The sequence below is a fragment of the Streptomyces sp. Mut1 genome (assembly GCF_030719295.1).
Taxonomy (GTDB): Bacteria; Actinomycetota; Actinomycetes; order Streptomycetales; family Streptomycetaceae; genus Streptomyces; species Streptomyces castrisilvae.
Genome location: NZ_CP120997.1, coordinates 3,086,569 through 3,141,250, shown reverse-complemented (window position 1 = coordinate 3,141,250; position 54,682 = coordinate 3,086,569). Strand labels below are relative to the sequence as shown.

The 54,682-nt window shown below is 70.6% G+C and carries 55 protein-coding genes and 3 pseudogenes (1 of these 58 cut by a window edge); 34 read left to right on the top strand and 24 right to left on the bottom strand.

Annotated elements, in window-relative coordinates; all coding sequences use genetic code 11:
- Positions 1-2,144, bottom strand: partial view of a phospholipase D-like domain-containing protein gene (locus P8A18_RS13460; RefSeq protein WP_306054511.1) — the 5' portion only. It extends 436 nt beyond the left edge of the window; only the first 2,144 of its 2,580 coding nucleotides appear in the window; it begins with the start codon at positions 2,142-2,144; its stop codon lies beyond the left edge, outside the window.
- Between the two features lie 121 nt (positions 2,145-2,265).
- Entirely contained in the window at positions 2,266-3,657 is a 1,392-nt protein-coding gene (locus P8A18_RS13455; protein ID WP_306054509.1) for a hypothetical protein, read from the bottom strand.
- Positions 3,658-4,402: 745 nt separating this feature from the next.
- On the opposite strand from P8A18_RS13455, the gene ureA reads away from it, so the two are divergent.
- Genes ureA through P8A18_RS13425 form a run of 6 tightly spaced genes read left to right on the top strand, consistent with a single transcriptional unit; the run spans position 4,403 to position 9,497 of the window.
- Entirely contained in the window at positions 4,403-4,789 is a 387-nt protein-coding gene (ureA, locus tag P8A18_RS13450; RefSeq protein ID WP_018551905.1) for an urease subunit gamma, read from the top strand.
- 10 nt (positions 4,790-4,799) lie between these two features.
- A complete protein-coding gene (locus tag P8A18_RS13445; RefSeq protein ID WP_306054507.1) occupies positions 4,800-5,393 on the top strand; it encodes an urease subunit beta in 594 nt (197 codons plus the stop codon).
- A gap of 32 nt (positions 5,394-5,425) precedes the next feature.
- Positions 5,426-7,300, top strand: coding sequence for an urease subunit alpha (gene ureC / locus P8A18_RS13440; RefSeq protein ID WP_306054505.1), 1,875 nt, complete (start codon positions 5,426-5,428; stop codon positions 7,298-7,300).
- 7 nt (positions 7,301-7,307) lie between these two features.
- Positions 7,308-7,961 carry an urease accessory protein UreF gene (locus P8A18_RS13435; RefSeq protein ID WP_306054503.1) on the top strand — a complete coding sequence of 218 codons (654 nt, stop codon included), beginning with the start codon at positions 7,308-7,310 and terminating at the stop codon, positions 7,959-7,961.
- A 25-nt stretch (positions 7,962-7,986) separates the two neighbouring features.
- Positions 7,987-8,730, top strand: coding sequence for an urease accessory protein UreG (gene ureG, locus P8A18_RS13430; protein WP_306060881.1), 744 nt, complete (start codon positions 7,987-7,989; stop codon positions 8,728-8,730).
- Positions 8,727-9,497, top strand: coding sequence for an urease accessory protein UreD (locus P8A18_RS13425; RefSeq protein WP_306054501.1), 771 nt, complete (start codon positions 8,727-8,729; stop codon positions 9,495-9,497). Before ureG ends, P8A18_RS13425 begins: the two co-directional genes overlap by 4 nt.
- 344 nt (positions 9,498-9,841) lie before the next feature.
- On the opposite strand, the gene P8A18_RS13415 is transcribed toward P8A18_RS13425, so the two are convergent.
- Both P8A18_RS13415 and P8A18_RS13410 read right to left on the bottom strand, forming a co-directional pair.
- Complete coding sequence (locus P8A18_RS13415; RefSeq protein WP_306054499.1) at positions 9,842-10,489, bottom strand: response regulator transcription factor; 648 nt, start codon at positions 10,487-10,489, stop codon at positions 9,842-9,844.
- Positions 10,474-11,721 carry a sensor histidine kinase gene (locus P8A18_RS13410; RefSeq protein WP_306054497.1) on the bottom strand — a complete coding sequence of 416 codons (1,248 nt, stop codon included), beginning with the start codon at positions 11,719-11,721 and terminating at the stop codon, positions 10,474-10,476. The genes P8A18_RS13415 and P8A18_RS13410 overlap by 16 nt, the downstream gene beginning before the upstream one ends.
- A gap of 150 nt (positions 11,722-11,871) precedes the next feature.
- On the opposite strand from P8A18_RS13410, the gene P8A18_RS13405 reads away from it, so the two are divergent.
- Positions 11,872-12,300 (top strand): hypothetical protein, encoded by a 429-nt coding sequence (locus P8A18_RS13405; protein WP_306054495.1) that lies wholly within the window; start codon positions 11,872-11,874, stop codon positions 12,298-12,300.
- Positions 12,301-12,319: 19 nt separating this feature from the next.
- Here P8A18_RS13405 and P8A18_RS13400 read toward each other — a convergent pair whose 3' ends face one another.
- Positions 12,320-12,817: a GNAT family N-acetyltransferase gene (locus P8A18_RS13400; protein ID WP_306054494.1), complete on the bottom strand. Its 498-nt coding sequence runs from the start codon at positions 12,815-12,817 to the stop codon at positions 12,320-12,322.
- Between the two features lie 49 nt (positions 12,818-12,866).
- Here P8A18_RS13400 and P8A18_RS13395 point away from each other — a divergent pair, with 49 nt between their 5' ends.
- Positions 12,867-13,682: an exodeoxyribonuclease III gene (locus P8A18_RS13395; RefSeq protein WP_306054491.1), complete on the top strand. Its 816-nt coding sequence runs from the start codon at positions 12,867-12,869 to the stop codon at positions 13,680-13,682.
- A 117-nt stretch (positions 13,683-13,799) separates the two neighbouring features.
- Here P8A18_RS13395 and P8A18_RS13390 read toward each other — a convergent pair whose 3' ends face one another.
- On the bottom strand, positions 13,800-14,381 hold the full coding sequence (locus P8A18_RS13390) for a recombinase family protein (protein ID WP_306054489.1): 582 nt from the start codon (positions 14,379-14,381) through the stop codon (positions 13,800-13,802).
- 190 nt (positions 14,382-14,571) lie between these two features.
- Positions 14,572-16,113 carry a recombinase family protein gene (locus P8A18_RS13385; RefSeq protein ID WP_306054487.1) on the bottom strand — a complete coding sequence of 514 codons (1,542 nt, stop codon included), beginning with the start codon at positions 16,111-16,113 and terminating at the stop codon, positions 14,572-14,574.
- A 39-nt stretch (positions 16,114-16,152) separates the two neighbouring features.
- Here P8A18_RS13385 and P8A18_RS13380 point away from each other — a divergent pair.
- Positions 16,153-16,290, top strand: a pseudogene (locus tag P8A18_RS13380) (exodeoxyribonuclease III); the annotation flags it as partial.
- A 101-nt stretch (positions 16,291-16,391) separates the two neighbouring features.
- Here the strand turns inward: P8A18_RS13380 and P8A18_RS13375 are convergent.
- The 3 genes from P8A18_RS13375 to P8A18_RS13365 form a co-directional block, all read right to left on the bottom strand.
- Positions 16,392-16,898, bottom strand: coding sequence for a GNAT family N-acetyltransferase (locus tag P8A18_RS13375; RefSeq protein ID WP_306054485.1), 507 nt, complete (start codon positions 16,896-16,898; stop codon positions 16,392-16,394).
- A 105-nt stretch (positions 16,899-17,003) separates the two neighbouring features.
- Entirely contained in the window at positions 17,004-18,143 is a 1,140-nt protein-coding gene (locus P8A18_RS13370) for a hypothetical protein (protein WP_306054483.1), read from the bottom strand.
- Positions 18,144-18,275: 132 nt separating this feature from the next.
- The gene (locus P8A18_RS13365; RefSeq protein WP_306060879.1) at positions 18,276-18,908 is read right to left on the bottom strand and encodes a MerR family transcriptional regulator; all 633 of its coding nucleotides are present in this window, start codon (positions 18,906-18,908) and stop codon (positions 18,276-18,278) included.
- A 194-nt stretch (positions 18,909-19,102) separates the two neighbouring features.
- On the opposite strand from P8A18_RS13365, the gene P8A18_RS13360 reads away from it, so the two are divergent.
- The 5 genes from P8A18_RS13360 (at position 19,103) to P8A18_RS13340 (ending at position 24,563) form a co-directional block, all read left to right on the top strand.
- Positions 19,103-20,629, top strand: a complete 1,527-nt coding sequence (locus tag P8A18_RS13360) for a flavin-containing monooxygenase (protein WP_306054482.1) — start codon at positions 19,103-19,105, stop codon at positions 20,627-20,629.
- Complete coding sequence (locus tag P8A18_RS13355; RefSeq protein WP_306054480.1) at positions 20,626-21,576, top strand: alpha/beta fold hydrolase; 951 nt, start codon at positions 20,626-20,628, stop codon at positions 21,574-21,576. Before P8A18_RS13360 ends, P8A18_RS13355 begins: the two co-directional genes overlap by 4 nt.
- A complete protein-coding gene (locus tag P8A18_RS13350) occupies positions 21,573-22,466 on the top strand; it encodes an SDR family oxidoreductase (RefSeq protein ID WP_018551939.1) in 894 nt (297 codons plus the stop codon). The genes P8A18_RS13355 and P8A18_RS13350 overlap by 4 nt, the downstream gene beginning before the upstream one ends.
- Before the next feature lie 86 nt (positions 22,467-22,552).
- Positions 22,553-22,753, top strand: a complete 201-nt coding sequence (locus P8A18_RS13345) for a hypothetical protein (protein ID WP_018551940.1) — start codon at positions 22,553-22,555, stop codon at positions 22,751-22,753.
- 502 nt (positions 22,754-23,255) lie between these two features.
- On the top strand, positions 23,256-24,563 hold the full coding sequence (locus P8A18_RS13340; protein WP_306054476.1) for an MFS transporter: 1,308 nt from the start codon (positions 23,256-23,258) through the stop codon (positions 24,561-24,563).
- A gap of 190 nt (positions 24,564-24,753) precedes the next feature.
- On the opposite strand, the gene P8A18_RS13335 is transcribed toward P8A18_RS13340, so the two are convergent.
- From P8A18_RS13335 to P8A18_RS13325, 3 genes are all read right to left on the bottom strand, one after another.
- Positions 24,754-25,764, bottom strand: coding sequence for an RICIN domain-containing protein (locus tag P8A18_RS13335; protein WP_306054475.1), 1,011 nt, complete (start codon positions 25,762-25,764; stop codon positions 24,754-24,756).
- A 272-nt stretch (positions 25,765-26,036) separates the two neighbouring features.
- Complete coding sequence (locus P8A18_RS13330) at positions 26,037-26,309, bottom strand: DUF397 domain-containing protein (protein ID WP_306054473.1); 273 nt, start codon at positions 26,307-26,309, stop codon at positions 26,037-26,039.
- A complete protein-coding gene (locus P8A18_RS13325; protein WP_306054471.1) occupies positions 26,290-27,141 on the bottom strand; it encodes a helix-turn-helix domain-containing protein in 852 nt (283 codons plus the stop codon). The genes P8A18_RS13330 and P8A18_RS13325 overlap by 20 nt, the downstream gene beginning before the upstream one ends.
- Before the next feature lie 117 nt (positions 27,142-27,258).
- Between P8A18_RS13325 and P8A18_RS13320 the strand changes: the two genes are divergently transcribed.
- Together P8A18_RS13320 and P8A18_RS13315 are read left to right on the top strand one after the other, a co-directional pair.
- Positions 27,259-27,468, top strand: coding sequence for a hypothetical protein (locus P8A18_RS13320; protein WP_306054469.1), 210 nt, complete (start codon positions 27,259-27,261; stop codon positions 27,466-27,468).
- On the top strand, positions 27,465-27,905 hold the full coding sequence (locus P8A18_RS13315; RefSeq protein ID WP_306054467.1) for an ATP-binding protein: 441 nt from the start codon (positions 27,465-27,467) through the stop codon (positions 27,903-27,905). The genes P8A18_RS13320 and P8A18_RS13315 overlap by 4 nt, the downstream gene beginning before the upstream one ends.
- A 106-nt stretch (positions 27,906-28,011) precedes the next feature.
- Here the strand turns inward: P8A18_RS13315 and P8A18_RS13310 are convergent, their stop codons facing one another.
- On the bottom strand, positions 28,012-28,422 hold the full coding sequence (locus P8A18_RS13310; RefSeq protein WP_158688865.1) for a hypothetical protein: 411 nt from the start codon (positions 28,420-28,422) through the stop codon (positions 28,012-28,014).
- Positions 28,423-28,777: 355 nt separating this feature from the next.
- Here P8A18_RS13310 and P8A18_RS13305 point away from each other — a divergent pair, with 355 nt between their 5' ends.
- Positions 28,778-30,730, top strand: coding sequence for an APC family permease (locus P8A18_RS13305; protein ID WP_306054464.1), 1,953 nt, complete (start codon positions 28,778-28,780; stop codon positions 30,728-30,730).
- A gap of 125 nt (positions 30,731-30,855) precedes the next feature.
- On the opposite strand, the pseudogene P8A18_RS13300 reads toward P8A18_RS13305, so the two are convergent.
- A pseudogene (locus tag P8A18_RS13300) lies at positions 30,856-30,977 on the bottom strand (transposase family protein); the annotation flags it as partial.
- Between the two features lie 186 nt (positions 30,978-31,163).
- On the opposite strand from P8A18_RS13300, the gene P8A18_RS13295 reads away from it, so the two are divergent.
- The 7 genes from P8A18_RS13295 (at position 31,164) to P8A18_RS13265 (ending at position 35,392) form a co-directional block, all read left to right on the top strand.
- Positions 31,164-31,442 carry a hypothetical protein gene (locus P8A18_RS13295; protein ID WP_306060877.1) on the top strand — a complete coding sequence of 93 codons (279 nt, stop codon included), beginning with the start codon at positions 31,164-31,166 and terminating at the stop codon, positions 31,440-31,442.
- Positions 31,399-31,944 (top strand): DUF6879 family protein, encoded by a 546-nt coding sequence (locus P8A18_RS13290; RefSeq protein WP_306054462.1) that lies wholly within the window; start codon positions 31,399-31,401, stop codon positions 31,942-31,944. The genes P8A18_RS13295 and P8A18_RS13290 overlap by 44 nt, the downstream gene beginning before the upstream one ends.
- Positions 31,945-31,960: 16 nt before the next feature.
- Positions 31,961-32,809, top strand: coding sequence for a helix-turn-helix domain-containing protein (locus P8A18_RS13285; protein ID WP_306054460.1), 849 nt, complete (start codon positions 31,961-31,963; stop codon positions 32,807-32,809).
- Between the two features lie 189 nt (positions 32,810-32,998).
- A complete protein-coding gene (locus P8A18_RS13280; protein ID WP_306054458.1) occupies positions 32,999-33,400 on the top strand; it encodes a hypothetical protein in 402 nt (133 codons plus the stop codon).
- 11 nt (positions 33,401-33,411) lie between these two features.
- Positions 33,412-34,095, top strand: coding sequence for a DUF6875 domain-containing protein (locus tag P8A18_RS13275; protein WP_306054456.1), 684 nt, complete (start codon positions 33,412-33,414; stop codon positions 34,093-34,095).
- Positions 34,011-34,895, top strand: coding sequence for a protein kinase domain-containing protein (locus P8A18_RS13270; protein WP_306054454.1), 885 nt, complete (start codon positions 34,011-34,013; stop codon positions 34,893-34,895). Before P8A18_RS13275 ends, P8A18_RS13270 begins: the two co-directional genes overlap by 85 nt.
- Entirely contained in the window at positions 34,889-35,392 is a 504-nt protein-coding gene (locus P8A18_RS13265) for a GNAT family N-acetyltransferase (protein ID WP_306054452.1), read from the top strand. Before P8A18_RS13270 ends, P8A18_RS13265 begins: the two co-directional genes overlap by 7 nt.
- Before the next feature lie 23 nt (positions 35,393-35,415).
- On the opposite strand, the pseudogene P8A18_RS13260 reads toward P8A18_RS13265, so the two are convergent.
- The 3 genes and pseudogenes from P8A18_RS13260 to P8A18_RS13250 all read right to left on the bottom strand — a co-directional run.
- A pseudogene (locus P8A18_RS13260) lies at positions 35,416-35,592 on the bottom strand (dihydrofolate reductase family protein); the annotation flags it as partial.
- A 32-nt stretch (positions 35,593-35,624) separates the two neighbouring features.
- Positions 35,625-36,233, bottom strand: coding sequence for a dihydrofolate reductase family protein (locus P8A18_RS13255; RefSeq protein WP_306054451.1), 609 nt, complete (start codon positions 36,231-36,233; stop codon positions 35,625-35,627).
- 73 nt (positions 36,234-36,306) lie between these two features.
- Entirely contained in the window at positions 36,307-37,098 is a 792-nt protein-coding gene (locus P8A18_RS13250; protein WP_306054450.1) for a polysaccharide deacetylase family protein, read from the bottom strand.
- A 256-nt stretch (positions 37,099-37,354) separates the two neighbouring features.
- Between P8A18_RS13250 and P8A18_RS13245 the strand changes: the two genes are divergently transcribed.
- A complete protein-coding gene (locus tag P8A18_RS13245; protein WP_306054448.1) occupies positions 37,355-37,936 on the top strand; it encodes a DinB family protein in 582 nt (193 codons plus the stop codon).
- Between the two features lie 12 nt (positions 37,937-37,948).
- Here P8A18_RS13245 and P8A18_RS13240 read toward each other — a convergent pair whose 3' ends face one another.
- The 4 genes from P8A18_RS13240 to P8A18_RS13225 all read right to left on the bottom strand — a co-directional run bounded on the left by P8A18_RS13240 (position 37,949) and on the right by P8A18_RS13225 (position 42,758).
- On the bottom strand, positions 37,949-38,887 hold the full coding sequence (locus P8A18_RS13240) for a MerR family transcriptional regulator (protein ID WP_306054446.1): 939 nt from the start codon (positions 38,885-38,887) through the stop codon (positions 37,949-37,951).
- A gap of 98 nt (positions 38,888-38,985) precedes the next feature.
- Positions 38,986-40,671: a serine/threonine-protein kinase gene (locus P8A18_RS13235; protein ID WP_306054444.1), complete on the bottom strand. Its 1,686-nt coding sequence runs from the start codon at positions 40,669-40,671 to the stop codon at positions 38,986-38,988.
- Positions 40,672-40,941: 270 nt separating this feature from the next.
- Positions 40,942-41,331: a VOC family protein gene (locus P8A18_RS13230; RefSeq protein ID WP_306054442.1), complete on the bottom strand. Its 390-nt coding sequence runs from the start codon at positions 41,329-41,331 to the stop codon at positions 40,942-40,944.
- Between the two features lie 191 nt (positions 41,332-41,522).
- Positions 41,523-42,758, bottom strand: a complete 1,236-nt coding sequence (locus P8A18_RS13225) for a beta-ketoacyl-[acyl-carrier-protein] synthase family protein (RefSeq protein WP_306054440.1) — start codon at positions 42,756-42,758, stop codon at positions 41,523-41,525.
- A 65-nt stretch (positions 42,759-42,823) separates the two neighbouring features.
- On the opposite strand from P8A18_RS13225, the gene P8A18_RS13220 reads away from it, so the two are divergent.
- The gene (locus P8A18_RS13220) at positions 42,824-43,441 is read left to right on the top strand and encodes a TetR/AcrR family transcriptional regulator C-terminal domain-containing protein (protein ID WP_306054438.1); all 618 of its coding nucleotides are present in this window, start codon (positions 42,824-42,826) and stop codon (positions 43,439-43,441) included.
- A 623-nt stretch (positions 43,442-44,064) separates the two neighbouring features.
- Positions 44,065-44,295: a hypothetical protein gene (locus P8A18_RS13215; protein WP_306054436.1), complete on the top strand. Its 231-nt coding sequence runs from the start codon at positions 44,065-44,067 to the stop codon at positions 44,293-44,295.
- Here P8A18_RS13215 and P8A18_RS13210 read toward each other — a convergent pair.
- Positions 44,292-45,152, bottom strand: coding sequence for a helix-turn-helix transcriptional regulator (locus P8A18_RS13210; protein WP_306054434.1), 861 nt, complete (start codon positions 45,150-45,152; stop codon positions 44,292-44,294). The genes P8A18_RS13215 and P8A18_RS13210 overlap by 4 nt on opposite strands.
- A 158-nt stretch (positions 45,153-45,310) precedes the next feature.
- Between P8A18_RS13210 and P8A18_RS13205 the strand changes: the two genes are divergently transcribed.
- From P8A18_RS13205 to P8A18_RS13185, 5 genes are all read left to right on the top strand, one after another.
- A complete protein-coding gene (locus P8A18_RS13205) occupies positions 45,311-46,093 on the top strand; it encodes an SDR family oxidoreductase (protein ID WP_306054433.1) in 783 nt (260 codons plus the stop codon).
- Between the two features lie 50 nt (positions 46,094-46,143).
- Positions 46,144-46,383, top strand: a complete 240-nt coding sequence (locus tag P8A18_RS13200; protein ID WP_306054431.1) for a tautomerase family protein — start codon at positions 46,144-46,146, stop codon at positions 46,381-46,383.
- A gap of 253 nt (positions 46,384-46,636) precedes the next feature.
- On the top strand, positions 46,637-47,224 hold the full coding sequence (locus P8A18_RS13195) for a hypothetical protein (RefSeq protein ID WP_306054429.1): 588 nt from the start codon (positions 46,637-46,639) through the stop codon (positions 47,222-47,224).
- A gap of 24 nt (positions 47,225-47,248) precedes the next feature.
- Positions 47,249-47,488, top strand: coding sequence for a hypothetical protein (locus P8A18_RS13190; RefSeq protein WP_306054427.1), 240 nt, complete (start codon positions 47,249-47,251; stop codon positions 47,486-47,488).
- Between the two features lie 147 nt (positions 47,489-47,635).
- Positions 47,636-47,995: a DUF7878 domain-containing protein gene (locus P8A18_RS13185; protein ID WP_306054425.1), complete on the top strand. Its 360-nt coding sequence runs from the start codon at positions 47,636-47,638 to the stop codon at positions 47,993-47,995.
- 73 nt (positions 47,996-48,068) lie between these two features.
- Here P8A18_RS13185 and P8A18_RS13180 read toward each other — a convergent pair whose 3' ends face one another.
- Complete coding sequence (locus P8A18_RS13180) at positions 48,069-51,353, bottom strand: S41 family peptidase (protein ID WP_306054423.1); 3,285 nt, start codon at positions 51,351-51,353, stop codon at positions 48,069-48,071.
- Between the two features lie 201 nt (positions 51,354-51,554).
- Here P8A18_RS13180 and P8A18_RS13175 point away from each other — a divergent pair, with 201 nt between their 5' ends.
- Both P8A18_RS13175 and P8A18_RS13170 read left to right on the top strand, forming a co-directional pair.
- Positions 51,555-52,127 (top strand): TetR/AcrR family transcriptional regulator, encoded by a 573-nt coding sequence (locus tag P8A18_RS13175; protein ID WP_018551972.1) that lies wholly within the window; start codon positions 51,555-51,557, stop codon positions 52,125-52,127.
- A 128-nt stretch (positions 52,128-52,255) separates the two neighbouring features.
- On the top strand, positions 52,256-54,484 hold the full coding sequence (locus P8A18_RS13170) for an MMPL family transporter (protein WP_306054420.1): 2,229 nt from the start codon (positions 52,256-52,258) through the stop codon (positions 54,482-54,484).
- Positions 54,485-54,682: the final 198 nt, after the last annotated feature.

Below are 54,682 nucleotides of genomic sequence, written 5' to 3'. Positions count from 1 at the left end.
GCGAGGGCCGAGACCGCGTCGTCGAGGGGATCGTCCTGAACGATGTCGCTCGCCAGGGAGAGCACGTTCTCCGGCGCGACCGTGGGACCGAAGGCGTCGCCCAGCAGGGACGCGTACTCGGCGACGTGGGCGTCGTCCGCTGCGGGAAGGAGGTGGGCTACCGCCGCGGACGTCTCGTTGAAGATGAGGGTCTCCGATGTCACCTCGTAACGGGGAGCGCAACTCCGGAGCACGGCTAGGGCAACGGCGCCGAGACTGCCGACCTCCGGCTCGATCCGGGTGGGGGCGTCCCGTCCGTCCATGGCGCGCACCGCACCGGCCAGCAAGGGCAGCCAGCGGGTATCGGCCGGCGGCCACGCGCCCGCAGCCACGGTCCAGAGGGTCAGGCGCACCGCGAGCATCCGCTCAAGCGGTGATTTCTGCGGATTCGGGGTGACGAGGTCTTCGACCCAGTGCTGGTACTTGCGGCAGATGGCTCTTCCGGCTTGCCGGAGGTCGGGAATCGGCAGCGGGCCATGAGGTCTGTCGAGTGGCTCGGTACCCTGCTCCGCCGCCACCGACTCGGCATCGTCCTCGTCGAGGCCGGCCTCGACGTCGTCGGTGAACCGCTCGTCCCAGGTCACCATCAACAGGTCCTGAAACGGCTCTGCCACACCGGCGGGCAGCGGGAGGCCGAGCGCGAAACGCACGAGCGGGGTTCCGATACGCCCGGCGCACTCGTCCAGGTAGCGCTCCCAGCCCTCCTCGTCGTCCGGTGTCCGCGTCGGTGCTGTTGTACTCGGAGTACTCGTGACCGCAGGGGCCGTCGTCGGTGCCGACCGCAGTAGCGTCCGCAAGGATTCCAGATCGCTCAGGAAACGCTCCGCGAGCCGAATGTCCGTGAACAGGTCCAGCGGCTGGGTACTGGGGACCTGAGACGGGGCCGGGGCCGACCGGCGCAGGACGCGTTCCACATCGACTACGAAGACGATGTTGCCGAAGTCGGGGACGCCCGAATCGTCAACGGTCACCAGACGGACACGGCTGCCCCCGTCCGCCAGGACCGGCACGGTGGTCGTGGCCTGCCCCGGGGCGAGGTCCGAGACGCGCTCCCACTGCTCCGGCGGCGCCTCGGCCGCCGACAGCTCCACGTAGCTGATGACGGGCAGCGGCCGGGCGAGAGTGATCTCAAGTCCGTCGGCCACGCGGACGGCACCGAGCAGGATCGGTCCGCTACGGGTCTGCGGGCGGGGCAGGGACGGCGCCGCGCGCAACCGCGCGACCGGTTGTTCCGTACCGTCGGGGAGCAGCGAGGCGGAGCTGGGGGTGATGATTCCGAGCTCGCAGTTGCCGCCCTGTCCCTGCTGGAGCAGCAGGGCGGCAGCGGAGAGGTTCGGGCTGCCGGTCAGGGTCCAGCGCCGCCCTTCCGCCACCCACTCGACCAGTTTGCCGTGGCGGTACCGCTGTCCTTCGTCACTGATGATCCGGCCGCCGTACCGCTGGACCAGCCCGGCGACCGCTTGTCCGTCGAGATCGGTGAGGCCGGGCTGGTAGGCGAGGGTGAACCGGTTCGGACGGAGGCGATCGAGCAGGTGCCCCAGGGCCCGGCCCCGCCGGTCGTGGAACGGTGCGAAGACGGCCAACTCGTCGACCGGGCCGCTGGGCAGTTGGCTGAGGATGGGCGAGTGGAGGCTGCTGACTACACGTGTCCCCGGGTCCACTGGAGTCCTGTCACGGTGGAGTCGTTCCAGCAGGGCCGCGACCCTTCGCAGGGCCTGGGGGACGTGGGCCGAGAACCTCACCTCTTCGGGCAGGTCACGTAACCACGCCGCCAGTTCCAGGACCGCGGCCGGACTCCGGTCGTCAAGTACGCGCAGCACCGTCCACAGCTCGGCGTTGCTCTGCCAGCCGCCCAGAGTGGTGTTGCCCGAGCCGAGCGCGATGGTGGCGTGCTCCCGTCCGGCCAGGACCACCACCTTCGGGTGGAACGCGGGGCCACCTGCGTATGCGAGCCCTGCCAGGTAGCTGCGCCCTGCTCGACGGACGGCTCTGGGATCGGACCTCGCCATGCCGACGTCCCCGACCACGGTGACACGAGCCCCCGTCGACTGGGTGACGCCGAGTGCGACCTCCTCGAAGAATCCGAAGTCCGCGGTAAAGCTCAAGAACAGGGCTTCTTCGAGCCTCTGACCGCCGTTTCGGCTCTCGTCGAGAACGAGTGTGAGCGGCGATGCAATCGTGGACGACTGCTCGGTACTCGGGTCGGTACTCGGGGCCGGTCCGGTGTCAGGCAACGAGTTTCTCCCCCCTGGCGGTCACCGACCAACGCTGTTCGCAGCGGTGCAGCACGCCACAGGTCGCCAGGACGGTGCCCAGTTGGTCCAGGCGCAGGCCCACGTCGCCGCGGCCCTCCTTACTGGTCCTGTACAGCAGGCCGTTCCGTTCGTGCAGACGTGTGGGCAGCCAGAGCGAACCGTCGGGACGGCGCCGGGCCTTGGCCAGCGCGATGCGCTGGGACCGCGCCACCATGTCGTGGACCAGTCGGCGTGCCGTGTCGCGCAGGGGCGCGGAGCGGGCTTCCTCCAGTCTCCACCTGACCCATTCCGGTCCGAGCTCGATACCGCGCTGCCCGAGGAACGCGTCCCTGACCCGCCCCGACAGCTCATCCACGCGGCGTGCTCCGACGGCCAGGACGCGCAGTTCGTTGAGGGGCAGGGGTGTGTCCGCTCCCCGAAGGGAGAGCTCGGCCGGCAGCGGCGCTCCGGTCGTGCTTTGCGTCGCGGGAAGGGACGCCAGGAACTCGTCCACGGTCTGCAGCGGTAGTTTCTCGGCAAAGCGGTCGGCCAGTTTCTCGGTCGTGATCATCCCTTCGACGTGCTCCACGAGCCAGGACCACAGACGGCGCCAGGCACCGACGGAGTAGTTCCGCAGGGTCACCCCCCGCCACACGGGCGCCGCGTCGACACCCCTGGTCACGCGGTCCGTGGACAAGAAGTCGCCGAATGCCAGCACACGGCCGACGTCCCGGGTGAAGCGCACGACCGGGTGCTGGGAGACGATCCGTACCATCAACTGGATCGTCTCCCGTCGAGCCCTCGACCGCGGACCGACATCAGACGCGTCCGGCCCGCACATGAGGTCGGCCAGCCAAAGCCCGTCAGCGTGCTCACCACCGGCACATACGCACAACTTCGCGCCCAGCGGGGCCAGATCGCCGACGTGCAGCACGTTATCGGTGGCCAGTTCGAGTAATTCGCCCAGGCCGGAGCGTACCGCCGACGCGTCGAGCCGGGGTCCGGGCTGGGGCATCCTTCCGGGGCTGAGGATGCCCAAGGCGGTTTCGGACCCTGCGTACGGCCCCCAGAAGCCCCAGGGGTTGCCCACGTACCCTTCCTTGCCCGCAGCCGCAGACTCAGCCATCGGAATCACCCCGGACCGGAGCCTCTGGGAGAGGGCATCGGCCCCGTGAGCGCGCGGCATCCATTCCAGGCCCTCGGGATGGTGGGCGAAGGACACAGCGGCGAGGGCGACTTCGGATCGGCGGAGCAGCTCCTGAGCTGCTGAGGCAGACAGCCCCGCTGCGTCGGCGTGTGCGGCGACCAAGCCGTGAAGGGCGTAGTACCGCGCATGGGGTGTCACCGCGGTGACGCCGGGTACCAAGTGATCAACCATGCGCATGACGTGCCGCTCCACCGAAAGCGGATACCGGCCCGCGGCGACATCCAGGCCCGGACTGCTCCACGCCGGGCCCCCCACCGGTCCGGGGGCGGGCTCCGCCGCCGATGGTGCCGCCACCGACTCAGGCACGGAACCCCGATGAGTCCGAGGGGCGCCCGGCACCGCACACGACGGCCGGTTCCCCGCGGGCGACGGCCAGACAGCATCGGCTCACCCGGTCCGTTGTGAATGCGCCTCGCACGTTCCGCCCCCAATACCGTCCCGCGAGTCGTGTCCGCGGACCGCCATTCTTACGCATCTTCCGTGCGTACAAAGGCCCTTGCTCAATGATCTGGCGCAAGGGAACCCGAGTCCGTGGGGTTCCGCCCACCGTGATCCGGTCCGGCACAGCGCTTCGCAGCCCATCCGTCTCCGTGCTCCGGACCACCTTTGGCCACAAGCGCTGCTGCCGAGGTTTCGGTCACGTGCTCGTGTCGGCACCCGTTTGAGGGTGATGGTGCGGTTATGCCGCGGCAGCCCCGTCCGCCGCATGATGATCGGCGGCGGCGCTGGTGGTTCGGCTGATGATGCCGATGAACCCGGTGGAGCCGCATCGCGCTGCCGACACATGTTCGTCCCCGGATCCGGGAGAGGCCCCAGGCATCGGTGGATGCGTCCTGGTGGCCCGGGACGCGGCGGAGGCGGACGGGGTCGTCGTCCCCTGCCGGAGAGCCGGGGGCGCTCTCACCATCACAGAGGAGCACGGATGCATCTGATTCCTTCGGAGCAGGAGAAGCTGCTGCTCAGCATGGCCGGGATGCTGGCCAGCTATCGCAAGGAGCGCGGCATCAAGCTGAACTACCCCGAGGCCGTGGCCTACATCAGTTGCTGGGTCATCGAGGAGGCACGGGCGGGCACTTACACCGTCGACCAGATGACGAGCGACGCCGGCGTTCCCCTGGACGAGCGGAAGGGGGACACCCAGGGGGAGGGCGAGAGCGTTCTGACGACCGCGGATGTCATGGACGGCGTGGCCGAGATGCTCGACATCCTCCAGATCGAGGCGACCTTCCCCGATGGCCGCAAGCTCGTCACCCTCTATGACCCGATCCGTGCCCCGAAGGCCGCGACGACGCCCGCCCCTATCCGCTGAGGACGAACCCATGCCCTACTTCCAGCCGCTGGCTGCGAATCCGTCGACGCCGGTGCCGGTCGTGTGTCCGTGCGCGGGCCGGACACATGGTTGTGGCCAGGAGCCCGGAGTCCGGCCGCCCTCCGACCTGGACCCGAGCGAGGTCTGCGCCCTTTCCCGGTACGAGGTCGGAGGAGTGTGGGTCAAGGACCCGGCCGCGGAGCATGTGCTCAACTCCCGGAGCGGCAAGGGCACTGTCTACGTGGTCAATGTCGGTGACCGCGACATCCAGGTCGGTTCGCACTTCCACCTGGCCGATGTCAACGAGGACCTGTTGTTCTTCACCGATCCGGAGAGCGCGACGGAGGCGGAGACCGTTCTGACCGATCCCCGGCGCGTGCGGGCCGAGCAGATCGCCGCGGCCCGCGCGCTGGCGTACGACCGGTCGAAGACGCCGGGGAAGGCGCCTTGGGGGTGCCGGCTCGACATCGCTCCGGGGGACTCGATGCGGTTCAGCCCCGAGAACGCGCCCAGCGATGCGATCGAGGTTGTGCCGATCGGTGGACGGCGCCGTGTTCCGGGCCTGCGGAAGGGCAAAGGGCCCGACGACGTCGCCCTCGACTGACCGGGCCTCGTACATCCAGCTGGAGGAATGCAATGGCGAACATCACCCGCGCGCAGTACGCGAAATCCTACGGCCCGACCGTGGGCGACCAGGTCCGCCTGGGCGACACCAGCCTCTGGATCGAGGTCACCGAGGACCTGACGTTCGGTGGTGACGAGGCGATCTTCGGCGGCGGGAAGACCATCCGCGAGTCGATGCTGCAGGGGACGACCACGAGTGCGGAGGGCGCCCCCGACACCGTGATCACCAATGTGATCATTCTGGATGTCGAACCCGCGCTGGAGCGGGGGAACGCCCATTCCATCGTGCGTGCCGACGTCGGGATCAGGGGCGGCAAGGTCGTCGCGGTCGGAAAGGCCGGCAACAGCGATGTCATGGACGGGGTCACTCCGGGGCTGGAGATCGGTTCCTCCACGGACGTGATCTCCGGCGAGGGCAAGATCCTCACCGCCGGAGCCGTCGACACGCATGTCCACTACATCTCCCCCTCGGCGGTGCTGGAGGCCCTGTCCACCGGGACCACCACGCTGATCGGCGGCGGTGTGGGCCCCTCGGAGGGCTCCAAGGCAACCACGGTGACGCCCGGACCCCAGCACCTGGTGAACCTGCACCGCAGCTTCGACGACCTGCCGGTCAACGTGATGCTGCTGGGCAAGGGCAACACCGTCAGCAAGGACGGCCTGGACGAGCAGGCGCTCGCGGGGGCCGGCGGGTACAAGGTCCACGAGGACTGGGGCGCCACCCCGGCAGCGCTGGACGCGGCCCTGAGGGCCGGGGAGGAGTGGGGTCTTCAGGTCACCCTGCACGCCGACTCCCTGAACGAGTCCGGCTTCGTCGAAACCACCCTCGACGCCATCGACGGGCGCGGAGTCCACGTCTTCCACGCGGAGGGCGCCGGCGGCGGGCACGCCCCGGACATCCTGAAGGTGGCCGCCGAGCCGAACGTCCTGCCCGCGTCGACGAACCCGACGCTGCCGTACACCGTGAACACGCTGGCCGAGCACATCGACATGCTGGCCTCGGCCCACCACCTCGATCTGAGCAACGAGAACGACCAGGCGTTCGCCGACTCCCGCATCCGCTCCACGACCATGTTCGCCGAGGATGTGCTGCACGACATGGGCGCCATGTCCATCACCTCCTCCGACGCCCAGGCCATGGGCCGCATCGGGGAGGTCGTGACCCGTACCTGGCAGGTCGCCCACGTCATGAAGGAGTGGAGCCACCTGACCTTCAAGGACGCGAACTTCTTCTACGGGGCCGACCGGGGACGGGGCGACAACGCCCGCGCGCTGCGGTACGTGGCCAAGTACACGATCAATCCCGCCATCGCCCACGGCATCGACGCGTACGCCGGCTCGGTGAAGACGGGCAAGCTGGCGGACCTCGTGCTGTGGGACCCGCGGTTCTTCGCCGTGCGGCCGGAAGTGGTCATCAAGGGCGGCGCCATGGTGGTCGGCAACCTCGGTGATCCCAACGGCTCGGTCTCGACCCCGCAGCCGACGCTCCTGCGCCCGGCGATGGCCGCGGCCATCGCCCCCCACCTGTCCTACTCGTTCGTCTCGGACGCGGTGCTCAACCCCGCGTCGGACTCCGACCCCTACGACGGAGTGAAGGGCAGGGGCGTGTTCAAGGACTCCCTGACGACCACCCTCGGCCTGCGGCGTGAACTGAGGGGCGCCAAGCCCGTCAAGGACATCGGCAAGGCGGACATGATCTTCAACGACGGGCGGTACGGCATCGACATCGACCCGGGCACGTTCAAGATCGCGGTGCAGATCCCACGGGTCGACCCCGCGGCGGGACACAGCCTCACCCGGCACAGGAGCCTGAGCGACTACTGGTACCTCGACCAGCCGAAACCGCCGAGGAGCCTGCCCCTCACCCAGCGATACATGCTGTTCTGAGGTGCCCATGAGCACTTCTCCGCTCCTGCTCGCCCTGCTGGGCGACGCCAGGCTCCCGTCCGGAGGACATACGCAGTCCGCCGGTCTGGAACCGGCGCTGCGGGCCGGTACGACGCCCGCCGAGGTGCCCGCGTACCTGCGCTCCCGTCTTCGTACCGTCACCCGCGTGGAGGCGGGCACCGCCGTCGTCGCGCGTGCGGTCGCGGAGGACGGCGGTGACCTGGCCGAGGTCGAGGCCGCCTGGGCCGCCCGGACCCCCAGCCGGGCGCTGAGGGCGAACGGGCGGCGTCTGGGGCGCGGATATCTGCGGGTCCTGCAGACGCTCTGGCCCGGCCCCGTCGACGCCCGCGCACGCACCTGGCCCCGCCCGGTCGTCCTCGGTCTGCTCGCGCACCGCGCCGCGATGGACCCGGCCGACGTGGCCCGTCTCGTCGGGTACGACGACGCCCAGACCGTCACAGCGGCCCTGCTCAAGCTCGAACCGCAGGACCCCCTGCTCATCGCGGCGTGGGTGAACGAACTCCTCCCCGACATCGACGAGATGGCCGACCAGGTCTCCCTTCTCCGCCTCCCGGAACACATCCCCGCCCACGGCGCTCCCCTCATCGAGCGCTGGGCCGAGACCCACGACACCGCCACAGAGAGGCTCTTCAGTGCCTGAGAACGCCACCGCCCCCACCCGTGCCATGCGCCTGGGCGTCGCCGGGCCCGTCGGCACGGGCAAGAGCTCGCTCATCGCGACGCTGTGCCGGGCCCTCTCCGGGGAACTGAGCCTGGGCGTCATCACGAACGACATCTACACCGACGAGGACGCGCGCTTCCTCAGGAGCGCCGGAGTGCTGGACCCCGAACGCATCCGCCCGGTGGAAACGGGCGCCTGCCCCCACACGGCGATCCGCGACGACGTGACGGCCAATCTGCTGGCGGCCGAGGACCTGGAGGCCGACTTCGGACCACTGGACCTGGTCATCATCGAGTCCGGCGGCGACAACCTCACCGCGACCTTCTCCCCCGCACTGGTGGACGCCCAACTGTTCGTCCTGGACGTCGCCGGCGGCGGTGACGTCGTACGGAAAGGGGGCCCCGGCATCGCTCGCGCCGACCTGCTCGTGATCAACAAGACCGACCTGGGCGAGCATGTGGGCGTGGACGTCGAGCGCATGACACGCGAGGGACGTGACGCCCGGCAGGGTTCCCCCGTGGTCGCGCTCTCCCGGCACGACGAGGCGTCCGTCCGACTGCTGACCGGCTGGGTCCGCGACACCCTCGCCCACTACCGCACCGGCGAGCACACCCCGGTCGACCCCGGTCCCATGGCACCGCACTTCCACGCGGGTCAGGACGGCGGGGAAACCCACGCGCACACCCGGACCGACGGCACCACGCACACCCACGACCACGCTCCGGCGCATGCGGGGCAGCGCGCGTGACCGGCCCGACCCGCCTGAGCGTCACCCCCGCGGGGAGCCGCAGCCGCGTCCACCGTACGACCGGGCACCTGACGGCGCGGATCATGGATCAGGACGCCCGTGGTGCCAGAGTGGGCCTGCTCGCCACCCAGGCGCTGCTGCTGTCGGGCGACGACGTCCGCGTCGAAGTGGACGTCGCCCCCGGGGCGTGGCTGGACATCGTGGAGTCGACCGGCACGGTCGCGTACGAAGGTGACGCACCGTCTTCCTGGACGGTCGACGCGACGGTGGGCGACGGAGCGGTGCTGACCTGGGCGGGCAAGCCGTTCGTGGTCTCGGACGGGATCGCCACCCACCGGGACACCCGGATCCGGCTGCACGGTACCGGCAGGATCCTGATGCAGGAGAAGATCGTCCTGGGGCGCGCAGGCCAGACGGGCGGGGACCTGACCACCTCCCTGTGCGCGACCGACGACACGGGGCCGGTGCAGGTGGAGCACCTCGACCTGAGCAGGCGGACCCGCACGATGCCGGGCGTCCTCGGAAACCTTCGTTCCATGGACACGGTCACCGCTCTGGGATGGACACCCGAACCGCCCGGCAGGCTGGAAGCCGGCACCACCGGGCCCGGCGAGACCTACTTCCCTCTGGACCGGGCCGGTGCCGTGCTGCGCTGGGTCGGAATCGGCCGGTTCCGTGACCGCGTGTGCGACCCCGCCTTCACCGCCTGGTGCGAGGACGCCATGCGTGGTGCCCCGGCCGGGCAGCCGGTGGCCTCGTCGGCCTGACGCCCCGGGGCGGGTACCCCGTCCTGCGCGTGGTCCTTCCCCCGGTGCCGCTCCCGGTGGACGGTGCCGCCCCCGGTGGACGGTGCCGCCCACCCACCCACCGGGCTGCTCGCGAGCTTCCGCAGCGAGCGGGAGAAGTCCAGGGCCTCGTCCGGGAGCCACGGCATGTCCTCCGGGGGGGAAAGGAGGTGCTCCGGCCCGCGCCGTTCGGGCCGAGGCACCCGACCAGTTCGCCCGCCTCGACCGTGAAGCTGACGCCGACGACCGCACGGACCTCTTCGGCCTCGCGGGTGGGCGGCGTGCGCATGCCACCGAGGAACCCGTCGGGGCTCCGAGGCCGGCGGTCACGGGTTGTTCAGATACGCCAGCACCGCCAGCACCCGGCGGTTGTTCGTGCCGTCGTCCGTGATGCCCAGCTTGCCGAACAGGGAGGTCGTGTACTTGCTGATCGCACTGTCGCTGAGGAACAGGCGCCCCGCGATGGCCTGGTTGGACAGGCCCTGCGCCATCAGCGCCAGCACCGAGTGCTCGCGCTCCGTGAGTCCGCCCAGCCGGCGGTGGGACGAGCCGCTGGACAGCAGCTTCGCGATGACCGCCGGGTCCATGGCCGTACCCCCGGCCGCGACCCGCTCCAGCGCGTCGATGAACTGGTCCGCGTCGAACACGCTCTCCTTCAGGAAGTAGCCCACCCCGCCCGAGCCGTCGGCCAGCAACTCGCGGGCGTACAACTGCTCCACGTACTGGGACAGGATCAGCACGGGCAGCCCGGGGACGCCGGCGCGGGCGGCCAGTGCCGCGCGCAGGCCCTCGTCGGTCTGCGTCGGCGGCATGCGGACGTCCACCACCGCCACGTCGGGGCGGAACTCACGCAGCGCGGCCAGTGTTTCGGGCCCGGTCGTGGCCGTACCCACCACCTCGTGGCCGTACGCCTCGATGAGGCGGACCATGCCGTCGCGCAGGAGATACAGGTCCTCGGCTACAACGATTCGCATGGCACCATGATCCTCGCGCGGGTCGGGCCGCCGGGCGGGCTCGTGAGGTCCAGGGTGCCGTCGAAGACCGCCAGCCGCCCCCGCAGCCCCGCCAGCCCGCCGCCGTCACGGACCACGGCCCCGCCGCGCCCGTCGTCCTCGGCCTCGACCACGAGACCGGTGGCGTCCCGGACGAGGGAGATCCGCAGCCGGGTCGCGCGGGCGTGCTTGACCGCGTTGGTGAGCAGTTCGGCGACACCGAAGTACACCGCCGACTCGACGGGCGCGGGCGGCCGTTCGGACACGTCGGCGCTCACCTCCGTTTCGAGCGGGCTGTCCAGGGCCAGGGCCCGCACGGCGTCGACCAGACCCCGGTCGTTGAGCACGGGCGGGTTGATGCCGCGGACCAGGTCGCGCAGCTCGGCCAGCGAGGCGGTGGCACCGGCCCGCGCCTCGCGCATCAGCGCCCTGGCCCGGTCGGGGTCGGTCTCCATCAGCTTCTCCACCGTGGCCAGCGAGAGCCCGAGCGCGACGAGCCGGGCCTGCGCCCCGTCGTGCAGGTCGCGCTCGATGCGGCGGATCTCGGCGGCCTGCGCGACCGTCGCGTCCGCCCGCCGGCCGGTGAGCTGGTCCACCCGGTCCGCCAGCGCCATCCTGGCCGACGGCCGCAGGAAGCGGACCGCGACCGGGGTGAGGGGCCGCCAGGCGTACGGGGCGGAGGCGACGGCCACGACGAGACCGGCGACCCGGCCGGCGGTCCCGGTGCCGAGCCCGGCGGCGGCCAGGACCACCCCGGCCGGCGGGACGCACGCGACGAGCCCCGCCGTGAACGGGACGATCGCGGTGAACCGCAGGTCGCGCCAGTTGGCCGGGTCCTTCCAGCGCAGCCGCCACCGCTGGTCGAGGAGGGCGTCGCGGCGGGTGCGGTGGTAGTCGAAGCCGTTCCACCAGTAACCGGTGGCCATCCTCGTGACCGGCGGCGCCTCGCGGTAGCCGGACGCGATCACGGTGCCCGTCCAGCGGGCGGCCAGGAAGCGGACGGCCCGGCAGACGGGCCGCGCCGTCAGGAGCGAACCCACGGCCACCAGCAGCACGGGAGCCACCCACGACCACGGGTTCCCCGGCCCCCACCACACCCCCAGCGCCACCGCGCCCGCCCATACGCCCGGGACCAGCAGCGTGACGGCGGCGACGGCACACGCCCGTACGAAGCCGACGCCGACCCGGGCCGGCCACGAAACCAGCACTCTCATCTCTCGCCCTCCGCGTTCTGTCCGGTGCCTCCACTCTGTACCGCGCGGAACGCGTCGAGACCCCGCTCGGCGAAGGAGTGGGTCCAGCCCCACCCCCTTGTGCGTCCAGACGCATACCGGGCCGGACCAGCGGTTCGTAGCGTCGTCGGCATGGACTTCCGGACGAACACCCAGCCCGCAGAGAATCCCGCCGCCCGGCAGGCGCTCGACGCGGCGCGCAACAGCATCGGGCTCTACGGCGTACTCGGCGCCGCCGCTCTCGTCGCGGTCGCCGCGGTGGCCGCCACCGGTCACACGGTGAACACCTTCATGTGGGTCCGCGCGGCCCTGCTGCCCGTGATCGCGTACGTGGTCCTGCGGGTCCTCGCCGCCGCCGCCCGGGGCTCCCGCCGCGCCTTCGAGCGTGTGAGCGCCCTCGCGGTGATCATGCCGGTCGCGATCATCGGCGTGGACCTGATCCCGGGGGTGTGCCCGCCCTGGTACGCGGTGGTGCAGACGCTCTGCGTGCTGCCGGTGATCCGCGTCGCGTTCCTCACCCGGGGCGCGGCCCTGAAGTCGGCCTTCCCGAAGGCGGGCTGAGGCGGCGGGAGTTGTGTGCTCAGGCCATCGTCCCGCCCTCCTGGAGCGGCTTGGCGTAGCAACGGCTGCTGTCGTACGTGCGGTAGTGGCCGAACTTCTCGCACGGCGCGTACCCGCTGGAGAGGTAGAGGGCGATGGCCTCCGGCTGCTGGTCGCCGGTCTCCAGCACCATGCGCGTGCGCCCCGCCGCCCGCGCGTCGGCCTCCAGCGCGGCCAGGATGCGGCGGGCCAGGCCCCGGCCGCGCCCCTCGGGTATCACGTACATCCGCTTCAGCTCGGCGTCGCCGTCCGAGTAGCCTTCCTCGTTGCGCTCCCGCGCGCGCCAGCCGCCCGTGGCGACCGGCAGGTCCGACGCGTCGTACGCGATCAGGTACAGGCCGTGAGGCGGGTCGAACATCGTCGCGTCCAGTGGTGTGATGTCGCCCTCGTCGCCGTAGCGCTCGGCGTATTCGAGCTGCACGCGATCGTTGAGTTTGACGGCATCGGGGTGGTCGAAAGCCCGGACGTGGATATTCATGCGTAGCATCGTACATGTATGCGACACTGATCGTCGATATCGTGCCGGAATGCTCACCGTGACCTCTGTGAATGTAAACGGTCTCCGCGCCGCGGCGAAGAAGGGCTTCGTCGAGTGGCTGGCGCAGACCGACGCCGACGTGATCTGCCTCCAGGAGGTGCGCGCCGAGGCGCAGCAGCTGCCCGAAGAGGTCCGTGAGCCCGAGGGCTGGCACACCGTGCACGCCCCGGCCGCCGCCAAGGGCCGGGCCGGTGTCTCCGTCTACTCCCGGCGGGCCCCGGAGCGCGTACAGATCGGCTTCGGCGGGTACGGCCACGCCGGCTGCGAGGAGTTCGACACGAGCGGCCGGTACGTCGAGATCGACCTGCCCGGCGTCACGGTCGCCAGCCTCTACCTGCCCTCCGGCGAGGTCGGCACCGAGCGCCAGGACGAGAAGGAGCGCTTCATGGCGGCCTTCCTGCTCTACCTCGTCGGCCTGAAGGCCCGCGCCGCCGCCGACGGCCGCGAGGTCGTCGTCTGCGGCGACTGGAACATCGCCCACCAGGAGGCGGACCTCAAGAACTGGCGGGCCAACCGCAAGAGCTCCGGCTTCCTCCCCGAGGAACGGGAGTGGCTGACCCGCGTCTTCACCGAGGCCGCGTACGTCGACGTCGTACGCACCCTGCACCCGGACGTCGAGGGCCCGTACTCCTGGTGGTCCTACCGCGGCCGCGCCTTCGACAACGACACCGGCTGGCGGATCGACCTCATCGTCAGTTCGCCACGCCTGGCGGAGCGTGCGGTGAAGGCGTACGTGGAGAGGGCTGCGAGCCATGCGGAACGGTGGAGTGATCACGCGCCCGTGACTGCCGTCTTCGACTTGTAGGGAGCGGCAGCGGAAAGCCCCGCCCGGCTGTGTTGCTCGCCGTCGCCGGACGGGGTCGCCTGGTGGGCGTCACGCGCGCCGTACGCCGCTGGGCGGGACCAGTCATAGCCCCACCGGCTACTTGCTCTTCTGCAATGCTCGGTAGAGCGTGGCGCGGGACACTTCGAGAGCCTTGGCGACGGCTGTAGCGCTCTCCCCCTTGGCGCGGCGCGCCTTGGCCGCAGCGAGTTTGTCGGCGTCCATGACGACCGGTCGTCCACCCGTACGCCCCTGTGCACGGGCGGCGTCCAGGCCGGCGCGGGTCTGGTCCTTGATCAGGCTGCGCTCGAACTCCGCCATTGCGCCGACCACTTGCAGCATGAGCCGCCCGTGCACAGGGGCGTACGGGTGGATGCTTGCCAGCGCTCCCGTCAGCACCCGGAAGCCGACTCCCCGCGCGGCAAGCGCATCCACCGTGTTCACCAAGTCGATCAGCGAGCGGGCGAACCGGTCCAGCTTCCACACGCAGAGGGTGTCTCCGGGGCGGACGTAGTCGAGCACGGCGGCGAGTTCGGGGCGGTCCGTGTTCTTCCCGCTCGCCTTGTCCGTGAAGATCCGGGCGCACTCCGCGTCAGTCAGCGCGTCATGCTGCAACTGCGCTTCCTGGTCGTCGGTGGAGACTCGGGCGTAGCCGATGAGGTGTCCCGCGGATGTGTCCATGGCGAGACTGCCTCATAACTCGTCTCAGAACATCAAGGGATTTGGGTAGGTTGTGAGACGGGTTTTGCTACACGCTTCCGAAGTTCGGGAGGGGGTGGCGGGATCGTCTCGATAACCATCGTTCGGGAGCGATCGCGACCCGCCGCCAGGTGTTTCCCGGCAACGGGCCGTGAACGGCGCTCAGGCAGGCTCAGGCGGCCGTATCTCCCTGCCGCTGGACCCTCGTGCCCTGCGAGTCGATCGACAGGCGTTCCATTGCACGGCGCTTCATGTCCGCCGGGCGTCCCCCTCGCTGACCCTTCGCACACTCCAGGCGGGTTCCGGTGTCGAGCAACACGAACCGCCGTTCCCGGGCGTCGCCGATCCTCCAGTAATCGGCGTAGGTCTTCCCTGTGGGGACCAGCTCCGTGCGTTCCTTCTGCACGGGAGTCGCTTCCAGGACCTCGGCGCGGCCCTCCAGTGCGTCCACCTGCTCCTGCCAGATGGCGAGGCCGACACGTGATCGCCGTGATTCGCGAACGGCGTACAGCTCGCGGAGTTCGGTGGTGATCTCCTCAAGTTCGGGGCGGGGGTCGTAACCGGGGTACGTCACCCGTTCCAGTACGGGGAAGCCTCCCCACTCCTTCAGGAACTCCCGTTCCGCATACTCCTCCACCCAGTCGGTCTTGATGGCTGCGGGAGCCTCACAGGGAAGCCCTTTGGTACGGGCCCGGCAGACGTAGACCGAGTAGCCGTGTGCGGGAACCCTGTACATGCGGCCCTTGCAAGAGGCGCAGTGCAGAACGCCGAGCAGGAGCGCGCCGGTGTCCTTTCGGGTCCCCGCAGCCCCCTTGGGTCGTTCGCCCAGGGCGGCCTTGACCTCCTCGAACCGGTCTCGCGTCAGGATCGGGTCCGAGGTGATGCTCACCGGCAGGCTGTTGCCGTCCCGGACGACGGAGCCCGCGTACGTCTGGTGGCCGAGGAGTGACGGGGACAGCAGCACGCGTTTGACGGTCTGGCCGACCCACTTGCGCCCCTTCGGGTTTCGCCCTTGTCGAACGTCGTTCCAATCGCGAGGCGTCAAGATGTCTTCGCTGTTCAGATGGAATGCGATGGCGTTCGGAGCGTTGCCGTCCAGCAGCATCCGGATCATCGTTTCGATGGCTTCCACGCGCTTCGGGTCCTGGGCCAGCGTCCATCCTTCGCCGACTGGACGCTGCACGGGCGCGTATCCGTACGGCGGGAGTCCTCCGGAGTACCGCCCCATCGCCCGCAGTGCCGCATTGGCGCTCGTGACGCGCTCCTTGATGGCCTGGCTCTCCATCTGCGCGGCGAAGGCCAGCAACATGGTGATCAGCTCGGACATGATCGAGGTCATGTCCAGTTCCAGTGAACTGCCTCCCGGGCCCTCCGCGAAGACCAGGCGCTTGCCGTGGCGCTTCGCCCAGCGCGTCAGCTCGGCCATGTCGCCCATGGAGCGGACCGCACGGTCGAGCCGCCACCAGATGATCACGTCGAAGTCGTCGGGCCTGGCCAGCCAGTTGCCCAGTTCCGGCCGTTCGAACGGAGTGGTCCGGGTGGCGGAGACGTCCAGGTCCTCCGCGTAGCCGACGACCTCGGCTCCAAGGCGTCTGGCCTCCTCCTCGCCGGCTTCCCGCTGACGCTTCGGCGATGTCGATTCGTCGGTCCTGACGCTCAGTCGTACCGCGATGAGTGCCCGCAGCCCGGGGCGGTCGTTGTTCGTATAGGTCATGCAAATCCCCCTCCCGAAGCAAACTGTATCTTCATTTCAACAGGATGGTGGATCGACTACCAGGTGGCGCCCCCGGGCCTCGCCGCCCGCGCGGTGAAGGCCTGGGTCGAGCGCGCCGCCATTCACGGCGAACGCTGGAGCGACCACGCGCCCGTGACGGTGGTGTACGAGCAGTAGGGAGCGGCGGCGGCTCGCCCTCGCGGGACGGACCGGGACGACGGCCGCCCTGCCGCCGCGTGCCCGGCCGGCCCCGGCGACAGCGCCCTCGCGCCGCTACGTCACAGCGCCCGGCGCATGCAGCTCCGGGGCCACCGGTCCAGGCCCTGTGCCGCTTCGTGCTCGCGGATCTTCCGCAGCCCCGGAGTGAGCCCGCCGTCGTCCAGGAGCTGGAAACCGCAGCGCTCGTAGTAGGGGGCGTTCCAGGGGACCTCGGTGAACGTGGTGAGGGTCAGGGCCGGCGCCCCCTCGCGCGTGGCCCGGTGCGCCAGATGGTCCAGCAGTGACCGGCCGACGCCGCGGCGCGCGCTGTCCGGGTGCACCGAGACCTGTTCGACGTGGAGGTTGCCGTCGACACGGTCGGCGATCAGGTAGGCGACCGGGGCGTCGGCTTCGTCGGCCGCGACCCAGGCCAGTGCGGCCTGTTGGTAGCGGGCGAGCTCTTCGAGCGGGAGCGGCTCGTCGTCGGCGATCTCCGGCATGCCGATGTCGCGGAAGCATCGGCCCGCGGCCCGCTCGATGTCCTGGAGAAGGGGCAGCTCGTCCGGCCCCACGGCTCGCATACGCATGGGCGCATTGTTCAGGAAGGGCCGTTGCGGGGCCACCGACATATCCGCCGGACCTGGGCGGCCCCCTGCCGTACGCGGCTCACGAGCCGTGCCGGTCCCTGTGCGTCAGGCGCGGCGCCAGCGGTAGTCCGCGCCCTTGCCGTACTGGCACTTCATGAGCGTTCCGGCATCGGTGTAGCCGAGGGCTCCGGGGTTTCCGCACCAGGCCCCGGGGTGTACGCCCCGCTGCGGTCCCGGGGCGGCGGCGGGGCCGTCGCCCGCCGTGTCGTCGCCCGCCGTGTCGTCGTCGGTCGCGTCGTCGGCTTCGTCATCCGTGGGTTCGGGGCCGGGCACGCCGGTTGTGTCGTTGACGTTCTCCTCGGAGCAGCCGCCGTCGTCCGGGTCGGCGATCGTCACGAGCCACAGGTCGTCGCTCTCGTGGATGCCGTCGCCGTAGTCCTCCTGAAGGCTCAGCCGGTGATCGGGGTTGCGGCCCCAGTCGTAGCCGGCCAGGCCGTCGTCGGTTGTCAGTTCGGCGGTGCACACGGGCCAGTCGGCGAACGACGCCCGTCCCTCGTAACCGTCGCTGTACCTGTCCAGGTTCAGCGGATCGCCGGTGGCGTGGTTCCTGACGACGACGTGTCCCCTGCCGTGTTCCCGCAGCAGGGTCCACGCCTCGGCCCACGTCCTGTCCGGCAGGTCTTCGTCCGTCGCGAGCGACGGCGTACCGCTTGTCTCGTCGTCCGTCCCGGAGGGGGTGGGGCCAGAGGCGGCGGCCACGGATCGCGCGGGCTGCCCGCCATCGGCGTGCTCGGCTATGAGCGCCGTGACGGCGAACGTCAGCAGGAGCGCGAAGACGGCCAGTGCCCACTTCGCGGAGGAGGGCCAACGCGCAGAACGCGACGGGCTGTCGGCCGCAGGCGTACGCGCCGCGTGCCCGGCCGCCGGCTCCGACTCCTGGCGGGCGGGGGCGGGTGGGCGCCCTTGGCAGAGGTTGCAGCGGTATACGTCCCGGCTGATCCGGGTACGCGCGGCCCGCGTGGTGCCGCACCGGTCGCAGGCCGGTCTCGGCGGCTTCGGCCCCCCGGGGGTCTCGGGAACGTGCCACCGCTGCACGAGCCCGTTGGCCCGCTCCCTGCGCACACCCGCCGGAGGATGCCCCGCGGCGCGCGCGTGTCCGCGCACCGCCGAGGCGATCGCCACCCCCTCGGGCTGAGCGACCGTGCCGCCGCACGCCTCGCACGTCCAGCGATCCGATTCCGCCATGTGCCGCCCCCGTCCCCTACGCCTCCGGCTGCCGGCCCCGTCCCCTGCGACTCCGGCTGCTGTTCCCGTCCCCGACGCCTCCCGGCGCCGCCCCCGTCCCCGACGCCTCCCGGTGCCGCCCCCGTCCCCTGCCTACGCCTCCGGCTGCTGCTCCCGCCGCAGTCGCCGGTCCAGGGCCATCGACAGTTCCGCGTCCATCACCGCGCGGGCCAGCGGGCGGAGTTGGGGTGGTTCGGGCTCCGTGCTGTAGGCGCGGAGCACCGTGACGAAGAGGTCGGCCAGTGCCTCCGCGTGCTCGCGGACGTGGCGTCCGGTGGCCAGGACCGAGGCGAGCGGGACGCCTTCCCGTACCAGCTCGGCCGATACCTCCAGCAGGCGGCGGCTGATGTGGACGATCTCCTCGCCGTCCGTGCCGAGGTAGCCCAGCTCCAGGGCGGTCGCCAGGTTCTCCGGGGTCGACTCGTCCTGGAAGTAGTCCGCCAGCTGCTCGGGCGTGAGCCGGACCGGGACCTCCTCGGTCGGCTCGCCCAGGCCCAGGACCTCCGCCACATCGCGCCCGCTCTCGAAGGTGCGGGCCAGGTCGGCGATGCCGGTCAGGGTGTGGCCGCGCTCCAGGAGTCCGGTGATCGTGCGCAGGCGGGCCAGGTGGTGGTCGTCGTACCAGGCGATGCGGCCCTCGCGGCGGGGCGGGGAGATCAGGCCGCGCTCCCGGTAGAAACGCAGGGTCCGTACGGGGATGCCGGCTTCCTTGGCCAGCTCCTCCATGCGGTACTCGCGGTGCTCGCTTCCTTCTGCCACCCCCGCACCCTACCGGCCGCCCCGGTACGGGAGGAGCGTGTTGTACCGCCGGTAACTTTCCCGCGTCCGCCCCCTACCCATCGGTACGAAGCTGCTCTACCCTCCCAACAATGCCAGTGATTGCTGGCAGAGTCGTGTGACGTACCGCGGGAGGCGGCAGCATGGCCCAGCACGAGCATGTACGCGTGGCGGTGATCGGAAGCGGATTCGGGGGCCTCGGGGCGGCGGTCCGGCTGCGCCGCGAAGGCATCACCGATTTCGTGATCCTGGAGCGGGCCGGTTCGGTCGGCGGCACCTGGCGCGACAACAGCTATCCCGGCTGCGCCTGCGACGTACCGTCCCACCTCTACTCCTTCTCGTTCGCCCCCAACCCCGACTGGCCGCGCACCTTCTCCGGGCAGGAGCACATCCGCGCCTACCTGGAGCACGTCGCCGACACCTTCGGGCTCCGCCCGCACCTGCGCCTCGATCACGAGGTGACGCGGATGCGCTGGGACAACGACGAGCTGCACTGGGTCATCGACAGCGCGGGCGGCACCACCGTCGTCGCCGACGTCGTCGTCTCCGCGACCGGCCCGCTCTCCGACCCCAAGACGCCCGACATCCCCGGGCTCGCCGACTTCCCCGGCAAGGTCTTCCACTCCGCCCGCTGGGACCACGAGGCCGACCTCACCGGCAAGCGCGTCGCGATGATCGGAACCGGCGCCTCCGCCATCCAGATCGTCCCCGCGATCCAGCCGAAGGCCGGCAAACTCACCCTCTTCCAGCGCACCCCGCCCTGGGTCATGCCCCGCATGGACCGCGAGATCAGCGGCGCCGAGCGCTGGCTGCACCGCGCCGTCCCCGCCACCGGCACCGCCCGCCGCGGCCTGCTCTGGGGCATCCGCGAACTCCAGGTCAGCGCCTTCACCAAGCACCCCGACCAGCTCGGCCTGGTCGAGCGGATAGCCAAGTCCAACATGGCCCGCGCCATCAAGGACCCCGCCCTGCGCGCCAAGCTCACCCCCTCGTACCGCATCGGCTGCAAGCGCATCCTGCTGTCGAGCACGTACTACCCCGCCCTCGCCCAGCCCAACGTCGACGTCGTCGCCTCCGGCCTCGCCGAGGTGCGCGGCTCGACGGTCGTCGCCTCGGACGGTACGGAGACCGAGGTCGACGCGATCATCTTCGGCACCGGCTTCCACGTCACCGACATGCCGATCGCCGAGCGCGTCGTCGGCGCCGACGGCATCACGCTCGCCGAGTCCTGGAAGGACGGCATGCAGGCGCTGCGCGGCGCGAGCGCGGCCGGCTTCCCCAACTGGATGACCATCATCGGCCCCAACACCGGCCTCGGGAACTCCTCGATGATCCTCATGATCGAGGCCCAGCTGAACTACATGGCCGACTACCTGCGCCAGTTGGACGTCCTCGGCGGCAAGGTCGCCCTCGACGCCCGCCCCTCCGCCGTCAGCGCCTGGAACCGCCGCGTCCAGGACCGCATGAAGCGCACCGTCTGGAACACCGGCGGCTGCAACAGCTGGTACCTGGACGCCAACGGCCGCAACACCACCGTCTGGCCCGGCACCACCACCGAGTTCCGCAAGGTCACCCGCGACGTGGACGTCTCCGAGTACCAGGTCCTGCGGACGCCCGTACCCGCGCAGCGCAAGGCCGGCGAGGCCCTCGCCGAGGAGGTGGCCCGATGAGCCGGCCCCTCCCGGCCGCCGGACGCCGTCCCGTGCCCGCCCGCGAACTCCTCGCCGTGTCCGCCGACGGCTCCCGCATACACGTCGAGATCCACGGCCAGGACGGCGCACCCGCCGTCGTCCTCTCCCACGGCTGGACCTGCAACACCCACTTCTGGGACGCCCAGATCAAGGACCTCGCCGTCGACCACCGCGTCATCGCCTACGACCAGCGCGGCCACGGCACCTCACCCGCCGCCGCCCGCGACGGCTACAGCACCGACGCCCTCGCCGACGACCTCGAAGCGGTACTCGCCGCCACCCTCGCCCCCGGCGAGAAGGCGGTACTCGCCGGACACTCCATGGGCGGCATGACCATCATGTCCGCCTCCCGCCGCCCCGGGCTCCGCGAGCACGCCGCCGCCGTCCTCCTGTGCAGCACCGGCAGCTCCCGCCTCCTCGCCGAGTCCCGCGTCGTACCGATGCGCCCCGGCGCCGTCCGCACCCGCCTCACCCGCGCTGTACTCGGCGCCCGCGCCCCCCTCGGACCGGTCACACCGGTGTCCCGCCGGATACTCAAGTACGGGACAATGGGGGCCGGTTCGGCCCCCGATCGGGTCGACACCTGCGCCCGCATCGTGCACGAGTGCCCCCGCAAACCCCGGGTGGCCTGGGGCCACGTCCTCGCCGACCTGGATCTGGACGAGGGCGTACGGGAACTGCGCGTACCCACCGCGGTCGTCGCGGGCACGGAGGACCGGCTCACGCCGCCCGTCCACGCCCGCGCCATCGCGGCGGCGCTGCCCGACTGCCTGGGGCTGACCGAGCTGGCGGGCATGGGCCATATGACTCCGGTGGAGGCTCCGGAGGTGGTCACGGCGAAGATACGGGAACTGGTGACCGCATACCTCCCGGTTCTGCCGGAACGGGACACCACAGACGCCGAGGGCAAGGAGGAGGTCGCATGAGCGGCAGGGGAATTCTCGAAGGACAGGTCGTCGTCGTCACCGGAGCCGCCCGCGGCGTCGGCGAACTGCTCGCCCGCAAGCTCTCGGCCCGCGGCGCGATCCTCGCCCTCGTCGGCCTCGAACCGGACGAGCTGAAGAAGGTCTCCGAACGCCTCCACGGCGAAAGCGACCACTGGCACGCCGACGTCACCGACCACGAGGCCATGGCCCGCGTCGCCCAGGAGGTCAAGGCCCGCTTCGGCAAGGTCGACATCGTCGTCGCCAACGCGGGCGTCGCCACCGGCGGCCCCCTCATCGACTCCGACCCCGTCGCCTGGCGCCGGGTCATCGAGGTCAACCTCATCGGCGGCGCCGTCACCGCCCGCGCCTTCCTGCCCGTACTCATGGAGAGCCGCGGCTACTTCCTCCAGATCGCCTCCCTCGCCGCGATAACCCCGGCCCCGATGATGAGCGCCTACTGCGCCTCCAAATCGGGCGTCGAGGCCTTCGCCCACAGCCTCCGCGCCGAGGTCGGCTACCGGGGCGTGAAGGTCGGCGTCGGCTACCTCTCCTGGACCGACACCGACATGGTCCGCGGCGCCGACGAGGACGACGTCATGCGCGACCTGCGCAAGCGGCTGCCCTGGCCGGCCAACCGCACGTACCCGCTCGGCCCCGCCGTCGACCGCATCGTCGCCGGCATCGAGCGCCGCTCCGCCCATGTCTACGCCCAGTGGTGGCTGCGCGGCATGCAGTCCGTACGCGGCTACCTGCCGACCCTCATCGGCGTCGTCGGCCAGCGCGAGATGCGCCGCTTCGGCCCCCGCCTGGAAGGCGTCAGCAAGGGCCTCGTCGGCGCGGGCGGCGCCGCTGACCAGGACGAACGCTCGGCGCGTACGCAGCGTAACTGATCGACATGCGGAGCGTGGGCGGCCATGTGAATCTGGTCGAGGCCCCACCGGGGCCGTCCCCCACGCACCACATAGGAGTGAACAGCATGGGCATCGCCGACCAGTTCAAGGACAAGGCCAAGGACCTCGCCGACCAGGCGAAGAGCGCGGCGCAGGACCAGGGCCAGAAGCAGTCGAAGGACCGCAAGGGCGGCGAGGGCCGCGACAAGGCCCGCAACACGGCGGAGCAGGGCCGCGACCGTGCGCAGGGCGCTGCGGACGACATGCGGGAGCGCTTCGACCGCTGACCGGTCGACGGCTGCCATACGCGCCGAGGGGCGCGCCCGGACCACCACCGGGCGCGCCCCTTCGCGCTGCCCGGGGGGCCGCCTCGGCGGGCCCCGACGACCGCCCTTGCCTCAGCCTCAGCCGGAGATGGACGTCACCCTACGACCGACTCCTCCAGGGTCACCCCGCTTTGCTCTCGTGGGTCTGGGATCCGGCTCTGCCGGCCGTGCATGCATGAAGAGTTGCTGTTCTGACTTGCCGCGGGCGGTCAGGCCATCACGGGACTCCTGTGACCGCCCCGACATCAACCTCAGGTTGACCGGTCTCTCGCGCCCGGCTAAATTCGCACCGTGCGGCTCATGCGCCTTGACGGAGATCCCCAAAGGAATCTCCCGCGCCGGGACCCGCGACCGTAGGCGTTAACGTCAATCAACGCGTCACACCTTTCTGCCCGGAATGACACGGCAGGGGGCGGCGCGTCGATGTACGAGGGCCGTTTCCTGCCGGGAATCGGAGCCCCCGGTGGCCGACAGTGCCCCCCAGCCCACCGCGAAGACCGAGGACCCCGAGTCCGCGCCCCCCGACACCGCCCAGCGCCGCAGACGCTTCACCGTCGACACCACGCCGCTGCGGATCAAGCCCTTCCGCCGCTTGTGGTCCTCCACCGTCGTCACCGCGATCGGCAGCCAGCTCACCGCAGTCGCCGTCCCGCTCCAGATCTACGAAGACACGGGATCCTCCGCCCTCGTCGGCGTCGCCGGAGCCGTGGCACTCGTGCCGCTCATCGTCTTCGCACTGTGGGGCGGTGCCATCGCCGACCTGCGTGACCGCCGCACGCTGCTGCTCTTCAGCAACGCCGGCATCGCTGTTACCTCGCTCCTCTTCTGGGTGCAGGCCGCCCTCGGGATGCAGTCCGTCACAGTGCTCTTCGTCCTGCTCGCCTTCCAACAGGCCCTCTTCGGCATCAACTCCCCGACCCGCACCGCCTCCGTCGCACGCCTCGTCCCCGAGGCGCAACTCCCCGCCGCGACCGCGCTCACCTCCACCGTCGCGCAGTTCGGACAGATCCTCGGCCCGCTGCTCGCAGGGGCGCTCGCCCCCGTCCTCGGCATCTCGACGCTCTACCTCATAGACACGCTCGCGCTCGTCATCACGCTGCGGGCGGTGTGGAAGCTGCCGCCGCTTCCGCCGCTCAAGGTCACCGCGCGCCGCGCCCGGCTCACGGACATCTTCGACGGCTTCCGCTACCTCTGGCCGCGCAAGCTCCTTCTCGTCTCCTTCCTCGCCGACATCGCCGCGATGGTGCTCGGGATGCCACGCGCCCTCTTCCCCGAGATGGCGCACTCGTACTTCGGCGGCGACGCCGCGCTCGGCGTGCTCTACGCGGCGCTGCCCGTCGGCGCACTGTTGTGCGGCGTCTTCTCGGGGCTCTACTCACACATCCGCAGGCACGGCATGATGGTCGTTCTCTCGATCGTCGGGTGGGGCCTCGCCGTCGCGGGTCTCGGCCTCGCGCACTCGCTGTGGCTCGCGGCCCTCATGCTCGCGCTCGCGGGAGCCGCCGACATGATCTCCATGGTGTTCCGCGGCGTCATTCTCCAGTCCGAGGCCACGGACGAGATGCGCGGCCGGACACAGGGCGTCTTCACGGTCGTCGTCGCGGGCGGCCCACGCCTCGCCGACCTCCTGCACGGCACGGTGGGCGAGGTGGCGGGCGCGCGCTCGGCCACGTTCGGCGGGGGACTGCTCGTAGTCGTTGCCGTCGTGGTCCTCGCCCTCGCGGTACCGGCCTTCTGGCGGTACGCACCGGATCCCATGAAAAGCGCATGACCCGCGATCCGGAGTCCCGCTCGAAGACAAGAAGTGCATGAGCCGGCCTTCCGGACGGGACGCGGCGGCTACTGGGCAACGGCGGACACCGGGCTGACGGGAACCAGCAGTACGGATCCGAGTCCGACGACTCCGACGACTCCGACGTCGAGATGGCGGGGTAGGGGGCTCAGCGGTGCTCACGCGGCAGTCAGGCGGCGTGCCAGCGCTGGTTGTCACGGCCGTTGCACTCCCAGAGCACGATCTGCGAGCCGCTCGCCCCTCCGAAGAGATCCAGGCACTTGCCGGTGGACGCGGACAGCAGCGCCGTACCGGAAAGGCTGACGCGCTGCGCGGAAGCCCCGGTGCAGCCGCTCAGGACGACCGGAGTGCGGTCCTCGGTTCCGGTGAGCGTCGCGCAGAGTCCGCCCTGCCGCAGGCTGCCGTCGGGACCGGGACTCCAGGACTGGCCGGACGAACCGTCGCAGGCGGACGCCACGAGCTGCGACCCCGAGCCCGCGCCGGTCAGGCACTTGCCCGACGCCTCGACAGCCAGCGGGAATCCGTGGACCTCGTTCGAACCGCCGCCCTTGCCGGTGGCCGGTTTCCCGGCGCCGTCCGTCCCGGTGCCGTCCGCTTCCGACGATGCCCCGGACCCGGCGGGGTCGGTGCTCCTGCCCGGACCGGGCGTGCTCCTGGGCTCCGCGCTCGATGACGAGGAGGTGGTGGCGGACGGGGCGGCGTCGGGGGACGCCGACCCCTCCGCCGTCGAAGCCCCCGGCAGTGGCGAACGGTCCCCGGCTTCCACGGCGTCGGGTCGTACGGAACCCTCGGCAGGCGCGTCGGCCCGGCGGCTGGAGCCGTCGGAGCCCCCGCCGGCCGTAACGGCCACGCCCGCGACGACGGCAACGGCCACCACCGCGACCACCGCGGCCAGGATTCGCGCCCGTCGCGAGAACGCCCGGCGGCGACGAGGGGCGGCGGCCGGTGATATCTCATGAGCCGACTCCGCGGGCGGCTGCGCGGCGCCGGGGTCCGCGGGGCCCCGCGCCGGTGCGCTCCGGCCCGCCTCGTTCTCGGCGTTCTCGGCGCGCTGCGCCGCCATGGCGCGAGCCAGTGCGGCGCGGGCGGAATCGAGGTTCGCCGCGTCGTTGCTTCGAAGGGGCTTGACCGGCCGTGAGCTGACGGGCCTGGTGACGTTGCGCTTCGGCAGCTCTGACATGCGGCTGTGCTCCTTGAAGATGAGGTCGAGCCCCGAGGAGCGCCCTGGAACGAAGGGGCGGTCCCGTACCAGTGGACGGGGGCCTTCGGGGCGAGTTGAGGAGGGGCGGAGTGGATCAATCCTCATCCAATCGCCGCATGACCTGATAAAGGAAGGCGAACACGCCGAGGAAGGCCGTGAGTTGGCAGCGGTGTCTTCTGCGATGGGGCCAGGACCGAGAAGAGCGCGCCCGGTCGGACCGGGCGCGCTCTGTCTGCGTGGTGGCTGTTGCGTCAGGCGGCCTTGACGCTCTCGATGAAGGGTGCCCAAGCGGCGGCGCCCAGGATGAGGGCGGGCCCGTCGGGCCGCTTGGAGTCACGGACGGGGACGAGACCGGGGTGGCCGTCGGCCACTTCGAGGCAGTTACCGCCATCGCCATTGCTGTGACTGCTCTTGCGCCAGCCAGCGAAGTCCTGGGCCACTTCGAGGCAGTTGCCGCCAGAGCCGTTGCTGTAGCTGCTCTTGTGCCAGCGTGCGGCGCTGAGATCAAGGGTGGTGCTGGCCATGCCGGTACTCCTCAGCCGCCTTCTCCAGCAGGGCGAGGGACACCTCTGGCGGCAGCGCGGCGGCCCTGAAACGATCGTATGCCCTGCGGTACTGCTTAACGAGCCCCGGATCGTCGATGGTCTGACCGTGGTAAGGACCTTCGGTGTAGAGCAGCGGCGGTTCGTCATCGAAGTCCATGAGCAGCAGCGGCAGCTCACTGATGGGGCGGGTGGCCGCGTTCCACGGAAGGATCTGCACAACGACGCGACGGCTGCGCACAAAGGCGGCGATGTGATCCAGCTGCTCGGCCATCTCGGCCGGCTCCAGGAGGGGGTGGCGGATCAGCGACTCGTGCAGAACCACCCAGTACTCGGGCTTCTTGGGGTTGTCGAACAGCTTGGCCCGCTCCTGCCGGACGTCGATCTTGGCCTGCACCTCCTCCGGCGTGTCCAGAGGGTGCGTGGCCTGGATGACGGCGCGCGCATAGGCCGGTGTCTGGAGGAGTCCCGGGACCAGAGTGCCCGACCACTCGTAGATGGTCCGGGCGCGGACCTCCACCTCCGCTACGCCCGCGAAGAACGAGGCGTGCGCTCCCTGCTTGGCTCCGCGTACATCTTCACAACGGCGCCTGAAAAACCCGTCCGTCCGCAGTACGCGGTCCACATGCTGTGCAAGCTCCGGCGGCATCCGGCGGTTGCCGTGCTCGACCTCGCTCAGGAACGTGATGCTGAAGAAGCTGCCCTCTGTCAGCCCCTCCAGGGTCAGGCCCGCCTCCTCCCTCTTGAAGCGGAGCTCCTTCCCGTAGAACTGCGGGACCCCCGCCGAGCCGTCGATCTCCTTGCGTGTGGCCACCGCTGACCGCCTTTCACATGCATATCCGTGGAGCGGAATCCCCTTTCAAGGTAGAGGTCCGTGCGGCAGCGTGTGAGGTGTTCGTCACAGCAAGCAACCGAAAGGTGGACGGCCCTCATGGACCACGCCCCGTACGACATCGGCCCCGACATCGACGCACTGCGCGCGGCGCTCAAGGCGCACGAAATCACGCTGCCGTCACTCGGAGTTGACCCGCTGACGCTCGCCGGCTGGACGTCCAGGCCGCCTCTCGTCGCGCTCGGTAACTGCAACACGGAGACCGCCCGCCGGCTGGCCGAGGTGCTGCGCGAGGCGGCGGGGGGATGAGCGGGCTGCCGCTGACGTGGGAGTTCCTGGCGGTCCCCCGGGCGGTGCCGGAGGTGCGGCGGATACTGCGGGCGCGGTTCGCGGGCGACGACACGGGCGATCTCGTGGTGTGCGTCAGCGAGTTGCTGTCCAACGTGATCACGCATGTGGGGGAGCGCACGCCGGTGACGTTACGAGTGAGCGCGACGCACACGGGGCGGGTACGGGTGTCGGTGAGCGATCCCGCGCCGACCGTGTGGCCGGCGCTCCGCGAGGCGGGGCCGGAGGGTACGTCGGGGCGGGGGCTCCAGCTGGTGGACGCCGTGGCCATGCGCTGGGGCGTGGAGCAGGCCCCGTACAGCAAGACGGTGTGGTGCGAGCTGCGGGCCCCGAGAAGCCGCGCGGTTCTCCGGCCAGGCGGGGCGGGGTTGCTGAGCGGGGGAGGCGGAGCCCGCTGAGGCCGCAGTCGTCACGGCGGCCGTGGTCGTGGCCGTGGTCGTCCACGGGAAAGCCGTAACGGCCTGCCGGAGAAATCGGCAGGCCGTTACGGAAGCGAACGCGTATTCAGCTCTTCGCCTTGTACGTGGTGTGGGCGACGCTCGACGTGGGCCAGAAGTAGTCGTCCACACCCAGAATGGCGAGCGTGGCGTTTCCGGAATTCGACGCGCGGTAGGTCCATCCCTTGGTCGCCTTCACGGAAACGGTGGGCGTGGTGCAGGTCTTCGCCTTGCGGCACGCCTTTCCGTTCGACTTGAACGTCTTCCCGTTGTTCCCGGACAGCGCCACCGTGGGGCGCAGGATGAGCCCCTTCTTCTTGCACGTCATCTTGGCGTTGGCGTACACCGTGGAGCCCTTGCGCCAGAGCGTGACGGAATTGGTGCAGCCGCCGTACGCCTTCCCCTTGCCGGTCTGAGCGGCCTGGGCCGCGGTGCCGGAAGCGACGATGAGACCGAGCGCGGCAGTACCGATTGCCACGCCCTGGACGATCCGCTTCTTCAATGTACTTCCTCCCGTTTCACTGGCATCTGCCAGTGCAAAGACGACCTGACTTCTCAGGCCTCGGTGGGAGACTATGCGTGGGCGGAGCAGGCGGGCCATGGAATTGAGGGAAACGTGAGCTAATGGCCCAACTGCGTTTTCATTGACATGGGTTGGGCGCCGCGGGAAATGCCGCTCACCGCAGGGGGGAGCCGAAGGAGCAGCCCCCGGGCAGCGGGGACAGGGCCCGGCGCGGGGCCTGCGGGGGCCGGTGGGGGCCGCCGGGGGGATGTTCGCGGGCCCGGCGGCGGTGCGTGCCGCCTCCGGGGCGGCCACTGGGTCTGATGGCCGTATGACTCTCGAACGACCGATGTACCGGGTCAAGCGGCGGCTTCTCGGCAAGCCGCTCACCACCGAACGCGTCGGCGAGGAGAAGCTGAGCAACCGGACGGCCCTCGGCGTGCTCGCCTCCGACTGCATCAGCTCGTCGGCCTATGGCTCGGAGGAGATGCTGAGGGTCCTGGTGCCGGTGGTCGGGGCGGCGGCCTTCACCCTGGTGATGCCGGTGACCGGCGCGATCCTCGCGGTCCTGCTGCTCCTGACGCTCTGCTACAGCGATGTCGTCTCGATCTACACCCGGGCCGGCGGCTCCTACGTGGTGGCCCGGGAGAACTTCGGGCCGAACGTCGCGCAGGTCGCCGCCGTGGCGCTGCTCGTGGACTACATCGTCACCGTGGCCGTCCAGGTGTCGGCGGGCACGAACGCGCTGATCTCACTCGCCCATCTGGCGGGCAACGGCTGGACGGGTCTTGACCACCTCCAACTGCCGGTCTCCGTCGTGGTGATCGTGCTGCTCGCGTACGGGAACCTGCGCGGGATTCGCGAGGCGGGCAGGATGTTCGCGCTGCCCGCCTACCTCTTCATCGCCGCGATGGGCCTGGTCTTCCTCGTCGCAGGCGTGCGCGGCCTCATGGGCGGGCTGCCGCACGCCGACCTGGGGGCCGCCGGTGTCGTTCCGTCGGGCACCCCCCAGGGGGGCTGGCTCTACGGCGCGTCCCTCTTCATCGTGCTGCGCGCCTTCGCCAACGGCGGTTCGTCCCTCACGGGGCTCGAAGCGATCTCGAACGGCATCTCCGCCTTCCGTGAACCGCAGGGCCGCAACGCCCGGCGCACCCTCGTCGTCATGAGCTGCGTGCTCGCCGTTCTGGTCCTGGGCGTCTCCACGCTCGCGCACTTCACCCACGCCGTCCCGTACACCGACGGAACCCCGACCGTGATCGCACAGGAGGCGAGGCTCGCCTTCGGGAACGGGGCGGTGGCGACGGCCGGCCTGGTCTTCGTACAGCTGGCGACGGCGCTGGTCCTCTACACCGGTGCCAACACACCGTTCACCGGGTTTCCGTTCCTGGCCAGTTTCGTCGCCCAGGACCGGTTTCTGCCTCGGGTGCTGACCCGGCGCGGGCACCGGCTGGCCTTCTCCAACGGCATCGTCACGCTCGCCGCTCTCTCGCTGGCCCTGTTGCTCGTCACCGGGGCCAGCGTGGACAGGCTCGTGGCGCTCTACGCGATCGGTGTGTTCACCGCCTTCACCATGGCCGGGGCCGGCCTCACCGCGTACCACCTGCGCAGGCGCGAGCCGCTGCGCCGGCCGAAGATCGTCGTCAACGCGCTCGCTGCGGCCGTCTCCGCCGCCGTCGTGCTGATCTTCGCCGTCACGAAGTTCACCGAAGGCGCCTGGCTGGTCGTCGTGATCTTCCCGCTCGGGGTCTGGGCGCTGATCCGGATCAACCGCGAGTACCGGCGCGAGGCCGCCGCACTCGGACGGCTGCCCAAGGGCGCCGACCGGCCGCGTACGCACCACCACCAGGTGTTCGTCCTGGTCGAGACGCTGGACCTGGCCACGCTGAAGGCCCTGCGGTACGCGCACGAGCTGCGGCCCGACAACGTTCGCGCGGTGCACTTCGTCATCGACGGGGCGCATGCGGTCCGGCTGTCCGCCCGCTGGGCGTCGACCTCCGCGACCTCCGTCGAGCTGGAGTTGGTGGACTGCCCCGACCGCCGGCTGCGGCACGCGATGCGGGAACTCGCCGTCCGCACCACGGAGGGTGAGGACACGTCCCTGACCGTGCTCGTCCCCCGGCGGATGTACGCCAACGCGCTCGGCAAGCTTCTCCACCGCGGCACCGGCGAGAAGATGGCACGGACGCTGGACCAACTGCCGCACGTCGTCGTCACGATCCTGCCGTTCAACGCGTCGCACGCCATGCGGGCCCTGGAGTCGCACCACCTGCCCGACGTCGAATGAGACCGGGGGGCGGTCGTGGCCGCCCGGTCCGGGGACGGGGCGCCGCGGCCCTCCTGCGGACCACCCGAGGGCTGACGCCCGCGTACCGTGCCCGGTCCGCCGGCCGCCGGGCGTCCGGCCCGAGGAGTCAGGTCGTGGACGGACCCGGGCAGGACGGGGGACGCCCACAACAGTCGGCCGAGCGGATCGGTGAGGACCCGAACGTTCATGCCGTGACGTTGCGTTTCCCGGAGTAGTACGGGGCGTCGGTGACCACCGAGAACCACATCTGGGCGTCATGGTCGTCACTGGCCGGACGCGGCGTGCCGAGCATTCCGACGACTTCGTGCCGATCCGCAGCCCGTGCCCGCTCCCGGACGCGCCCTTGACACCGGTCGCGGCCTACGGGACGGTCTTCGCAACTACGCGCAACCCGACCCAAGGGGAGTACGTGATGACGTTACGGTTCGTCGGCATCGACCCGAACACCGGCGGCGAGGGATCACCGACGGTGTGGGTGGAAGAGGAGAGCGCGGACCTGGTCCTCCAGGGTGAGGAAGCCGATGTCCTCCTCAAGGCCCTGATCGGCTCCACCGAGTGGGTGGCCGGCCACAAGACGGGTATCCCGCCGCATGAGCGGGTGATTCGGTTTCCGTTCCGCATGGTGCAGATTCTCAAGGAGGCGTGCGATGCCGCTGAACGCGCAGCAGCTGAACACCGCGACGTTCGCTGAGCTGCTCGCCGACACCCACCACACGGCGTACCACCTGGAGATGCGCGACCTGTACTCCGTCGGCGACGAGACGGATGACTACGCCGCCTTCCTGCGCACCGGCGTCCCCAACCTCGACCCCGTCCGCTCGTTCTGGCCCCAGTGGATGCCGCTCGTGACGGACGCGGTCGCCCGCGGCGTGGTCATGCGCCGCGCACGGATCGTCTCCGAGCCGGTCACCGACTACATCCGCTACGAGCACGCCATCACGCCGCTCAACCTCCGGGCCGGAGAGGACGTGCGCTGGCTGTCCCGTCGTCGTGCTTCCGATATTCCGCTGCCCGGTAACGACTTCTGGCTTCTTGACGGCCGTCTTGTGCAGTTCCACCACTTCACCGGCACCGGCGACTGGGCATCGGACGGCAAGGAGCGCACCACCGATCCGGTCGCCGTCGCGCTGTGCCACGCCGCCTTCGAGACGGTGTGGGAGCGCGGCATCCCGCACGTGAAGTACACCGTCTAGGCCCCTGAGCACCCCCGTGACCGCATCCCCGTCGTCCAGTGCGCAGGCAGCGCGTGAGGCGCTGGCCGTACGCTTGCGGCACCTGCGCAAGGACGCCGGCCTCACCGGGAGGGACCTCTCCGCCCGGTGCGGCTGGCACCCCGCGAAGACCACCCGCATCCAGAAGGGCGACGCGCCGCCCTCCGACGCGGACATCCGCGCCTGGTGCGCGGCGTGCGACGCGGACGACCAGGCTGACGACCTCATCGCCACCGCCCGTGCCGTCGACTCCATGTATCTGGAGTGGCGCCGCCTGCACAAGGACGGGATGCGCAAGGTCCAGCAGGACTGGAACACCCTGCACGAACAGACCCGCGTCTGCCGGGCCTACGTCTCCAACGTCCCGCCCGGCTTCTTCCAGACGCCCGGCTTCGCCACCGCCCTCATGGAGCAGATCACCGCCTTCCAGGGCACCCCCAACGACGTGGCCGAAGCGGTCGCCGCCCGCGTCGCCCGCTCCCGGTTCCTCTACGAGGGCGGACACCGCTACGTCGTCCTCATGGAGGAAGCGGTCCTGCGCTACCGCACCGCCGGCTCCGAGGCGATGCGTGGCCAGCTGCGTCACCTCCTGACGGTGATGCCGCTGACCTCCGTCTCGCTGGGGATCATTCCGTTCACCGCGCAACGCACCGTGTGGCCGCTGGAGGCGTTCTACCTCCACGACGACACCACCGCCGTGGTGGAGACTTTGACGGCGGAGATCAAGGTCAAGCAGCCGCGCGAGCTCGCCGACTACGCCAAGGCGTTCACCGGCCTGGCGAAGATGGCCGTCTACGGCGACGCGGCCCGCGACCTCATCCGGGCCGCGATCGACGTCCTGGAGTGAAGTTCCGCAATTATCCGCAACCTTGTTGAGACTCGACCGGTGGCATCCGTAGCGTCGAACCCAGTGCCACGCCCGCCTCGTACGCGCACCAACGGACCCCGGGTGCGCGGCGTACGGCACCACCAGGCACCGCCCCTGTTCCCATCCGGGATGGGGCGAGCACCACTCGACACCGAGAGGGGCACCACCATGAGCACCGCAACGACCGAGCTGCGCCGGTTCCTGACCATCACCGGCCAACGCTTCAAGAACGGCCAGAGCGCACCGGAGATGTTCTCCCCGGCTGTGGACAAGGCGTGGCACGACCTGCTCGGCACCCCGGCCTACGAGGCCCTGTGCCAGGAGAGTGCCGGCCGGCCGATCCGTCACGTCGCGAACAACGGCCACGGCCCGATCGCCTGGGTCACCGCCTACGAAGAGGTGTACGGACCGCTGCCGGAGATCTGGTTCACCGACGCCCACGGCAACGTCGACCGGGACGCCATCGCCCGCTACCAGGAGAACGGCATCGTGGTCGCCGAGTGGGACTGCGGCCCCGCAGGCGGCGACGGCGACATCGTGCCCGACCAGCCGGAGACCGCCAGCCGGTGACCACCAGCCGTATGAGCGCAGCGCCCCGGCCCACCGCCGGGGCGCTGCGCCTCGTCGAGGCCGGCACCACCCGACCGCGCTCCGTGGACATCGGTGACTACGCACACCGGATGACCGCCCACTGCCCCTACCTGGCACCCTCCCTCCAACAGGGCCTGACGACCTGGACGGTTTACCGCGCAGACGGCGACGCCGAAGCCGTCCAGGCGGAGCTCTTCCACGCGGGCGCCCAAGCAGCGGAGTGGCTGCGGCCCCTACTGAGCCGGCCCCACGGCCTTCTGCGGTGCGAGAACATCGTCCTGCTGGGCGAGGTGCCCGGCATGGGGCACAGGGGCCTGCTGGCCTGGCCGCACTGGGCGCTGAAGAACCTCTACGGACCGGTCGGGGTGATGTTCGGCAAGTTCTACGCGGGCGAAGAGGAAGTCACCGCGGCCGGACACCGAATCCCGGCCGCCCCCGCTTCGTTCCTCCCTGTGCGGGCAGCCGTCCGCCGCCGCGACCCCCGCTTCCTGCACGCGACCCCCGACCTGGCCGCCGCGCTGGCCGCGGCCGACGACGACGGACGCGACGTGTTCGAGCACACCCCCACCCAGTGGAAGGACATCCGCACATGGGCCAGGGACCACCTCCCCCCACCGACGCCGTCGCCCTCCTCACCGGACACACCGGCAACCCCACCGCGATCCAGCTCCTGAGCGACCGGCGCGGCTCCCGGGTCTGGAAGGTCCAGGGCCCCGGCGGAGCGGTCGCCGTGAAGGCCAACGACCCCGATGGCGCTAACGCCCATGAGAAGGCCGCAGAGATGACTCAGGAGGACGACCACCTTCTTCGCCTCACGGCCGTCGGCGCCATCAGCCCCGATTTCCGGGCGGGCGCCGGGACGTGGGAGGGCGGCCGGTGGCTGGCCGTCAACTGGATCGACGGCGCACCCCTATGGCGGGCCCTCGCCCTCGCTCGCGGGCCCGAAGGAGACCGCGCCACGGTCCGCCCGTGGCTCGCGGGCATCGCTCGCAGCTGGACACAGCACCTTGCCCGGATGCACGCCGCCGGCTGGACTCACGCCGACGTCCAGCCCACCAACACCCTCGTCATGAACGACGGCCAGGCGGCGGTCATCGACTACGCCCTCGCCTGCGGCCCCGACGACCGCCGCCGCGTCCCGTACCGGGGAGCCCTCACCCACACCACCGCCCCCGAAATCGCCACCGCGATCCTCTCCACTCCCGCCGACACCCACATCCAGGCACACCCGGCCTCCGACATCTGGAGCCTGGGCGCCTCCCTGTTCTGGTGCTGGACCGGCCACCGCCCCGTCCCCTACGACAACGACCTCGACCGGCTGGAGAAGCTGGCCGCCATCGCCAAGGGCACCACCACCGCGCTGCGCAACGTCCGCCCGTGGCCCTTCCCCGCGTTCGAGGACGCCATCACCGCGTGCCTGGCCCCCGATCCCGCCGAACGGCCCACCGCGAAGGAGCTGACCACCGCATGGTGACCCTGCGCGCCCTGCGCCCCGACGACGCGCGCGCCCTCACCCGCGTCTACAGCGGTGCCTCCATCCGGCACACCACCGGCAAACCCCTCACGCTCGACCAGGCCCACGAGAAGATCCGCACCGCCCTCGACCGGGCCGCCGAAACCCCGCGTGCACAGTGGAGCTGGGGCATCCTCACCGCACACGAGATGATCGGCCTGATCTCCCTGCGGCGACGAACCCCCGCCATGGGCACCATCAGCTACATCCTCCGCGAAGACACCTGGGGCCACGGCTACGCCACCCAGTCCGCGCAGCAGGTCGTCTCCGTAGCCTTCACCACCGCCGGCCTCAACCGGCTGGAGGCCGCGCACCACCCCGACAACCCCGCATCCGGCCGCGTCCTGGCCAAAGCCGGGTTCACCCGTGTCGGCACATCCGACCGGCAGACCGACAACGGAACCGTCCCCTACGAGTTGTACGCCTTGGAGCACAAGCACCCCACGGCGGTGTCGTAGCTGGGCAGTCCTGCGGGCCGGATGCGCCCCGTCATGAGCGCCCCGGCCTCCTCCTGTTCCCGGCCCTTGATCTCGTACGCCTCGGGAAGAAACTCGACGTCCTTGAAGGTCCAGCCGGAGATCCGGTAGCCCGGTTCGCCGCCGGGGGCCTGGACGACGCCGTCGAGGGAGACGAAGGCGGTGGTGATGAGCGTGCGCATGGAGAACGTTCTTGGAGAGGGGCCGGCGGGGGCTACTGGTAGCTGTCGTACGTCGGCCTGCCCGTCGTGCGGTAGACCGCCAGGACCGTGCCGCCCTTCGTCGCCTTGATGCTGACCGGCTCCAGCGCGGTGGGGATCGCGCCGTCGGCGAAGAGCCGCTTGCCTGAGCCGACGATCACGGGGTGGATGGTGAGGCGGTACTCGTCGACCAGGTTCTCGCGCATCAGGGTCTGGGCGAGGTCCCCGCTGCCGACGACGCTGATGCTGCCGCCGTCGGACGCCTTGAGGGCGCGTACGGCATCGACGGTGTCACCTTCCAGGAGCGTGGAGTTCTGCCACTCGACGGAGGCCAGGGTCCGGGAGGCGACGTACTTGTGCATGCTGTTCATCCGGTCGGTGAACGGGTCGTCCGGGTCGGCGTTCGGCCAGTACGAGGCGAAGATGTCGTACGTCTTGCGGCCGAGCAGCATGGCCTCGGTGTCCTCGTACCAGCCGGCGATGGCCTCGCCGACCTCTTCGTCGGAGGCGTGCACCTGCCAGCCGCCGCACTCGAAACCGCTCTCGCGGTCCTCGTCGGTGCCACCGGGTGCCTGCATGACGCCGTCGAGGGTCAGGAACGTGGAAACGATGATCTGGCGCATGGTGCGCTCCCTTCGTCAAGAGGTAGACGGCGGGAGCGCCGGAAACTCATCGGTGGCGGTGTCCTCACGCGGTCTACCGCACGGGGAAGCCGAAGGAGTACCCCTGCTCGCGCAGCCAGGGCAGGACCTGGCCCAGCGCGGCGAGCGTCTGGGAGCGTTCGCCGCCCGCGTCGTGGAAGAGGACGGTCGGTCCGTTGGAGATCTCGCTCTTGACGGTGGCGACGATGGCGTCGACGCCGGGGTGCTCGAAGTCCTTGGTGTCGACGTTCCAGCCGAGCGGGCGCATGCCGTGCGAGGCGGCGAGCTTGCGGCTGAACGGGGTGAACGCGCCGCCGGGGGCGCGGTAGTACTGCGGCCGGACGCCGCCCGAGGCCTTGGTGATCATCCGCTCGGCGTCCAGGATCTCCTTGGTCTGGTACGCCTCGGACTTCTTGTCCATGGTCACGTCGTGCGAGACGGTGTGGTTGCAGAGGCGGTGCCCGGCCGCCACGACGTCCTTGACCAGGTTCGGGTAGGCCTGGGCCTGCGTGCCCACCATGCAGAACGTGGCCTTGACCCCCTTGTCCTTGAGCAGTTGCAGTACCTGGGGCGTCCAGGTGGGGTCCGGTCCGTCGTCGATGGTGATGTTGACGCCCCTGGCGCCCTGGTCCGAGGCGTGGGCGATGTCCTCCGCGACCTTCTCGGTCGCGGGCCGGTCGTCGTCGTGGTGGGAGGCGGACGGCGACGATATGGGCGCCGGCGACTGCTTTCCGTCGGCGGTGCCGGCCTGCGCGGTCCATACCGAGGTGGCCGCGGCCAGCGCCGTGACCCCGAGAGCCGCCGCGAGAAGCCGGCTGTGCCAAGCCCGTCCCTTGTGCTTCGCCATGTCCGCCCGCCCCTTTGTCACTTCGCCGTCGCTGCCGGTGCCGCGCCTGCCTGCCTTGCCCCCACGAGGACATACGAATGCGGCCCGGAGGATGCCTCTGTTACCGATCGCGGACAAATCTGCGGGGGACCGGCGACAAACGCGGCCGGAACCCGGCTGCGCGCGGGGCTTGCGGGTGCCGGTGTGCGGGCTCGCGGGTGCCGGTGTGCCGGGGTGGTGTGCCGGGGTGGCGCCCGTGCTGGCAGAGTCGGTAGGCATGACTGATGACTACGCGAAAGCACGCCTCCACAAGAATCTGCGGGCGGCGCGCGAGGCGGTTCTCGGGAAGCTCGACGGGCTCGGGGAGTACGACATCCGGCGGCCCCTGACGTGGACCGGGACCAACCTGCTGGGGCTGGTGAAGCACCTGTCGCTCTGGGAGGCGCGGTACTTCGGCGACGTCTTCGGCCGGCCCTTCCCGGAGCCCCTGCCCCGGTGGGACGACCCGGAGCAGGACGGCGCCGAGATGTGGGCGACCGAGCGGGAGACCCGGGAGCAGATCACCGACCGCTACCGCCGCGTCTGGGCGCACACGGACGCGACGATCGCCGCCCTCGCCCTCGACGCCCCCGGCCGTGTGCCCTGGTGGTCGAGCCCCGAGGTGAAGCTGGTCGACATCATGGTCCACCTGCTCGGCGAGACCGCCCGGCACGCGGGCCACGCCGACATCCTGCGCGAACAGCTCGACCACACGACGGGCACGACGGCCGCGTTCGCGGTCCAAAAGGACGCGGCGGCCATGGGCGCGCACCGGGCGAGGATCGAGACGGCGGCGAAGGCGGCGGCCGGGGGCGCGTAGGGCGGGGTGGGGTCACCGCGTTCGTACGCGTACGGCCTCGGTGGCCCAGTCGAGCGCGGGGGTCAGGCTCTCCGGGGCGGGCCAGTCGTTGATGACCGCGAGGAGTCGGAAGTACCGCTCCCGGCGGGGGTCGTTCACGGTCTCCAGCCGGAGCAGCAGCCGGTGGCGCAGGCCGGCGTCCTGCGCGTGGCCGTCGATGCGGGCGTAGGCGGCCACGAGGGCCGTGACGATCGGGTCGGCCGGGGGCGAGGCGGGGTCGGTGCCGGCGGCCAGGGCGGGGGCGACGAGGTCGCGGACGGTCGCGGCGAAGCCGGGGCGGGGGACCGCGGTCCCGCTCCGCGCCCGTTCGTCCGCCAGGTCCCCGAACAAGTGGTGCGCGTACGCGCGGAACTCGGGGTCCAGGGTCAGTTCGGCCCACTCGGCCCAGGCACGGGTCTGCTCGGCCTCGGGGGCGGCGGGGAGTTGGGGCGTCATCGTGCGGGCGACTCCGGTGAGCGCCGGGTCGTCGGTCGCGAGGCCGTCGAAGACCGCGCCGAGGAAGTCGTCCACGAGACGGCGGCGTTCGTCCTCGGGAAGCTGGGCGAGCTGATGCATGAGATCGGTCTCCTCGGGGGTGAGCCGGCGCTCGGCCACCGCTGTCAGCAGTGCGTGGCGCAGGCGCAGGACGCGTATCTGGATGGCCAGGGCGTCCGCGTGCGCCGCGGCGACCTCGGGGAGCGGGAGTTCCTGATCGGCCACCCTGCGGACGGTCGGCAGGTCGATCCCCAGTTCCCGCAGGGTCCGCACGAGTTCGAGGCGCGCGACGGCGTCGATGGTGTAGCGGCGGTAACCGGCCGGGGTGCGGTCGGCCGGCGTCACGATGCCGCGATCGGAGTAGAACCGAATGGTCTTGACACTGAGTCCGGTCCGCCGGGCGACTTCCCCGATCGAGTAGAGCGCGCTGCCGTCCATGGACCCAGCGTGACGTCTCCCGCTACGGGAGACTCAAGGCGGTGCGGGGGAGGGGCCGGGCGGACGGGGCCGGCCGAGGTGTCCGGGACCGGCCACTCCTAAATGGGCCAGTCGTTCCACCACTTCATGAGCGCTTCCCTGTCCTTGCTTTTGGCCGTGATCACGAAGTACTCGTCGTGTGAGTCGACGTAATAGTCATTCGTGAATGTCCAGGTGATCGTGGAGGTCTTCCATACGTTCGCGTGGGTGAACACTTCGCCGATGTTCGTTCCCTCTTTATTCTGCACCGGGCCACGGTACGGGAAATCGTTCACGTCCAGGAGTGGGAGCTTGCTCGGGTCGGCCTTCTGCTCGCCGCGCGCTCCGTCATCCTCGACTTCCTTTTCCTCGCTTTCGAGAAACGACTGGTATTCGTCTGAACCCCAGGTGAAGGAGGCGACAGTCACGGCGATCTGGTTTGCTTGGAACTCGGAGATCACCGTGCCCGGACCGTACCTGGGTTTGCACGAGAGCGTGGCATTTGCCCCGTCGATCTGATAGAGGGATTTCGCGCTCTCGCAATCTCTCAGCCCTTGGTCCACGCGCTCCTTGAGATTCATTTCGTCCTCCTTCGTGCCAGGAGGTTTTTCTGTCGATGAATCCGTTGGTGACTCTTCCGGGGGCTCTCCCGGGGAATCGGAAGCGGTCGCTCCTGCGCTCGGTCTGCTGTCCGAGGCGCGGTTCCCTTTGTCGTCGTCGCTGTTGCCGTTCCAGGGGGCGATCCAGACGGTGAGCGCTGCGACTACTGCGGCGGCGATTATCGTGGAACCTACGGCGATCCTTTTTCTCGAATTCCTGGCGGCAGGTTCTGGCGGAGGTGGAACTGTGAAATTGCCCGGCGGAATGGGTGAGGGGGGCGGTGTCGATACCGAAACCTCGGTGAACTGTCCGGGCAGCCACCCGGCCTCGGGCAGCACCTCGGTCAGGCCGAGTCGGGTGCCTACCTCCCGGCACGCGGCAACCACCTCGGTGGCTGTGGGGCGGTCGGCGGGGTTCATTGCCAAACAGCGGCCGATCAGGGGCCGCAGCGGCTCCGGGCAAGCGGTGAGGTCCGGTGCGTCATCCTGTAGATAAGGGATGGCGGCGAATAATTCTTTCTCGAAGGGGTGGAGTCCTGTCATGGCGACATGGACAGTCAATCCCAGGGAAAACACGTCAGCTGCCGACGTGGTCGGCGCATTGCCCTTGATTTGTTCGGGAGCCATGAAGGCCGGAGTGCCGATGCGGGTATTGGCGCCCGTCAGGGAATCCGAGTCGAGAGCCCGCGCGATACCGAAGTCGATCACGGACAGGGAGGTTTGTGTCAGGACGATGTTGCCGGGCTTGAGGTCACGATGGATGACGCGGGCGGTGTGGATGGTTTCCAGGGCGCTCGCAACGCCGGCCGCCACCCCCAGGCATGTTCTGAGTGGGAGTGTCCCGTGATTGGAAATAGCCTGCGCCAGGGATACGCCCGGAACGTATTCTGTGGCCAGCCAGGGCATAGGGCCTTCGGTGTTACTGTCCAATACGTTTGCGATATAACGCCCCCGCACACGTCGAGCAGCCTTAACCTCTTGTTCGAACCGCTGTCGAAATCGTGGGTCCATCGCAAGATCCGGACGCACTGTCTTGATGGCGACCGGTTGCCCGCCGCGCGTGGTCGACAGGTATACGGTCCCCATTCCGCCCGTTCCCAGGCGGCCCTGGAGCACGTACCCCGAGATAACACCCGGGTCCCCTTGATTCAGCGGATGCACCACCATGCAAATCCCTCCCCGATCTTGACATGGCTGGACGCGCCATCGTATCCAACGTTTCGTTTTCGCGAGGCGCCTTCTCGTCATGGGGCCGCGGAATCCGGGAATACGTGGGTGCGTTGAGATGCAGGATCACCCGAAATGCTCACGCGGGTGGTTGACGCGCGACACTCGCGCCGCGACTGGACCGACCGTTGTCGGAAGTCCGGTTCCGCGCCGATGTCGCGGGCACACCGGACATGTGCGGATCGTCTCGGCAGTGAACGGGCCCGGCGCTCACCGATCCGTCGGAGACAGACAGAACTCGTTGCCTTCCGGATCGGCCAGCACGATGTTGTCCGTGTGCCGGGTCCGGACGGTCGCGCCGAGAGCGGTCAGGCGTCGGATCTCCGCCTCCGGGTCCGTGGCGAGCAGGTCGAGGTGCACGCGGTTCTTCACCGTCCTGGCCTCCGGTACGAGTTGGAACCACAGGCGGGGTCCTCCGTCGGCCGGTTCCACCAGCACGGTCGGGTCGTCCTCGGTGCTGGTGATGCCTTCGGAGCGCAGGCGGGCCAGTTCCGCGTCGTCGTAGGGCGCGACGGCGTAACCGTCCAGGGCCGCCGCCCAGAAGCGGGCCGTGGCCGCGGGCCGAGCGCTGTCGAAGACGATGTCGTGGAGTCGCGCCATGCGGCCATGGTGCCCCGCGCGCGGGGGCGTTGTCGTACGGATTCCCCAGCGCGGCGGAGCGCGGCGGAACACGGCGGAACGCGGCGGATACGCGCGCCCGGGGTGTGCCCGGTCTGTCAACGGGCCTGGTTTCGGGGGCCCTTGAGCCGGATGGTGGTTGTCAGAGTGACATCGTGGTTGTCGGGGTGCCGTCAGTGGGACCCACGGCCGGTGACGACGAGTGAGACGTTCTGTCCGCCGAAGCCGAAGGAGTTGCTGAGCACGGCCTCCTGGGGCACGTCCCTTCGCTCTGTGACGACATCGAGGTCGATGTCGGGGCCGACTCCGGCCGTGGTGAGGTTGCGGGTCGGCGGGATGACGCCGTGCTCCACGCTGAGGACCGCGATGAGCGCTTCGATCGCGCCTGCCGCGCCGAAGAGATGGCCGAGCGCCGCCTTGGGGGCCGTCACGGTGGCGTGGCCGAACACCTCGCCGATCGCGTGGGCCTCGGCGACGTCGCCGACCGGGGTTCCGGTGGCGTGGGCGTTGATGTGGCTGATCCGCTCGGCAGCCAGACCGGCCCCCGTCAGGGCCTTCCGCATCGCCGATACCTGGCCGTGGCCGTCGGGAGCGGGCGCCGTGATGTGGTGGGCGTCGGCCGCGATGCCGGCGCCCGCGAGCACCGCGCGGACGCGGGCGCCCCGGGCGCCGGCGTGCTCGGCGCTTTCGAGCACCATGACGGCCGAGCCCTCGCTGAGGACGAATCCGCTGCGGTCCGCGGCGAACGGCCGGGAGGCCGAAGCGGGTTCCGCGGTGTGCCGTGACAGCGCTTGAGCCCGGGTGAAGCCGGCGACGGTGATCGGGGTGATGGCGGCCTCGGTCCCGCCCGCGATGACGATGTCCGCCTCCCCGGCGCGGATGAGCCTGGCGGCCAGGGCGATGGCTTCGGCGCCGGAGGAGCACGCCGAGACGGGCGTGTAGGTCCCGGCCCGTGCCCCGTATTCGATGCTGATCAGCGCCGCCGCCGCGTTGGGCATGAGCATGGGGACCGTACGGGGTGAGACGCGCCGGGGCCCGGACGCCTCCAGTACGTCGTCCTCCTTCAGCAGCGTACGTACGCCACCGATGCCCGTGCCGATCGCCGATGCGAGGCGGTCGGGGTCCACCTCCGGGGCGCCGGCATCGGCCCAGGCTTCGGCCGCAGCGGCCAGGGCCGCCTGCTGCGAGCGGTCGAGCCGCCTGGCCCGTACCGGCGGCAGCAGCCCGGCGGGGTCGGTCGCCATCGTCCCCCCGAGGACATCGGGAAGGCCGACACTTTCGTGACCAGGCAGAACGCCGCTGCGGATGCCGGATTCGCCGGCGAGCAGGGCGTCCCAGGTGGACGCCACGTCTGCCCCGAGCGGCGTGATCGCGCCGAGTCCGGTCACGACGACTTCAGTCCGGTGCATACCCTTCAACCTTTCTTGTATGCGATACAAGAGAACGGCTTTGTTGTATCACATACAATTCGAGGGTGGCGAAGAAGCGAACCGAAGCCCGACCGACATCGGCTCCGTCGCGCGACCGCGGTCGCACGACGAGGCGCCGGCTGATCGAGGCGACCGCACAGCTCTGCAAGGAGCGCCCCGGGGCCGAGGTGAGCGTCGCGGAGATCGCGAACGCGGCGGGCGCCTTCCCCAACCAGGTCACGTACTACTTCGGCTCCAAGGACTCGCTCCTCGTGCACGCCGCCTTCCTCGGCCTGCTGCACGACGCCCGACGGATCGAGCGCATCGGCCGCCAGGCCCCTGACGCGGCGACATTCCGGCGCAACATCGCCCGCGCCGTACTGGCCATGCCCTCGCTCCCGTCGGTCGCGCGCGCACTCGCCGCCGGGATCTCCAAGCCCGAACTCGCCCCCGTGGTCGACCAGCACCTCCAGCTGCTGTTCCAGCAGTCCGAGCGCTTCGTGAGCCGGCTCATCGACGGGCGGGGCTGGAAGGCCCGTCGACCGCTCGACGTGGAGGCCAGGACGTTCTGGAGCACCGCGCTCGGCGCGGTGCTGCTCGTCCGCGCCGGGGCGCACGGGACCGTCGCCGATCTCGACCTCGCCGGAGCACTGACCATCCACGACGATCCCGAGCCCGGATAGGGCTTGGGCGGACCCGCGGCACGTCGAAGCCGGAGAACCCGGCTCTGCCCGAGATCCGCTCGGGGCGCCGGGCTAGCATGGGTGGTGGCTCGTTCTTCGGGACGGGTGGTGCGCCGGGAAGTCTGGTCGGCAGTTCTGTCGTCGTGCCCGGGAAGGCGTGCCATGCCCCTGCCGTTTCGTGTCCGCCCGTGTGGCTGTGAAGCCGTCCGGCCGTGTGGCCGTGAAGCCGTCCGCCCGCGTGGCTGTGAAGCCGTCGGCCCGTGTGGCCGTGATGCCGTCCGGCCGCGAGGTGAGCTGAACCGTCGTACGGCCGGCCGCGTGTGCGGGAAGCCGTCGAGCGGGCTCGCCGTCGGCCCTGACGTGCTTGAAGCGGACCTGAGCGGAGTCCCGTTCATCACCCCGGAGCGGAGCGCTGTCTCCCTCCGGGCGGAGCGACGCCCGCAGGCCGAGGGCCCGGTTCGTCGTCACGTACCGCACGCACCGCACGTACCGCACGCACCGCATCCTCGGCGCGCGCCGCACGCACCGCATCCTCGGCGCGCGCCGCAAGCTCCGCCCGGAACGCCTTCTCGGCGCCCCTCTTCCCTTTGACCAGCAAATTCCGGCCGGACGAGAGTCGAGTCATGCCTGCGCAGCAGCCCTCCCCACCGCCTCAGGCCCTGGTCGAGCAGGTCCTGATCTGCTTCGACGCCTATACCCGGGCCCGGGGAGCGCGGGACAGTCTTCTGTCCGGCGGCCGGGTATCCCCCCGGGAGGAACAGCGTGCCTTCGACGACCTTCGGCGGGTGATCGAGAAGCTCCGTGACGCGGACACCTCGGAGCTGTACGCGGACGAGACGGACGACAGGCCCTAGTCCCGCGTGACGCCCATCTCCTGGGTTCCCACGACGGACAGCAGTTCCAGCTGCTCGGCTCCCTGGCTTCCGGGCGGGGCGGTGAACCACAGCAGGCGTTGGCGTCCGTCCTCGCTGAGGAGGTTGTAGCAGTCGAGTTCGATGACGCCGAGCATGGGGTGGACGATCCTCTTGTGGTCCATGCGGCGCACCGCGACGTCGTGGGTGTCCCAGAGGGCCGCGAACTCCGGGCTGCGGCGGCGCAGCATGGCGGTCATCTTCGTGACCTCCGCGTCCCGGCCACGCCGGGCGGCCGCTGCCCTGAGATCGGCCACGAACACCCGGGAGTGCTGCGGGTGGTCCTCTGGCGGGTAGATCTCGCGCGCCCGCGGGTCGGTGAACCAGCGGTACACGAAGCTCGCCGCCGGGCCGCGCAGGGCCGGGGACCGGCCGAGCAGGGTCCGGGCCAGGTCGTTCTCCACCAGGGTCTCGTGCAGGTCGGTGATGACGCGTGCGGGGGTGTTGGACAGCCGGTCCAGGAGTCCGAGGAGCGCGGGCTGCACATGCGCCGATGGCCCGTGTGCGGACGGCGGCACCAGCCGTTCGGCCAGGTGGAACAGGTGGTCGCGCTCGTCGCCGTTCAGGCGCAGGGCTCGGGCGAGGGCGGCCAGGGTCTGGGCGGACGGCTGTACCCCGTTCTTCGCGCTGCCGCGTTCCAGCTCGGTGTAGTAGTCGGCCGACAGCCCCGCCAGCTGGGCGACCTCCTCGCGGCGCAGCCCGGGGACGCGCCGGCGCGGGCCCTGGGGGAGGCCGACCTCGGCGGGGCGGATGCGGTCGCGGCGCGTCCTGAGGAAGGCGCCGAGTTCTGGCAGGTTCACCCCTCCATCGTCCCTCGTACGCAGGAGCGCAGCCAGGGGGTGGCATCCCCTGGGTGGACGCAGCCCTGGCTGGGGGCGGGGAACCGGCGGATCGTGGAGGAGACAGCGGGGCAACGGCGAGCCGGCGGCCCCGCCCCCACTCACCACAGGAGTCAGCCATGCCCACCCCCACTCCCCTCGAAGGGACCGCCGCCTTGGCCCAGCCCTCCGCCTCACCCCGTGTCGCGATCGTCACCGGCGGCTCGCGCGGTATCGGCCGCCGCACCGTCGGCCGGCTGGCCGCCGACGGGTACGCCGTCGTGGTCGGCTACGCCGGCAACCGGGCCGAGGCCGAGGCAGCCGTGAAGGAGGCCGTCGCCGGGGGCGGCCGGGCGATCGCGGTACGCGCCGACGTCGCCGACGAACACGCGGTCGCGGCCCTGTTCGACACGGCCGAAGCGGAGTTCGGCGGGGTCGACGTCGTCGTCCACGCGGCCGGGCGGATGCAACTGGCACCGATCGCCGAGCTGGACCTGGCCGTCCTGGACGACCTGCTCCGCACCAACGTCCGCGGCACGTTCGTCGTCGTCCAGCAGGCGGCCCGGCGGGTGCGCCCCGGCGGCGCGATCGTGACGTTCTCCACGTCCGTGGTGGGGCTCGCCTTCCCGGGCTACGGCGCGTACGCCGCCGGCAAGGGCGCGGTCGAGGCGCTGACACTGATCCTGGCCCGGGAGCTGCGGGGCCGGGACGTCACCGCCAACACCGTCGCGCCCGGCCCCACGGCCACCGACCTCTTCCTCGACGGCAAGGACGAGGAGACCATCGCCCGCCTCGCCGCCCAGCCCCCGCTGGAGCGCCTCGGCACCCCTGCCGACATCGCCGAGGTCGTGGCGTTCCTGGCCGCACCGGCCGGCCACTGGATCAACGGACAGGTCATCCGCGCCAACGGCGGAATCATCTGAACCACCCTCAGACGATCACCCGGCCCCACCGAGAAGAGGAACAACCAGCCATGCCCTTCGCGAACTTCAAGGTCCCCGAGAAGACCCTCACCCCGAAGCAGAAGGAGGAGATCGTCACCCGCACCACCGAGCTGTACGTCGAGCTCTACGGCGAGCGCGCCCGCGACAACACCATGGTGCTGGTCGAAGAGGTCGCCGACGGCGGCTGGGGCATCTCCGGCAACGTCCTGACCCTCGCCATGCTCGGCGAGACGACACCGGCCGACCCCAACGACCCCAACGACGCCTGACCACACCCGCACCCGCCGGAATCGGTAGCCGCTGGCCGGGACTTGGGCCCAGCCGACTACGATCTGCGCGGCTGCGCCCTCCCGGCATCGGGGGCCGACAGCCCGCTCCGTACGGAGGAGCCTTCACCTACGCGTGATGGAAGGACTTGCGGGTATGACGTCAGCGCGCAGGGCCATTCGGGCAGGCGCAATACTGATGATCCTGCTGGGATGCCTGGCGGCGGCGTCCAATGTCTTTCCGCGAGGAGCTGACATGTCTGAGCTGCTGAGCGACCTGCGGAGCGGGCGGGCGACGGCGATGCATGTTGTTTACGTCTCTCCGATGGAAGTGCGGGCACGTTGGTCCGTCGGGCTGTTGGGCGAAAAGGAACTCACCTACCATTCCGCGGAAACTCCCGGCAGTCCCAATACGCAAGAGGAGTTCACCGACTTGATTCGGCTGCGCCTCGGCACCGCAGACGAAGGCGTGTCGCTCGACTCGGCCGATCCGCTGTCCAGCCTGGGCGGACTTTCCATCCTGGTCCCCATTCTCTATTGGCGGTTCATCGCACTGGCATGGCTCAAGTGGGCTATTCTGCTGGCCTTTCTCATTGTTCTCGCGGATATCTGCATGAGAGGTTCTCTGCGCGCCGTCAGCGCCGGCTACTGGCTCGCAGCCTGCGTGCTCCTTGGCTCGGGTGCGCCGGCCTACCTCTGGTCCGAGCCGTCCTCCCTGAGGCGGGAGAGCGGCACGGGCGTGGCCGCTGTTGCCGGAATCTCTGGATGGGGTGTCGTCGTGAGAACGCTGGGTTGGTTCGGGGGAGTGGTGCTTCTCGGGGTGGCGGTACTGGCGTTGCGTTGACTTCGACAGAGGAAGGAATGAGCCATGAACCCGCCGGGGTTGCTGACCCCTTGGGTCCGGGACCAGTTGATCGAGTACCTGGGCAGGCTGAGTGACAGGGCTTGGCAGAAGGAGAATTGGACGTCGCGGGAGGCGGCCGACGACGGCCTCGACGAGATGCTGGACTTCTTCGACGACTCCGGAGTTCTCGGTGATCCGTGCGGCAGCTCCTGCCGGTGTTTCGGCCCGCGGAATCCCGCCCATCCGATAGCGCGCGGCACCTGAAGCGTGCTGGTACGGTCGTTGACATTTGGGTGGCCCGGACGCGTAGGGGGCCCCAGACCTTGTGGGGCGGGGCAGTTGCGGTTGGTCTGTCGAGACTTCGGCCTGTCGGATCTGCCGCGGCGGGGCCTCACTCCGCATGAGGCTCCCGTGGAGGTGCTGCTTCTTGATATCGAGGCAGAGCTGTCAATCCGGGAACGAGGGCGGACGGCGTGGTCCGAGGGGCAGTTCCCCGTGGCCGAGTTGGCGTATCACGTGGCGCTCTGGCTCCAGAGTCCCCAGGCCGGCCATGAGGACTTCGAGCTCGACTCGATGCAGGCCGAGAAGGGGGTGATCCGCATCGCGAACTCTGGTCAGGGCTGGCGGATCGGCTCCGTCGCCACGCCGGACTTCTGGACCACGCCCGTGAGTTGGGATGTCCTCGTGTCGGAGATCAAGCACTTCCACTACTCGGTGCGCGAGGGCGTGGCCGCGATGGGCGTCGACCCCGCCTTCATGCTGAGGCTCTGACCGCTACCGGGTCCAGTCCGCCCGGGCACGACGTGTCAGGGAGCGGCCCTGCTGTCGAGTATTGAGGGTCCTCCTACCGCGGTGGCAGCGCCGGTCGGCGGCGGTTCGGGGCTGTCTCGTACGTCGGTGGTGTGGCCGGGGGGTGGGCGGCCAGTAGGTCCAGGGCGATGCGGACCGCGTCGTCCAGGACCGCGTGGCGGCCCTCTGCCCAGTCCAGGGGGGTGCGCAGGGCCTCCTCGTCCGGTTCCACGCCGTGGTTCTCGACCGACCAGCCGTACGTGTCGAACCACGCCGCGTTCATCGGGACCGTGATCACCGTGCCGTCGCCCAGGCGGTGGCGGCCGGTCATGCCGACCACGCCGCCCCAGGTGCGCTGGCCCACCACCGGGCCCAGTTTCAGCAGGCGGAACGCGGCGGTGATCATGTCGCCGTCGGATGAGGTGGCCTCGTCGGCGAGGGCGACGACCGGGCCCCGGGGGGCGTTGGAGGCGTACGAGACGGGCTGGGCGTTGCGGGTCAGGTCCCAGCCGAGGATGGTGCGGGTGAGTTTCTCGACGACCAGCTCGCTGATGTGGCCGCCCGCGTTGCCCCGTACGTCCACGATCAGCGCCGGGCGGGAGACCTCCATGCGCAGGTCGCGGTTGAACTGGGCCCAGCCGGAGCCGCCCATGTCCGGGATGTGGAGGTAGCCGCAGCGGCCGCCGCTCAGGCCCCGTACGACCTCGCGGCGCTTGGCGACCCAGTCCTGGTAGCGCAGCGGGCGCTCGTCGATGAGGGGGACGACCGCCACGCGGCGGGAGCGGCCCCCGCCCTCGGCGGGGCGGAAGGTCAGCTCGACCGTGGTGCCGCCCGCCGCGGCGAGCAGGGGGTAGGGGCCGGTGACCGGGTCGACCGGGCGGCCGTCCACATGGGTGAGGACCGCGCCCTCGCGGATGCCCGTACCGGCCAGCGGGGAGCGGGCCTTGGAGTCGGAGGAGTCGCCGGGGAGGATGCGCAGCAGGGTCCATTCGCCGTCGCGGCAGGCGAAGTTGGCGCCCAGCAGGCCGATCGCGCGCTGGTAGTGCGGCGGGCCCTCGTTGCGGCGGGCGGGGGAGACGTACGCGTGGGAGGTGCCCAGTTCGCCGAGGACCTCGCGCAGGAGGTCGGCGAACTCGTCGGGGGTGGCGACGCGTTCGACCAGGGGGCGGTACTGGTCCAGGACCGCCGGCCAGTCGATGCCGCACATGTCCGGCTCCCAGAAGTAGGAGCGGATGATGCGGCCCGCCTCGTCGTACGCGCCCCGCCACTCCGCCGCCGGGTCCGCCTCGTGCAGGATGCGGCGCAGGTCCAGGTAGACGGTCGAGTCGAGGTCGCCGGGTTCCGTGGCGGGGACCGCGCGCAGTTCGCCGTCGTCCATGACGACCAGGCGGGAGGCGTCGCCGCTGACGGCGAACCAGTCGAGATGGCTGACCAGTTCGGTCTTCTTCGCCTTGGCGATGCTGAAGTGCTCCAGGGTCGGCCGGCCCGACATGTCCGACGGGTTGGCGAAGGTCTCGCCGAGCGCCCCGGAGATCGGCCAGCGCAGCCACACCAGCCCGCCGCCGCTGACCGGGTGCAGCGCCGAGTACTTGGACGCGGAGACCGGGAACGGCGTGACCCGGCTCTCCAGGCCCTCGAACTCGACGGTGACCGTCGAGCCCTCGGCCGCCCCGGCCTCGGCGGTGTCGATGGGGTCGAGGCCGCCCGCCGCGGGCCGGCCGTCGGGGAGCAGGGCGAAGGGGGACGGGGTCGCCGAGGAGAGCGGGACCAGGTAGGGGCGGCAGCCGAGCGGGAAGGACAGGTCCCCGGTGTGCACGTCGTACACCGGGTCGAAGCCGCGCCAGGACAGGAACGCGAGATAGCGGCCGTCGCCCGTGAAGACCGGGTTCTCGTCCTCGAAGCGGCCGTTGGTGACGTCCACGATCGCGGGCTCGCCGGGGCCCAGGATGCGGGCCAGCTTGATCTTGCGCAGCGAGCGGCCGATGCCGGGGTGCGACCAGGTCAGCCAGGCGCCGTCCGGGGAGAAGGCGAGGTCGCGCACCGGGCCGTTGACGGAGCGGATCAGCTCGGCCGGCTCGCCGGTCGACGTCTCCTCGTCGGTGTCCAGGAGGAGCAGGCGGCCGTCGTGCGAGGCGATGGCGAGGCGTTCGCCGTCCGGGTCGGCGACCAGCTCCTGGACCCGGCCGATCAGGCCGGAGGCGAGGCGGCGCGTCGGGCGGTCGTCGCTGGCGCGCGGCAGCTGGGCGATCTCGATCGCGTCCTCGCCCTCCGCGTCGGTGACGTACGCGACCTGGCCGCCGCTGCCCAGCATCTCCGGCAGCCGCACCCGGACGCCGGGGGTGTCGGAGATGGTGCGGGCGGGCCCGTCGCGGTGCGTGAGCCAGTACAGGCTGCCGCGTACCGACACGGCGCTCGCCCGGCCGGTCTCGTCCACGGACAGGGCGTCCACGTTGCTCGCGGCCGGGACCTGGTACGTACGCCGTCCGGCGCGCGGGCCGCCGAGGCGGACCTCCAGCCTGCGAGGCACGGCGTCGGGCGTCTCCAGGTCGTCCACGAGCCACAGCTCGCCCGCGCACTGGTAGACCACGCGCCGCCCGTCGCTCGACGCGTGCCGGGCGTAGAACGCGTCGTGGTCGGTGTGCCGGCGCAGTCCGGAGCCGTCGGGGCGGCAGGAGTAGAGGTTGCCGACGCCCTCGTGGTCGGAGAGGAACGCGATCCGGCCGCCGACGAACATGGGGGAGTCCAGATGCCCGCCGATGTCCGGGAGCAGCCGCTCGCCGTGCAGCCAGAGCCGTCCCGTCGCCCCGCCCCGGTAGCGCTTCCAGGCGGCCGGTTCGTGCGGCGGGGTGCCGGTGAGGAGCAGGGAGCGGCGCTCGCCGTCGATGTCGGCGACGGCGATGTCCGAGACGGGGCCCCAGGGCAGTTTGCCGCCGGGGCTGCCGTCGGTGGGGACGCTGTAGGCCCAGGAGAAGTACGAGAACGGCTGGCGGTGCGAGGAGACGGCGAGGATCTGCGAGGCGTCGCCGGGGTCGGGCGACCAGCCGCAGACCCGGGCGTCGGTCGAGCCCCAGTAGGTGAGCCGGCGGGCCGGGCCGCCCGCGACCGGGGCGAGGTGGATCTCGGGGTCGAAGGTGCGCCAGGTCGTGTACGCGATCCGGGTCCCGTCGGGGGAGAAGCGCGGATGGCTGACCCGGGTGCGGTCGACGGTCAGCCGCCAGGCCCGGCCCGGACGCTCCCCCTCGGCGGCGAGCGGGGCGACCCAGAGATCGTCCTCGGCCGCGAAGCAGAGCAGATCCTCGTGGAGGTGCGGGAACCGGAGATACGAGACGTCGTCACTCACCCCACCCATGCTTTCCGCGCGCGGGGGCGGCGGCAACTCAGGGGGATGCCCGCGCGCTCTGTGGCGCGGGACACAAGCGAAACCATTCCGTTTCGCTGGGGCGGTGCAGTACCGTTCTCGTGTACGAAACAGTTTCGTTCGATTTACTTATGCGCAGCTTACGCGCCGCCCGCCGGGCCCACGGAGGAAGGAGGTCGACCCATGGCACGCACACGGCTCACGCCCGAGCGTGAGAGCGAGCTGTACGCCGCCGTGCTCGACCTGCTCCGTGAGGTCGGCTACGACGCCCTCACGATGGACGCCGTCGCCGCGCGTACGCATTCCAGCAAGGCCACCCTCTACCGCCAGTGGGGGAACAAGCCGGCGCTCGTCGTCACGGCTCTGCGGCACAACAAACCCGGCACCCTCGGCGACGTCGACACCGGCTCGCTCCGTGGTGACTTCCATGCCGTTCTCAGCCGCAGTGACGACTGTCAGATGGAGAAGGACGCCGCGCTGATGCGGGGTCTGAGCCATGCCGTCCACAACAATCCCGACCTCCTCCAGGCCCTGCGCGAACTGCTGGTCGAACCCGAGATGACGGGTCTCGACAAGCTGCTGCGCCGAGCCGTGGAACGGGGAGAGGTGAGCCCGGACAATCCGGCGCTCAGATATGTACCGCACATGCTGATCGGTGCCTTCGCCACCCGGCAGCTGGTCGAGGACCGCCCCGTCGACCAGGCATTCCTCCTCGACTACGTCGACTCCGTGATCATCCCCGCTCTCGGAGCCTGACCGTATCGGTCCCCGCGCGCTTTCCCGCACGGCCCTCTCCCCAAGCTCCACCTGACACGCCGCTCTCGTCGTCGGGCTGGTTCCTCACGCCCATTTCCACTCACCGACCTGACCGGGAGTACGCCTCCGTGGCCACATTCCTCTACAAGCTCGGACGGCTCGCCTTCCGGCGCCGCCGCTATGTCGCCCTGATCTGGGTGGCACTGCTGGCCCTCGCCGGAGTCGGCGCGGCCTCCGCGTCGACCGCCACGTCCAGCTCCTTCTCGATCCCGGGTACCGAGGCCCAGAAGGCCTTCGACCTGCTGGAACAGCGCTTTCCCGCCGCCAGCGCCGACGGCGCCACCGCGCGCGTCGTCTTCAAGGCACCCGAGCACGAGAAGGTGACGGACGCGGCCAACAAGGCCGAGGTCAACAAGATCACCCGCGAGCTGAAGGCGGGCTCCGACCAGATCGCCTCGGTCGTCGACCCGTACGAGGGCGATGCCGTCTCCAAGAACGGCTCGACCGCGTACATCTCCGTCACCTACAAGGTCAACTCGATGGAGCTGACCGACGCGACCCGCGACGCCCTGGAGGACGCGGGCGAGACGGCGCAGAAGAGCGGGATGACCGTGGAGATCGGCGGTGACGCCCTCCAGGTGATGCCGGAGACCGGCGCCACCGAGGTCATCGGTGTGGCCATCGCCGCCGTCGTGCTCGTCGTCACCTTCGGCTCGCTCATCGCGGCCGGGCTGCCCCTGCTGACCGCGCTGATCGGCGTCGGCATCGGCGTCTCCACGATCACCGCCCTGGCCAACGTGCTCGACCTGGGCAACACCACCTCCACCCTCGCGATGATGATCGGCCTCGCCGTCGGCATCGACTACGCGCTGTTCATCGTCTCCCGCTACCGCGCCGAACTGGCCGAGGGCCGGGAACGCGAGGAGGCGGCGGGCCGGGCGGTCGGCACGGCCGGCTCCGCGGTCGTCTTCGCCGGGCTCACCGTGGTCATCGCGCTGGTCGGCCTGGCCGTCGTCAACATCCCGATGCTGTCCAAGATGGGCTTCGCCGCGGCCGGCACCGTCGCCATCGCCGTCCTCATCGCGCTGACCCTCGTCCCGGCCCTGCTGGGCTTCGCGGGCAAGCGGGTCCTGGGACGCAAGGCGCGCAAGGCCGCCGAGGCGGAGAACAGTCCCGAGGCGAAGCCGAACATGGGCACCCGCTGGGCGCGGTTCGTGCTGCGCAAGCCGGTGTGGGTGCTGCTCGTCGGCGTCCTGGGCCTCGGCGCCATCGCCGTGCCGGCCGCCTCGCTGGAGATGGGTCTGCCGGACGACGGCTCCCAGCCCACCAGCACCACCCAGCGCCGCGCCTACGACCTGCTCTCCGACGGCTTCGGCCCAGGCTTCAACGGCCCGCTGCTGGTCGTCGTGGACACGGAGGGCAGCGCCGACGGCAAGGCCGTGGCCAAGCAGGTCGGCGACGAGATCGCCGACATGAAGGGCGTCGTCGCCGTCACCCCGGCCACCTTCAACAAGGCCGGCGACGCGGCGATGATCACCGTCGTCCCGAAGGACCGGCCCAGCTCCGTCGAGACGGAGAACGTGGTCCACGCGATCCGCGACGCGGGCAAGGACATCAAGTCCGACACCGGCGCCGAGGTGCTCGTCACCGGCTCCACCGCGATGAACATCGACTTCTCGCAGAAGATGAACGACGCGCTGCTGCCCTACCTGGCACTCGTCGTCGGCCTCGCCTTCCTGCTGCTGATGGTCGTCTTCCGGTCCGTGCTGGTGCCGCTCAAGGCGGCGCTCGGCTTCCTGCTCTCGGTCGTCGCGGCCCTGGGCGCGGTCGTCGCGGTCTTCCAGTGGGGCTGGCTCGCCTCGCTCTTCGGGGTCGAGCAGACCGGCCCGATCATGTCGATGATGCCGATCTTCATGGTGGGCGTGGTCTTCGGCCTGGCGATGGACTACGAGGTCTTCCTCGTCACCCGGATGCGTGAGGCGTACGTCCACGGCGAGAAGCCCGGCCAGGCCATCGTCACCGGCTTCAACCACGGGGCCCGGGTCGTCACGGCCGCGGCCGTGATCATGATGGCGGTCTTCTCCGGGTTCATCGGCTCCAGCGAGTCGATGATCAAGATGATCGGCTTCTCGCTCGCCATCGCCGTCTTCTTCGACGCGTTCGTCGTCCGCATGGCCATCGTGCCCGCCGTCCTGGCGCTGCTCGGCAAGCGCGCCTGGTGGCTGCCGCGCTGGCTGGACCGGGCCCTGCCGAATGTGGACGTCGAGGGCGAGGGGCTGCGCAAGGATCTGGACGAGCCGTCGGCCGGCGACTCCGGCCCGGACGCCGGGGGCGAGCGCGAGCTGGTCCGCGTCTGAGCCGACCGGCTCCCGGGGCCGCTGAGCCCCGGGAGCCGCTGGGCCCCGGGAGCCGCTGGGCCCCGGGAGCCGCTGGGCCGGAAGAGCCGCTGAACTCCGGGGCCGCGTCCGACGCGGGGCGCGGCCCCGGGAGCCCGGGTTACCTGTGGGGACGGGGGACCGGGGCGACGAGAGCCCCCGTGCATCGTGCACGGGGGC

What these genes read in the sequence shown, in the direction of transcription:
- P8A18_RS13455 (WP_306054509.1), bottom strand. Translation starts at nt 3,657, where the DNA reads ATGCGCATGGTTGATCACTTGGTACCCGGCGTCACCGCGGTGACACCC.
- ureA (WP_018551905.1), top strand. Translation starts at nt 4,403, where the DNA reads ATGCATCTGATTCCTTCGGAGCAGGAGAAGCTGCTGCTCAGCATGGCC.
- P8A18_RS13445 (WP_306054507.1), top strand. Translation starts at nt 4,800, where the DNA reads ATGCCCTACTTCCAGCCGCTGGCTGCGAATCCGTCGACGCCGGTGCCG.
- ureC (WP_306054505.1), top strand. Translation starts at nt 5,426, where the DNA reads ATGGCGAACATCACCCGCGCGCAGTACGCGAAATCCTACGGCCCGACC.
- P8A18_RS13435 (WP_306054503.1), top strand. Translation starts at nt 7,308, where the DNA reads ATGAGCACTTCTCCGCTCCTGCTCGCCCTGCTGGGCGACGCCAGGCTC.
- ureG (WP_306060881.1), top strand. Translation starts at nt 7,987, where the DNA reads ATGCGCCTGGGCGTCGCCGGGCCCGTCGGCACGGGCAAGAGCTCGCTC.
- P8A18_RS13415 (WP_306054499.1), bottom strand. Translation starts at nt 10,489, where the DNA reads ATGCGAATCGTTGTAGCCGAGGACCTGTATCTCCTGCGCGACGGCATG.
- P8A18_RS13410 (WP_306054497.1), bottom strand. Translation starts at nt 11,721, where the DNA reads ATGAGAGTGCTGGTTTCGTGGCCGGCCCGGGTCGGCGTCGGCTTCGTA.
- P8A18_RS13405 (WP_306054495.1), top strand. Translation starts at nt 11,872, where the DNA reads ATGGACTTCCGGACGAACACCCAGCCCGCAGAGAATCCCGCCGCCCGG.
- P8A18_RS13400 (WP_306054494.1), bottom strand. Translation starts at nt 12,817, where the DNA reads ATGAATATCCACGTCCGGGCTTTCGACCACCCCGATGCCGTCAAACTC.
- P8A18_RS13395 (WP_306054491.1), top strand. Translation starts at nt 12,867, where the DNA reads ATGCTCACCGTGACCTCTGTGAATGTAAACGGTCTCCGCGCCGCGGCG.
- P8A18_RS13390 (WP_306054489.1), bottom strand. Translation starts at nt 14,381, where the DNA reads ATGGACACATCCGCGGGACACCTCATCGGCTACGCCCGAGTCTCCACC.
- P8A18_RS13385 (WP_306054487.1), bottom strand. Translation starts at nt 16,113, where the DNA reads ATGACCTATACGAACAACGACCGCCCCGGGCTGCGGGCACTCATCGCG.
- P8A18_RS13375 (WP_306054485.1), bottom strand. Translation starts at nt 16,898, where the DNA reads ATGCGTATGCGAGCCGTGGGGCCGGACGAGCTGCCCCTTCTCCAGGAC.
- P8A18_RS13370 (WP_306054483.1), bottom strand. Translation starts at nt 18,143, where the DNA reads ATGGCGGAATCGGATCGCTGGACGTGCGAGGCGTGCGGCGGCACGGTC.
- P8A18_RS13365 (WP_306060879.1), bottom strand. Translation starts at nt 18,908, where the DNA reads ATGGAGGAGCTGGCCAAGGAAGCCGGCATCCCCGTACGGACCCTGCGT.
- P8A18_RS13360 (WP_306054482.1), top strand. Translation starts at nt 19,103, where the DNA reads ATGGCCCAGCACGAGCATGTACGCGTGGCGGTGATCGGAAGCGGATTC.
- P8A18_RS13355 (WP_306054480.1), top strand. Translation starts at nt 20,626, where the DNA reads ATGAGCCGGCCCCTCCCGGCCGCCGGACGCCGTCCCGTGCCCGCCCGC.
- P8A18_RS13350 (WP_018551939.1), top strand. Translation starts at nt 21,573, where the DNA reads ATGAGCGGCAGGGGAATTCTCGAAGGACAGGTCGTCGTCGTCACCGGA.
- P8A18_RS13345 (WP_018551940.1), top strand. Translation starts at nt 22,553, where the DNA reads ATGGGCATCGCCGACCAGTTCAAGGACAAGGCCAAGGACCTCGCCGAC.
- P8A18_RS13335 (WP_306054475.1), bottom strand. Translation starts at nt 25,764, where the DNA reads ATGTCAGAGCTGCCGAAGCGCAACGTCACCAGGCCCGTCAGCTCACGG.
- P8A18_RS13330 (WP_306054473.1), bottom strand. Translation starts at nt 26,309, where the DNA reads ATGGCCAGCACCACCCTTGATCTCAGCGCCGCACGCTGGCACAAGAGC.
- P8A18_RS13320 (WP_306054469.1), top strand. Translation starts at nt 27,259, where the DNA reads ATGGACCACGCCCCGTACGACATCGGCCCCGACATCGACGCACTGCGC.
- P8A18_RS13315 (WP_306054467.1), top strand. Translation starts at nt 27,465, where the DNA reads ATGAGCGGGCTGCCGCTGACGTGGGAGTTCCTGGCGGTCCCCCGGGCG.
- P8A18_RS13305 (WP_306054464.1), top strand. Translation starts at nt 28,778, where the DNA reads ATGACTCTCGAACGACCGATGTACCGGGTCAAGCGGCGGCTTCTCGGC.
- P8A18_RS13295 (WP_306060877.1), top strand. Translation starts at nt 31,164, where the DNA reads ATGACGTTACGGTTCGTCGGCATCGACCCGAACACCGGCGGCGAGGGA.
- P8A18_RS13290 (WP_306054462.1), top strand. Translation starts at nt 31,399, where the DNA reads ATGCCGCTGAACGCGCAGCAGCTGAACACCGCGACGTTCGCTGAGCTG.
- P8A18_RS13280 (WP_306054458.1), top strand. Translation starts at nt 32,999, where the DNA reads ATGAGCACCGCAACGACCGAGCTGCGCCGGTTCCTGACCATCACCGGC.
- P8A18_RS13275 (WP_306054456.1), top strand. Translation starts at nt 33,412, where the DNA reads ATGAGCGCAGCGCCCCGGCCCACCGCCGGGGCGCTGCGCCTCGTCGAG.
- P8A18_RS13270 (WP_306054454.1), top strand. Translation starts at nt 34,011, where the DNA reads ATGGGCCAGGGACCACCTCCCCCCACCGACGCCGTCGCCCTCCTCACC.
- P8A18_RS13265 (WP_306054452.1), top strand. Translation starts at nt 34,889, where the DNA reads ATGGTGACCCTGCGCGCCCTGCGCCCCGACGACGCGCGCGCCCTCACC.
- P8A18_RS13255 (WP_306054451.1), bottom strand. Translation starts at nt 36,233, where the DNA reads ATGCGCCAGATCATCGTTTCCACGTTCCTGACCCTCGACGGCGTCATG.
- P8A18_RS13250 (WP_306054450.1), bottom strand. Translation starts at nt 37,098, where the DNA reads ATGGCGAAGCACAAGGGACGGGCTTGGCACAGCCGGCTTCTCGCGGCG.
- P8A18_RS13245 (WP_306054448.1), top strand. Translation starts at nt 37,355, where the DNA reads ATGACTGATGACTACGCGAAAGCACGCCTCCACAAGAATCTGCGGGCG.
- P8A18_RS13240 (WP_306054446.1), bottom strand. Translation starts at nt 38,887, where the DNA reads ATGGACGGCAGCGCGCTCTACTCGATCGGGGAAGTCGCCCGGCGGACC.
- P8A18_RS13235 (WP_306054444.1), bottom strand. Translation starts at nt 40,671, where the DNA reads ATGGTGGTGCATCCGCTGAATCAAGGGGACCCGGGTGTTATCTCGGGG.
- P8A18_RS13230 (WP_306054442.1), bottom strand. Translation starts at nt 41,331, where the DNA reads ATGGCGCGACTCCACGACATCGTCTTCGACAGCGCTCGGCCCGCGGCC.
- P8A18_RS13225 (WP_306054440.1), bottom strand. Translation starts at nt 42,758, where the DNA reads ATGCACCGGACTGAAGTCGTCGTGACCGGACTCGGCGCGATCACGCCG.
- P8A18_RS13215 (WP_306054436.1), top strand. Translation starts at nt 44,065, where the DNA reads ATGCCTGCGCAGCAGCCCTCCCCACCGCCTCAGGCCCTGGTCGAGCAG.
- P8A18_RS13205 (WP_306054433.1), top strand. Translation starts at nt 45,311, where the DNA reads ATGCCCACCCCCACTCCCCTCGAAGGGACCGCCGCCTTGGCCCAGCCC.
- P8A18_RS13200 (WP_306054431.1), top strand. Translation starts at nt 46,144, where the DNA reads ATGCCCTTCGCGAACTTCAAGGTCCCCGAGAAGACCCTCACCCCGAAG.
- P8A18_RS13195 (WP_306054429.1), top strand. Translation starts at nt 46,637, where the DNA reads ATGTCTGAGCTGCTGAGCGACCTGCGGAGCGGGCGGGCGACGGCGATG.
- P8A18_RS13190 (WP_306054427.1), top strand. Translation starts at nt 47,249, where the DNA reads ATGAACCCGCCGGGGTTGCTGACCCCTTGGGTCCGGGACCAGTTGATC.
- P8A18_RS13175 (WP_018551972.1), top strand. Translation starts at nt 51,555, where the DNA reads ATGGCACGCACACGGCTCACGCCCGAGCGTGAGAGCGAGCTGTACGCC.